Raw genomic sequence first — 57,514 nt, 5'->3', positions numbered from 1 at the left:
AGCATTTGCATGGAGCGAAACAGTTCGTCCTGCGCGGCGAGCTGGTTCGTGATGTCTTCCATGACGCACAGGGTTGCGCGCCGGCCGTCGAATTCGGTGCGCAGCGGAAAGACCACCATCGAGAGAAGCTCGCCGTGTTTCGTGCGATGGGGCCAGATGCCTGTAAGGCCGTCGTCCGGCGCACGCGGCTCCGGGAACGCAGCGCCATGCAACGGATTGCGCTCCACGCGCAGATCGGCCAGCGTCAGGCCGAGCATCTCCTCGGCGCGATATCCCATGGCCTTGGTGGCCATTTCGTTGACGGCAACGATACGGCTCGATTCGTCATCGACGATCCAGATGGGCAACGGGTTTTGCCGGAAAAGGCGCTCGTATTTCGCGCGGTTGGTATCGGCCGTGTGAAGCGCCTCACGCAGCGACTTCGTGATTCGCGCGTTGCGAGAGAGGAACGCGAGCAGCAGGCAGGCCGCGGCCAGTCCCGAGCCCAGCAGCAGGGTGGAAACCACTTCCGCGTCGTGCGAGACCTTGCTGACCGACGTGTCGAGATGCGCGTCTTCTGCCATGCGCACTTCGTCGATCTTTTGCAGCGTCTGGTAAAAGCGGGCATCGAGCTCTCCCAGCATGGGCGCGCCGATCGTCACGCTGCCGGGCTTCAATTGCGCGCGCATCGCAAGCTCATTGGAGAGCCGACCGAGGTGCTGAATCATGTCCTTCAGCTCGTCGAGCAACGCGACGCAGCGCGGCCCGGCGCCGCAGGACGCTTGCGCCGCGCTTGCGTAGTCGATCAGCGCAGGCAGTGGATAGATATACGCAGGCCTTCGATAGAAAGGCCGCGTGCCGATCACGGTATAGAGCTGCTCGTGCTCGTCGAGCAAGGCGTCCTGAAGCGCGTCGAGATTGTGCTTGACCGATGCGGCGGAGTGCTGCTGCCCGAGCGCGCGGTTTTGCTCCTCAGTTTGATGCAGCGCCAGTGCCGTGTTGAGCGCGATGGCGGTCAGGATGAGGGCGACGGCGAGCCCGGCAACGAGCCGTGTGCGCAATGTCGCGGAAGAAGTTGATGCGCGTCGTCTGTCGAAAGCCGGACGTTCGCTGCTATCGTCCCTGTGATCTGCTGCCCCGCGTGCTTTCATCGCTTTGTTCCACCTTCGAAATGCATATGGCATAACGGCAGCGACGCGGGAAAACTTGAGGGGGTGCCTGGAGCCGCCCGGGAGGCTAGAGGGACGCGCCGCGCGTTGAATCCGCGTGCGGCGCGTATGTGTCAGGGGGAGGAAATACGGCTAGAGTCAACGCTCACCGAAACTGGCGAGCGAGGCGCATGGACGAAGGAACCAGGGCCGCCGTCCAAACGCCTCAAGCTTCGTCAATTACTCACGTAGCCCGTGGGGACAGTCGAATTTGCGCTGGCCACCGCAGCATTCGTCGAGATCACGTACACCGGCGATTCGGTCAGGTTCAGCGACAGGCTGCCGTTCGTGTAGCTCATCGTCGAAGGATTGCCCATTTCGTCGAGCACGGTGACCGTGCCGTTCGTGCCGGGTGCGTCCACTGCGAGGCTATAGGGCACGCTATAGGTCGAACTGAAACCGGTGCTCGCGTTCCACACGTTGTTGTTGTGCGTCCAGAGCGCCGTGATTACCGCACCCTCGTTCAACTGCTGGAACGCGTAGGCATACACTCCGGAAGGCGTTCCGTTCACCGGGCCGAGCGTGTTGGTGCCGTCGAGTATGCGCGTCATCGCCGCTACGGCCATCGCCGCCGGCTTGGGGCTGATGTTCTGGGCGCCGTACTGCCCCTGGGCGTCGGCCAGATCGAAGAACGTGCCGTAGCCCACGAGGCCCGGGAAATCCGCGCCGTAGAACACCCAGGTCTGATCGGCGCCTTCGCCGAGAATGATCATGTGGCTGCGCGCCACCACCGCGCCTTGCGCAAACAGGATGTTGGCAGTCGGATAGTTGGGACCGTAAGACGCGCCCGAGTCATAGCTGATCCCCACCTCGGTCTGGAACAGCTTCATGCCCGGCTTGTAGGCGGTGGCCATTTCGCTGCGCAGCGCGCGCATCTGCCCGATCAGCGAGCCTGATGCGGTGGAAGGATCGCCCGCGAGCCGTTCTGGCGGGTAGGAAGGCGAGCTGCCGTTGGCGTCATAGTAACCATGCGTCGTCACACCGTCGATGACCTGCGCATAGCCGAGCGGCGCGAGCGCCTGGAGCTGGCTGGCGGTCGAGGACGGAAACGTATCGGTGGGTCCCATCACGACCGCGTGAGGGTCGGTTGAGTGCAGGCCTTGATAGACGGTCTGGTACAACTGCACGAATTGCGCGTTCGTGCCAGCCCATTGCGCGTCCGGCTCCCAGGTGACCTGATAGTAGTTGGCCGACTGGTTCGGAAAATAAGTCGTGCGAATGGTATTCGATTCCGTGCCGACCCGGCTCATGTAGTCCTGGTAGTACGAAAGATTGGTCGGGGGGAGCGTTTCGTCTTCGAATGCGTTTGTCGGGCTGGCCCAGGCGGGAATGCCGTCCAGACGGATGAGGCGCATCACGTTGCCCGTGGTGAAGAACGGGTCGAGGTTGTTCGCGGACGGATTGAAGGTATTGGGGCCGTTGGGCTCCATCGTATAGAGATCGCGATGGTCGAGCGTCCACGAGATGCCGAGCGCGGAGAGCACGGAGCCGTTGTCTTCCTCGCCTTGCATGCCGAAGCGGTGCAGGTCCTGATGCGCGTACGTGACGGCAGGCACGATGCCCGCCAGGTTGGGCAGCACGCCGAAGGTCGCATTGCCTGCGGGGCGGGTGCCGGCGGAGGGAATCTGACCGCCGGCATTGGCGAGCGTCGCGGACACGGCGAAGTAGCCTGCGAGCGTCGAAGTGCAGCTCAGGGTGGTCGTCACGGGACCCGCCGTCACGGGCACGCTGCCGCTCGCGGCCACTTTGCCGAGCTGGTCGGCGATCGACCAGACCAGCGTGTCGGCTGAAGGCGCGTTGGTGACGAATGCAACGGGAAACGCGGTGCCCGAGGCGAAGATGCGGCCGCTTTGCGCGCTCGGCGTATCGGCCGAGACGAGCGTGCCGGTGGCAGTGGCACTCGATACCGCGGGGGAACCACAAGTCATCGTGCCCGGTGTGAGCGTGTTCGCAGTTGCGGCGGTCGTGCCGCCTGCGTTTTGCGGATTGGCCGCAGCATTGGCATTCGCCGCACCCGTGTTGGTATTCGCCGCACCCGTGTTGGCATTCGCCGCACCCGTGCTGGCGTCCCCGGAACCGCCGCCGCCACACGCCGCCAGCACCAGCGACGACGACAGCAATAGATAAAAGAGCTTCATCGATTGAAAAAGGCAAAGCGACGCCCAGCCGGCTACAGCACGCGTTGCGCGCTCAGTGCTGGCTGAGGGTCAGAAATAGGGTTTGTGGCGGGCGCGGCGCATCGGCTGGATGAGCCCTGCACCCGTCAACGTTCGCCGTGCGGTTCGAGCTATTGCACGAACCGGCGTATCTGTTCTTTTCGCTTTCGCACGGGCGAGTGATGCGCCCTTGCGGCGGCTGCGCCGTTGGGATTTCGGCCTGGCGCTGGATCCCTGAGGGGAGGGGAGACGTGCGCTATTTTTCGGACGAAGAGTACGTAGCCAATGCTTAAAGTCAGACGCGCGGCGGATGTTACCGACTATTCCCCCAATGTTGTGAAAATTAGACGTAACAAAATGTCACACGAAAGCCAGCGAGTTTCAATTACCGAAACTTGGCGAATTTCCGAAAGGAAAAGGTATTAATTACCTTGAAACGCGGCTGCAATGCCTGATGGATCGATAGGTGGCAGTACATGCCGTTGCTGGCTATAACGGCGGCTCCGCGCCGATCTGAAGGGGCTCGGAGTAATTTGTCGATCTGTCAATACTTCCCCTTTTAAAATGGTTTAGATTTTATTTCGGGTCGGGGTTGTAATTAAATTCAAATAATCGGTGTTGCGTGTGTTCCCTTTTTTTTGGATTGTCGATGCGCAGACAATCATGCGGCACATGGCGGTAATACCGTCCGGCGACATCGACCCATATCTGCATGCCATCGATAGCGAAGAAGAAGGCAGGCGTTCATCGCGTTGCGGCGCTTTGGCCGCGGCCCGATGGAAACGGTGTCGTCGGTTCAACTGCGTCGCGGGCGGCACGACGGTACTCTCCGACAAGATCACGGTGCGCGTTTCGGCGCTGCCCCTCGCGAAAAGCCGATAACGTTGATCCATACCTTCTCGATCGTGCGCGGCCGCGCCCCCTCGTCTACAGCCTGGCGATGCGCCGCACCAAGACGGTCGACATAGCGGGCAAGCCGAACCTTTTTACCATCGGAGACGGCATGGCAGAGCGCGAGCGCCTCGGGACCCAGAATAAGTTCGTTACCGGAGTTTGAAGCGATGGACGAGTACACCGCATTCAGGACGCGCGTACATCCCCAGACGCAACGCGCACCGAAGCCCATTGCCAACGATTTTCCCAACGTCGTATAAGTGTTTTCGCCAATCTGTTTGAACGGAGTACCAACGCCCGGTATATAAAATCGGAATATTCCGTTATCCTCATCGACTCGTGCGGCATTGAAAAGCCTTGCGACGTTAGTATATGTATGGACTCGCGAGTCACGCCATACATCATTTTCTACGTCATCGTTATTGTTCGTGCCGTCGAAGAATAAGGTGATCTGTAGTGTCTTCTGGCATGAAGTTCCGGTTCCGCTTGTCGTCCGGATTTTTCCCGTTTTCGCTGCCATTTGGCTATTCTTGATGCGACCGCCTTGCGGCATTTCATCAGCCCATTTCAGACTCAATTTTCACCTCCCTCGCGGTACAGCCGGTTCCATTCGTGATTGATCGTGCCTTGCACGACATACGGATCGTCATCCGGCGGTCTGTGATCGAGATCGTTTCCTCCAGAGCTGTTTCCGTCAGCGATCATCAGACGGATCTTGTCGCCCGGCAAAAATATCGCCCATACATTTCCCATCTTTTTTCCGTCATACTTCGCAAAACGAACGTTCTCCGCCCTGTACCAGGACGTCTGTGCGCTGCCGTTTTGCTTCTTGTAAGCCAGCCAGCGCACCGTCAGTTTCAGGTCGGGCTGCCAGATATAGGGAACCGTGGCGCAGCACATCTCCTTGCCGCCTCCTGATGGAGAACTTGCAGCGTCCGCGGGAAAGACATTGGGACCTCCGCCGCCGATCCTGCTTCCAGATGGCCCCTCAATCTGGAACGTATGGATATACCAGGGCGTGTAGTTCAGCGCCTTCGTGCCGGCTCCCAGCAGTCCATCAGGAGGAGCGTCGTCATCGCCTTTGCGGGCCGACATGGCAATCACAAGAAAGCCGAGAAATACGCCCAATACGAGGCGCCGTAACCCGTCTGTCTTCTGCACTTTCGCTTTCCTTGTTTCGTACCCAAACGTTGCCGGATGTTTTAGTTACACGCATGCGCCCGCAAGTCATACCTATCTCACCATCCAAATATTCAGATCGTTATCGAGGCACCACGACCGCGCTGCCACCAGCTGCCTTGAGCAGACACTCAATACATATTTGTTTGGCCGAAAGATTGACCGCCTGATCTTTCGGACCAGGCAACCCATGTGTTGCCGCATACGCGAGAAACTTTCCAGCCGTACCGTTGACGATCCCGCTCGAATCCATGTTCAGGAAACTGCCGTTGACCTCGACGCGGAACGTCGTCTTCGCGCGCAGAACGATTTCATCGCTTTCCAACAGGATCTGCTTCTGCGCCCGCGCGATCAGCGACTTCGTGAGCGCATTCAGTACGATGTCGCCCGCTGCGGCCACGAGATGTATGGGTGACGTCTGCGCAAACAGGCGAATCGTGTCGCGCACGGTCGCGAATAAGCTCCGGCCGCTCGCAATACCGATATGGCCTTCAGTCGTAACCGCAACCTGCTGCGACGCCACGTGAACGGTCGCAGGTGTGGTGACCTCGACACCTGCCTTGCCGTCGATGACGAGATGCGGTTCGGAAAGCTCTGGGAACGGGTTATCGCGGCTGACGGTGGTGCCGCGAATCTATTCGTTTTGCGACGCGATCGTGTCCGCAATATCGGACTGGTGGCCGTCCGCATCCTGCGCTTCGTTCTGCTGCGCGATCTTTGCCAGCGCCTCATGCAGTTGATGCGCCTGCTCGAGCCGGTCAGCCGTCCCGCGCATGTCCTTGGCTGCACCTGACGCCCCGTCGCGGGATTCGGTCGTCAGGAGCATGCCCCGCGTAGCCTGAAGCACGCCCCATGCATCCGTCGCCAGCTCCCACCCAAGCCCACGCGCACCCTGCCGTCCCGCCTTGTAATCAATCCGCGTGTTGTAGCCGAGCACGAGACGCGAACTGGCCTGGTCACTCGCCACCTGCACCTGCAACTGCCCCGGCGTGTCGTCCGTCACCACGAAGTTGTTGCCGCGCCCATCGAGGCTGTTGCTCACCAGTCCCGTGAGCGCCTGGTTCTTCGGCAGGTCGAACGGCGGCTGGTTGAACTGGTTCACCTTGCTTGCCGCGATATACGGCTTGTCCGGATCGCCCTCGTGATAGGCAATCGTCACCTCGTCGCCAATTCTGGGCACCGCGATGAAGCTGTGCGGCCCACCGTGCCAGGGCAACGCCACGCGCACCCAGATGCTCGAGTTCTCGTCCTTGCCACCGAGCCGGTTGCCGAGCATGCCGAGGCGCTTTGCGATCTTGAGGTGTTCGCTGGCGAATTCCTGCGCCCGCGCTGTCATGTAACGCAGTTCGCGGAGGTAGGCCTCGAAGAGCCTGGGGTCCATGGGTGAGGCGTCGCCTATGCACGCATGGGGGAGCGCAACGCGCCGGGTGGTCGCAAGCGCATGCCGCCGTCACCGGCTACCTCACCAGCACCTATCGCTTCGCCATCCTTATCAACTGCCATCACCCACTCCGAAAAAATGAAATCGTTGCAGGCTAGCGTCAAACAGGGAATAGCGACGAAATTCGTCTGAAGATTGAGAAAACCGGAGTAAGCATCGATGTTAGGACCAGTCCTATTGCGTCATGATGCGAAATCCAGGGGCCAACTGATTGAATCTCCGATGCAATCCTTGCGATACAGCGCCCGCGAAAACGCCAAGCTCTTTTGCGCCAGGCGGTTAAGCCAAACTGGTGAAGCGGGTGTCGATGACTGGGCGCAGTCGACCCAGATCACGCATGCGCAGGAGAGGGGCCCGAAGCAGTGTAGCGCGCGGTGGTGGCCGGGACCTGAACGGCCCGGGTCGAGCCGACTATACCGCCGCGATCGCCAGATGCAGCGGTTTCTCCGGCCGCAGCGTCACCTTGAGCACGGCTCGCGGGGCAGCCATGTCTTCAGGGACCGACAGGGTGTAGCGCTGCAACAGCATCGCGGCGATGACCGTCATCTCGGCCATGGCCAAGTGTTGCCCGAGGCAGACGCGCGGGCCCGCGCCGAATGGCGACCACGCTCCGCGTTCCGCATGCGCGGCCTCGCGGGCGAAGCGCTCGGGCTTGAAAGCGGTAGGGTCCGGGAACCAGCGCGCGTCGTGCTGCATCAACTGCATGGGCAGCATGAACAGCGTGCGCGCCGGCACCCGCCACGGACCCAGTTCGATCGGGCGCAGCGCACGGCGGTTGATGAGCACTGGAGCGGCGGGGTAGAGGCGCAGCGTTTCTTCTAGCGTCTGGGTCAGCCAGGGCAAAGTGGTCCGGGCATCTGCACCAGGCACGCGACCTTGCAGGACTTCGCTCACTTCCACACGCGCGGCGGCCTGTGCCTGCGGGTTCGCGGCCATGCACCATGCCCACCAGGTCAGCGTGGCCGCCGTCGTTTCGTGGCCCGCGAGGAAAGTCGTCATGCATTCGTCGCGCACTGCCTGGAGCGGCCACATCGCTGCGCTTTCGCGGTGCAGGCGCAAAAGACGCGAGAGCAGATCGTCCGGCCACGCATCGTCGGGTAGCGCGAGGCGTGCTTGCAGGTGCCGCTCGACGAGAGCCTTCAACACGCGGATTGCCTGTCGCTTTGCGCGCTTCCACGGCATCCAGTCGGGCCAGCTGGCGGGCCAATAGAATTCGGCGTTGGCCGCTTCGCTCGCCATGCGCACGGCATGTTCGGCAAGACGCGCGTGTTCGCCGATCGCCTCCGAGAACATCATCCGCACGATCACGTCCATGGTGAGCGAAGTCAGCGCGCTCTCTACGGGCCAGCGCGAGTCGTGCGAAGGCCACTGGTCGAGCGCGGCGGCCGTCGCCGCGGCGACGCTCGGCACGAAGGTCTGCACTGCCTTCGGCGTGAAGCCCGGCTGCAACGTGTGGCGCTTGTGACGCCATGCATCGCCTTCGGAGGTCAGGACGCTGTGGCCGTGTAACTGGGCGAACAGGTTCGTTGCGCGCTCCCAGCGGATCAGCGAGTCGTGATGCGTCACCAGCAGTTCGCGTGCGAGCTGTGGGTCGGTCAGGACGATCGTGTGCTCGGGGAACGTGCGCACGTGCACGATGTCGCCGTAGGTGTGTTGCCATTGCGCGAGCGTGCCGAGCAGGTCTCGGGACATGCGGCGCAGCAGGCGCCAACCGGTCAGGCCGGCTGGCGGCCCGGGTGGCCACGTGCCGGCCGGCGGGTGCGAGGGAGGGGGGCGGTGCCCGTCGCGCGTGGCATCGCGCTTCGCATGAAACGGGCATTGGGATGTCGTTGGCGTGTTCATGTCGTGCATTGCACACCGTCAGGCGCGCGGCGTCTTGAACGCAAACGACATCGACGCACGTATCGCACTCGCCTATACTGCGCCGTCATGTCCTCCATCCCGCCAGCCGAGCCGATATCGTGCCCCGACCGCTGGGCGCGCGCGCCCCGAGCGCTGCGCGGCGGTCAGGGCCCTCATACCCGGCTCTATCCGGCGCCCCGATCGCTGGAAGATGCCATCGTGGCCGTTGTCTGTCGTGACACACGCGGCTTCGAGCTGAGCGACGCGCAGCGCCTCTCGCATTTCCCGGCCTCTACGCTCGTGTGTCTTTCATGGTACCGGGAGCTGGATGCCGGGCTCGTGAAGGTGTCCGCGAGCGGCACGCTCTGGCGGCCGTTCGGTACGCCGCTCACGCTTTCGGGCAGCCAGTCGCGGCCCACCACGAGCTGGGCGCCGACCACGGGCTTCGGCGGCATGGTGTGTTTCGCAGCCGATGCCGCGAAGGCCTTGTTCGACGTAGATCCGGCGGCGCTCCACGACCGCTTTCTGTGCGCTCGCGCGGCACTCGGGCCGCAATGGCGCCCGCTTCTGGACGCACTGCTTTGCACTGCTGATGATGCACAAGCGCTAGCCGTCCTGGAGCAGCAACTCGCTGATCGCTGGGCGGCGGTTCGCGGCCGCCGCTCCGCTGCTGCCACGCTGCGCGAGGCGGGCCGCCGCTGGGTGGGGCGTCTCGCCTGGCAGGCTCGCGAATGGGGGCGCACGCATAGCGCGCGTCAGGTCGAGCGCCGCATCAAGGCGTACAGCGGGCGTTCGCTGCGCGAGTGGCAATCGCTCGTGAAGGCCGAAGGCGCGTACTTTGCGGCAACAGATCGCCTGGCGGCCGGCGATGCCTTCGACTGGGCCGCATTCGCCCACGACGAAGGCTTCGCGGATCAGGCTCACCTGAGCCGTACCACGACGCGCATGACCGGCTTCTCGCCGACAGCGTTCGCGCAGCGCTATGTAGAGGACGAGTCGTTCTGGATGTACCGGTTATGGGTGTGACCCGCCCCACCTTCTCGCCGTGGCACCGCGCTAGCGATCCACGCGCTGCTGCAACTGCGCCGGATAACGGTCGCCCACCACCTGGATTTGTGCCAGCGCCGCTTCGATGGCGGCGAGATCGTCGGCCGTCAGTTCGATGTCGGCTGCACCCACGTTCTCTTCCAGCCGAGAAAGCTTCGTCGTGCCAGGTATCGGCACGATCCATGGCTTTTGCGCGAGCAGCCACGCCAGCGCGATCTGTGCGCGCGTCGCGCCCTTGCCTTCGGCAATGCGGCCGAGTACGTCGACGAGGCCCGCGTTGGCCTTGCGGTTCTCTTCGGAGAAGCGCGGCACGAGGGTGCGGAAGTCGCTCTTGTCGAACGAGGTGCGTTCGTCGATCGCGCCGGTCAGAAAGCCCTTGCCGAGCGGGCTGAACGGCACGAAGCCAATGCCGAGTTCCTCCAGAACCGGCAACACTTTTTGTTCCGGTTCGCGCCACCACAGCGAATACTCGCTTTGCAGCGCAGCCACGGGCTGCACCGCATGGGCGCGCCGAATCGACTGCTCGCCGGCTTCGGAGAGGCCGAAGTGCTTGACCTTGCCTTCGCGGATCAGCTCCTTGACCGTGCCGGCGACCTCTTCCATGGGCACGTTCGGATCGACGCGGTGCTGGTAGAACAGATCGATGCGATCGGTCTTCAGGCGCTTGAGTGCCGCGTCTGCCACGGCGCGAATGCGCTCGGGGCGGCTGTCCATGGGTTTTTTCGAGTCGCCGTCCTGGAAGCCGAACTTCGTCGCGATCACCACCTGGTCGCGAAAAGGCGCGACCGCCTCGCCGACCAGTTCCTCATTGACGAAGGGGCCATAGACCTCGGCTGTATCGAAGAACATGACGCCGCGCTCGAACGCCGTGCGAATCAGGCGGATCGCGGCTGCCTTTTCGGTGGCCGGCCCGTAGCCGAAGCTGAGCCCCATGCAGCCGAGACCGATGGCCGAAACCTCGAGGCCGCTCTTGCCGAGTGTGCGTGTTTGCATGTGTTGCTCCTGTTGGGGTGGACTGGATTGGCTGGCGCCCCGTTTCGTGCGGGACTCGCCATCGATCCCACTGAGTGTAGGTTGCTGTCTGGAGATCAACAATCCCGCTAGACTTGCACGGGGTATTGAGAGGAATTCACAAATGTTGCGCACCGGCTTATCCGAACTAACGGCCTTCGTGACGATCGCCGAGCAGCGCAGCTTCAGCGGCGCGGCGCGCGTGCTGGGCGTCTCGCCTTCCGCGTTGAGCCACAACGTGCGCAACCTCGAAGCGAAGCTCGGCGTGCGCCTGTTCAACCGCACGACACGCTCCGTGGCGTTGACCGCGGCGGGCGAGCAGCTGCTCAACCGCGTGCGGCCCGCGATGGCCGATCTCGAAGACGCCGTACACCACGTGGCGACGGCGAGCAACCGGCCTTCGGGATCGATCCGCATCAGCGCTTCGGAGTCGGGGGCGCTCCCGCTCATCCGCCATGTTCTGCCGGGCTTCGTGGCGCGCTATCCGGACATTCGCGTCGAGTTCGTCGTCGATTCGCGGCTCGTGGACATCGTGGCCGCGGGCTTCGATGCCGGCGTGCGCGTGCTCGAAGACGTGCCGCGCGACATGATCGCCGTTCGCTTCGGTCCGGACATGCGCTTTGGCGCCGTGGCGTCGCCCGCGTACCTCGCGCGCCACGCCCCGCCGCGTGCGCCGCACGATCTCGAGCAGCACCAGTGCATCCGTTTTCGCTTTGAGAGCGGCGCGTTGTTCCGTTGGGATTTTGCGCAGCGCGGCAAAAGCGCCAGCATCGACGTGGACGGTCCGCTCACGCTTGGCAATCTCAACCTCATGGTCGAGGCGGCGCTCGCCGGAATCGGCGTTGCCTGGGTGCCCGAATCGCTCGTCGCCGAGCATCTGGCGGCCGGGCGGCTCGTGTCCCTGCTGCCGCAGCGGGGGCCGGTCTTTGCGGGACTTTGTCTCTACTATCCGGCGAATCGCCATCCGCCCGCGGCGCTGCGCCTGTTCGCGCAGGCGGTGCGGGAGTGGGCGGATGACTCGGCGAAGCATTCGCGCGATGAACGCGCGGCACCGGGCGCGTGAAACGCCACCAAACCGCCGTGCCTGCAATGTTTTGTGTCCCCAGCCCAAGCCGATACAGTGAGATACAAAGCATCGCGCGGCTTGCGGTATAACCCAAACTGTCCCTGCACACGGAGTTCGTTCATGTACGCCGATGGTTTTGCGGCCCGCCGCCGCGTACCGCTTGTTGCGGCGGTGCGGCAATGAAGGCGCTCCACTGGCCGCGCACGCTGTTTGCGCGTCTCGCCCTGATCCTTTGCGTTGGCCTCGCGCTCGCGCAGGTGTTCTCGTTCGCCCTCACGCTCGCCGAGCGCGACGACGCCACCGCGAACATGATGACCAACTACATCGCGCGCGAAGTCGCCATCTCCGTGGCGCTGCTCGACCATCTGCCCGCGGACAAGCGCGCGGCGTGGCTGCCGCAACTCGCGCGGCGCAGCTATAGCTTCATCCTCGGTCCCGGCACGCCAGGCGAGGCGCCCAACGCGAGCCGCTCGAAGGACGTGGCGCAGGCCATCGCGAGCGGCATCAGCGACCGGAATGCGCTGACGGCCAATGCCGTGCCGGGCAACGGCGAACATCTGCAGATCCATCTGCGTCTCTCCGACGGCTCGCCGCTCACCATCGATTACCGTCCGCTTGCCGCGCTGCCGTTGTCGGGCTGGCTGCCGGTCGTGCTGGTTGCGCAACTCGTCGTGCTGGCGGTGTGTTGCTGGTTCGCGGTGCGCGTCGCGACGCAGCCCTTGCATGAGCTCGCGCGCGTGGCCGACGCGCTCGGGCCGGACCTGAAGGCGGAGCGACTCGAAGAAGATGGCCCCTCCGAGGTGGCGCGGGCGGCGCGCGCGTTCAACGCCATGCAGGAGCGCATCGCGGCGCACGTGGCCGAGCGCATGCAGATCCTCGCGGCCATCTCGCACGACCTGCAAACGCCGATCACGCGCATGCGGCTGCGCGTCGACCAGATGGACGACGAGGCGCAGGCCGCGAAGCTCACGCAGGACCTGCGGGAGATGGAGCAGCTCGTGAAGGAGGGCGTGGCCTACGCGCGCACGCTGCACGGCACCGACGAAGCGCCGCGCCGCGTCGATCTCGACGCGCTGCTCGACAGCCTCGTGTGCGACTACGTGGATGCCGGGTCGCCCGTGACGTTCGAGCGCCGCCTGAATATGGCGATCGTCACGCGCGTGCAGGCGTTGCGCCGCATCGTGGGCAATCTCGTGGACAACGCGCTGAAGTACGGCGGCACGGCGGCCATCGAGGTGAGCGCGTCGCCGCAGGACAAGGCCGTGACGATCTCGGTGCTCGACAGCGGTCCCGGCATTCCGGAGGAGGCGCTCGAAAAGGTGTTCGAACCGTTCTACCGGCTCGAAACGTCGCGCAATCGCGGCACCGGCGGCACGGGGCTCGGCCTCGCCATCTCGCGCCAGCTCGCCGTGGCGATGGGCGCGCAGCTCACGCTGCGCAATCGCCCGGAAGGCGGCCTGGAAGGGCGGCTCGTGCTCGCGAGCGCCGCGGATGCCTGAGTCCCGGCCTGGCCGGCTCGCCCGGCGCGGTTTGCCTGCTCACGAAGCGAGCGGGATGAAGACGTTGAACTGACCTTCGTCGGGGTGCCGCGAGCGATGTCCCTTGCCCACGGTGTCTTCGCACAACACGACCGTGCCCGGCTCGCAGTGCCGCGTCTCGCCGTCGCTCGTTTCGAACTCGACCCAGCCGGTCATCCAGATCACGAACTGGCGCACCGGCGTGGTGTGCCAGTCCGCCTCCTTGAGCCCCGCGGGCACCCAGCCGAAACGTACCGACTTCGCCGGCTCCCAGGTCGAAAGGTAAATGGGCGGGATGTTGGGAAAGAGCTCGAGCGGCGTAAGCGGAATGTCCATGTCCTCGAAGTGAGACTCGCCCTGTGCGTCGGCATAAATGCGCAGACATTTCATGAGGGACCTCCTTGAGCCTTTTCGCGCTCGTTGCCGGGGGCCAGCATGGAAGATGCCGGCATGGCGGCGGCAGCCGGTTTCGTGGCCATTGCCGGCCATTTCAGGTCGACATGCGGTGCGCCGAATGTTCGCCAGCGCACATTGTCGCCCTGAATCAGGCTGTGCGGTGCGGGTTTGGCATGGCTGCGGTTCGTTCGCGATGCGTAGCGATTCGCGCGGCGGGTGCAATGTTTTGTGTCTACCCACGCGGCAGATACATTGCGATACGGAGCCGCGCGCGGCTTGCGCTATAAAGCGGTTCAACCCATTTTTTGATCGGAAAACGAAATGAGCGCGACGAGTTTGAAGGGATCCTGTCATTGTGGCGCGGTACAGTTCGAAGTTCGCACGGAGCTCGAGCCGGCCGTGCGCTGCAACTGCAGCCTGTGCCGCCGCAAGGGCGCGCTGATGAGCCCCCTGTTCGCCGGTGAGAACCTCACGATTCTCGCGGGCCAAGACTCGCTCACGCTGTACCAGTTCAACACGCGCGTGGCGAAGCACTACTTCTGCAAGCACTGCGGAATTTATCCGTTTCACCAGACCCGCAAGGACGCCACGCGCTGGCGCGTCAATCTCGGCTGCCTCGAGGGCGTCGACGCGTATGCGCTCGAGGCTTCGGTTGCCGACGGCGCGAGCCTTTCCGTGGTCGATGACGCATGAAGCGCCTGTTCGCCATTCTGTTGTTCGCGGTGGGCGGGCTGGCTGCGGAGATCGTGCATCCGGTGTACTGTTCGAGCATCGTGGAAACCCGCACACGCGGGGGGCGCAAGGAGGCAAGAACCGATGACGGAAAAGATGGACCACGTCCTGATCGTCGATGACGATCGCGGCATACGCGAACTGGTTGGCGCCTACCTGGAAAAGAACGGCCTGCGCGTCTCACTGGCTGCGAACGGTCGCGAGATGCGCACGGTGCTCGAAAGCGGTGCGCCCGACCTGATCGTGCTCGACCTCATGATGCCGGGCGACGACGGCCTCGTGCTTTGCCGCGAGCTGCGTGCGGGCAAGTTCCGCGCCGTGCCCGTGGTGATGCTGACCGCGCGCAGCGAGGAGACGGATCGCATCGTCGGCCTGGAAATGGGTGCCGACGATTACCTGCCCAAGCCGTTCGCCGTGCGGGAGCTTTTTGCACGCATCCGCTCGGTGCTGCGGCGCACCCGTATGCTGCCGCCTGGCATGGAGGTGAGCGAGTCGGCGCAACTGCTCGCGTTCGGCGACTGGCGGCTCGACACCACGGCCCGCCATCTGCTCGACAGCGAAGGGACGATCGTAGCGTTGAGCGGCGCGGAATACCGGCTCTTGCGCGTTTTTCTCGATCATCCGCAGCGCGTGCTCACGCGCGACCAGCTGCTGAGCCTCACTCAGGGGCGCCAGGCCGACGCGTTCGACCGCTCGATCGACCTGCTCGTGAGCCGGCTGCGCCAGCGCCTGCGCGACGAGGCACGCGAGCCGCGTTACATCAAGACGCTGCGCAGCGAAGGCTACGTGTTCTCGGCGGCGGTGAGCACGGTCGAGGCGCCGGAGTAAGGCGCGTCGATCGACATGGGCCGGGGCGGCGCACGCTTGTCCGGCGTGGCGGGCATGCCCACGCCGGCGCGCTGCGCTCAGCCGAAGAAATTTAGTAGTTCTTCGGAAACAGCTGCCGGCTGTTCCTCCGGCAGGAAATGGCCGCAGTGTGCAATCGTCGCGCCGCGCAGGTCATCGGCGTAATCGCGCAGCGGACCTGCCATGTCGGAGATCGAGCCCTGATCGGCGCTCAGTGCGAGAACGGGCATCCGCAATTTGCCGCGCGTGCTCAGTTCGCGATTCTGGCGTGCCGAGAGAGCGGCGGCACGATAGTAGGCCAGCCCCGTGCGCAATCCGCCTTCCTTCGTGAACACGCGCAAATACTCGTCGATGTCGGTGTCGGCGAAGGTTTGCGGGTTCGCGGTCTTGCGGCGCAGAAACCAGTCGAGGTAGGCACGCTCCTTGCCCGCGATCAGCAGTTCGGGAAGATCGGGAATCGCATGGAAGGCGAAGTGCCAGGTGCGCCACGCGCGCTCGGGCGCCACGGGCAACGCGTCGGGCAAGGTGATGCCGGGAATGCCGGCGTCGAGTAGCGCGAGGTTCAGCACCTCATCGCCGAACAGCGCCGCGTGGGGATAAGCGACCCAAGCGCCTACATCGTGGGCCGCGAGGTGGTAGCGGTGCGCACCGAGCTTCTCGAGCAACGCGTGCAGCGCGCTCGCGAGCGACAGCGTGTCGTAGCCGCCGGGCGGACGGTCGGAGTCGCCCTGGCCGGGCAGGTCCGGTGCGATCACGCGGAAACGCGCAGCGAGCCGCGGCATGACCTTGCGCCATGCGAACCAGCTTTGCGGGTAGCCGGCCAGCAACACGACCGTCTCGGCTTCCGCTTTGCCGCCTACGACGTAGTGGAGCCGCGTGCCTTCGATGGTCGCAAAGCGATGCTCGAAGCCGGCCAGGATCGAATCGGGCGACGAAGCCGGACCCCGGTCGACGATGCGTGGGGCGACGGGCGAGGGTGTGCTCATTTCGTGAAGCTCCTGGGAGAGGGTTGGTGAAGGCGACAGCGCGCTTGCATCGTGCCGTCCTATATAGGAAATATTCATTTCCAAATTGGCCAAAAAAATTCAGCCCAGCAAACGCATGGCCTCATCGGCTGCGGCCAGCATCTCGCGCTGCGTGCGCCCGGATTTGCCGATCAGGCGGAAACCGTGGAGCAGGGCCAGCAGGCTGCGCGCCATGGCCGGCACATGTATTTCCGATGAGATAGAGCCGTCTTTCTGGCCTTGCTGAAGCAGTTCGCGCAGCATCTCTTCGGTGCGGCGCATGGTGGCTTCGATGAGCGTGGCGATTTCCTCGTCGAACGTGGCGAGTGCCGTCGCGCTGGAAACCACGAGGCAGCCGCGCCTGCCCTCGCGGCCGTGCGACGATTCGGCGTAAAAGCGCAGCATGGCCCTGATCTTTTCGCGCGCGCTGGGCGCCTTGTCGAGCCGTTGACGTAATCCGGCGTTGCGCACGCTCACGTAGTGATCGAACGCGGCGAGAAAAACCCCGCGCTTGTCGCCGAACGCCTTGTAGAGGCTGCCCGCGGTCAGGCCCGTCGCGTCGCTGAGGTCGCCCACCGAGGTGGCGTGATAGCCGCGTTCACGGAACACGCGTACCGCGCCATCGACGACCGTTTGCATGTCGAACTCGCGGGGGCGGCCCGGGCTACGGGCCGGGGAGGGGAACTTCTGCTCGGCTGCCATGCAGCGATTATAGGAAATGATCATTTCCTAATCAACTGCCTCGCTTCCACGGAACTTACTCCGCGGTTTCGCCCCGCCCCTTGTGCTGCGCCGCGAGCCGTTCCTGATGAGCCGGCGGAACCGGATCGTAGTGGCTCAACTGAATGCTGTAATTGCCGTTCCCACCGGCGAGCGAGTTCAGGCGCGACTGGTAGTCGTTGAGTTCGGCGAGCGGCACCTTGCCCGCAATGACCATGGCCTGGCCGCCTATCGTGCGCGTGCCGTGCACCTGGCCGCGCCGGGAGGAAAGGTCGCCGATGATATCGCCCATCGCCGCCTCCGGCGTCATCACCTCGATGTCGACGATCGGTTCGAGCACGATGGGCTGAGCCTTGAGCACCGCGTCGATAAAGGCCTTGCGCCCCGCCGTGACGAACGCCACTTCCTTCGAGTCGACGGGGTGGCTCTTGCCGTCGTACACGGTCACGCGCACGTCCTGCATCGGAAAGCCCGCGAGCGGCCCGCTGTCGATGACCTGCAAGATGCCCTTTTCCACGGCGGGCATGAACTGCGAAGGAATGGCGCCGCCTTTCACGGCATCGACGAACTCGTAGCCCGCGCCGCGCGGCAACGGCTCCACGCGCAGCATGACCTCGCCGAACTGGCCCGCGCCGCCCGTCTGCTTTTTGTGGCGGCAGTGGCCCTCGGCCTTGCCGCCTATGGTTTCGCGCCACGCGATGGTGGGCGGTCGCGTGACCACGTCGAGTTTGTACTGATCGGTGAGCCGCTCGAGCATGTAGCGCAGGTGCAGTTCGCCCAGCCCGCGCACGACGGTCTCGTTGGTGCCCACAGGGTGCTCGATCTGCAGGCAGGGGTCTTCCGCCGCGAGCTTTTGCAGCACTTCCCACACGCGCTGCTCGTTGCCGGGGCGCGCCGGCTCGATCGCGAGGCCGTAGATCGGATTGGGAAAGTCGGGCGGCGTCAGGTGGATGTTGCCGTCTTCGGGGGCATCGTGCAGCACCGCATCGAAGCCGATATCGTCGGCCTTGGCCACCGCGCAGATATTGCCGGGCCCGGCGCGCTGCACTTCCACGTGCTCCTTGCCCTGCAGCATCAGCAGATGCGCGACCTTGAACGGCTGGCGCGCATTGCCAATGTAAAGCTGGCTGTCCCGCGAGACGGTGCCCTGATGGATGCGAAACACGGCGACCTTGCCGATATAGGGGTCTATGACGATCTTGAAGACGTGCGCGAGCACGTGCTTGTCGGCCACGGGCTCGGCGCGCACGGGTTCCACCTTGCCGTTCGTCTCGCGATAAAAGAGCGGCGGGTTGCCTTCGGTGACGTTGGGCAGGAGCCGCACGAGCACGTCGAGCAACTGGGCAATGCCGGCGCCCGTTACCGCGGAGGTGAAGCAGACGGGCACGAGATGCCCTTCACGCAAGGCGCGCTCGAAGGGCTCGTGCAATTGCTCGGGGCGGATGGCTTCGCCTTGCTCGAGGTACAGCTCCATCAGTTCGGGATCGAGTTCGATCACCTGGTCGATGAGCGCGTTGTGCGCCGCTTCCACGGAGTAAAAGTCGGCTTCGCCCGCGGGATTGAAAAAGCAGTCCACCACTTCGCGGCCGCCCTTCGCGGGCAGATTGATGGGCAGGCACGTCTTGCCGAAGGTCTCCTGGATCTGCGCGAGCAGTGCCGGCAAATCCACCTTTTCGCCGTCGATGCCGTTCACGATGATCATGCGGCACAGCTTGCGCTGCTGCGCGTACGCCATCATCCGGGTCGTCGTCATCTCGATGCCGGTGCGCGCGTTGATGACGATGGCCGCCGTTTCCACCGCCGGCAGCACGCTCATCGACATGCCGGCGAAGTCGGGATAGCCGGGCGTGTCGAGCAGGTAGATGCGGGTGTCCTGATAGTGGAAGTGGGCGATGGCGGAGTTCAGGGAGTGGTGGTATTTACGTTCGAGGGGATCGAAATCGCAGAGGGCGGTGCCGCGGTTCACGCTGCCCGGCGAGTGCAGGGCGCCGCCCTGGTGCAGGAGCGCTTCGGCTAGCGAGGTCTTGCCGCAGCCGGCGTGTCCGACCAGAGCGACCGTGCGGATGGCTTCGGGACTGTAATCCATTTGTCGATCCCTTGTTGTGCAGGTTCATCCAGTGTGGCGTTACAATCTTTCTGCAATTCCACTGAATAATCAATTGGTTGTCAACATGATTGGCCTGATTGGATCCATTTTGATCCGTCTGCTGCCAAGTCGCTTATGCAGGGCTAGATGGTGGGTCAAAGTCTTGGGGAATGCCCTATGCCCATGCTTGCCGACCGCGCGCTACGCAACCTGAAACCCGACGATGGGCCGCTCACCGATAGTCAGGTGCCCGGACTGATGATCCGCCCCAATGCCAACGGCGGCAAGTGGGCGTTGCGCTACGTGAGCCCTACGACACGCAAGCGCCGTGAAATGGGGTTGGGCGTCTACCCGTCTACGTCGCTGCACGACGCCCGAGCGCGCACGCTGGCGATGCGCAGCCAGATCGACAGCGGCCACGACCCAATCCAGGAGCGTAGACGCGGGCGGGTGATCACGGAGCGGGAGGCGAATGTGCCCACCTTCCCGCAGGCCGCCGAGAAAACGCACGAGAAGGCTAAGAGCGGCTGGAAGCATGCCGACGGTAGAAACGCGCGACGGTGGCTCAGTAGCGTAAAAATGCACCTCGCGCCGCTACTCGAGTGTCGCGTCGACACCCTCAAGCCGCGCGACTTTTCCGATGCACTCGCGTCTGCGTGGATCGAGTGTCCACGTATCGCGGATAACGTCTTTCAGCGCGCTCGCGCGATCATGGAATGGGCTTTCGCGGCGTACCCGGAGCACGTGATGGGTAATCCGGTGCCGAGCGCGCGCGCCTTGCAACCGAGCCGAAGCGCGCGGCAGTCGAAGCCAAAACATCACCCTGCGATTCTGGCGTCGCCGTTGCGATGGCTTCACGCATTCATGCGACGCTGCGAACGACCTTTGCCACGCGCGCTCGGTGCATGAGCACTATGCCGCGTAACCGGGATTGCGCCGGTCGAGCCGGCGAAGCAGCCCAGGCCAGGCGAGCGCACCCGGGCTGACGCCCCTCGTCACGGTGGCGATCTGCTGCCGGATGCCGTCGAGAATCGGCTGGGCGATCGGCCGAAGCTTCGAGCCACCCGCCTGTGCGCGGACCTGAATCATGCAGGCTGCTTCGAAGAAGTACATCGCGACGAAAGCATCCGCCGGCGTTGCGCCGACAGTCAGGAGCCCGTGGTTGCGCAGCATCAGCCAGGTGTTGTTGCCGAGGTCGCGCACCAGCCGGGGCTTCTCGTCTTCGTTCAGGGCGATACCCTCGTAGTCGTGATAGCCGAGCGATGCGAGCACGCCGAGCGATTGCTGGGAGAGCGGCAACAGGCCTGCCTCCTGTGCCGACACGGCCACGCCGTTGACCGAATGGGTGTGCATCACGCAGAGCGCGTCGTCGCGCGCCGCGTGCACCGCGCTGTGAATCGTGAAGCCGGCAGGATTGATGTCGTAGGGTGAGTCAGACACTTTGCGACCTTCCAGGTCGATCTTGACGAGCGACGAAGCGGTGATCTCGTCGAACATCATGCCGTATGGGTTGATCAGGAAATGGTGCTCGGGTCCGGGTACGCGCGCGGAGATGTGGGTAAACACGAGGTCGTCCCATCCGAACAGCGCGGTCAGACGGTATGCCGCGGCGAGATTGACCCGCGCGTCCCACTCGGCTGCGGAAACGGCATGCTTCAGGCTGAGATCAGGTGTGGCCATATCGAGTCTCCTCAATCAATCGGTCTGAACAGCTTCGGTGACGGCCCCTTGGCCGGATGTTCTGCCGAGGCACGGCAGGCAGCGGGGGGCGTTGACGCATGATCGCTCAAATCGCGCGTAATAACTGTCGGCTAGTCGACAAGTCGCTCATGCTCCGAAGCGCTGAGGTACAACACTCGATGACTGAAACGAGGCGCGGCGCAATGCGCCGCGCTTCGATGTGCTTACTGGTTGCCCAAGGGCGCTCCAGCGCCGCTGCGGACTTCGATCTTGCTGTTCACGTTGCGCACGCCGCTCACGCCCTGTGCCACCGAAGTGGCGAGCGAGATTTGATTTTCGTTCGCGACCACGCCGCTCAGCGTGACGACGCCGTCATGCGCGCGCACGCGGATATAGGTGGACTTCAGTCCCTGCTTGCGCGCGGCGCGCAGCGCCTGGCGCACGCTCGCCGCGAGTTGCTTGTGGGTTGGCGCGGAGGCAGCCGCAACGGGCGCTGCCGTCGCGGCTGAAGCGCTCGAGGCAGCGCTGCCGCCCTGCGCACGCACACTCGCGCAGACGGCGAACAGCACGGCGGCGGCAAGCCGTAGCCGAGCGTCACGCCATACGCGTGGTCGACCCAGCCGCCAACGGTGCGATACACCACTTCGGCGCGGAAGTCGTTGCGCTTCAGGTAGCGGTAGATGGCGCCGAGCGTATAGGTCGACGAGACGCGGTCGCCTTCAAGACGCGGTGCCACGAAGCTGCGACGACGACGTAACGGCGACACCCGCCTGGGCTTGATACGCTCGCGCCTGGTTGCGGGGGCAACGAAGCGGCGCGGTCGAGCACGATCGGGGCGGCTACCTCGGCCGGCGCGGCGCTTGGGATGGCCAGCGGGCCGGCGCCGGTGGAGTTGACTTCGGCAGGTGGCGTGCTTCAGGTATTCAACGGCTCTGGTTGCAAATAGCTGGCCCAGCCGAGGCGCTTGTTATAAGTATGGATGCCCTATCAATTCAAAAGAACGGTATTCCAGATGGCAGGCGAAGCCGTGCCCCTGATCCCGAGGGCGGAGAAGTCAAATTAGCGGTATTTCGACTTGCGTCCTGGTTATTTCCTTCGAGCAGGTCGGGGTGCAGGTTCTTTGCACAGTCACACGGCCTCGCGCTTGAATTCGTCTCTCTCACGGTAGCGAAAAACGAAGGACACCTCAGTTTGAACCGTCGCGCCGAAGCGATGCCAGCAACCGTGGTATTTCAGTTTTCTCGTGCATACCGAGCTTGCGGTACGCGCAGCGCAGATAGTGACGCACGGTCGTCGGCGAGATGCCCATCCGTTGGGCGACTTCCTTGTGTGACAAGCCATTGCCGTAGTGTGTCATCGCGACCAGTTCTCGCGGGCTCAAACGGTCGAGTTCCGAGCGCGCGCGTGCTTCCAGCTGATAGAGCCCTGCGATCGGCGCGCATTGCACGGTGATGCTCTCGCCCGTGAACGGATGGGTCGTGTCGCCGCCCAGCCAGTCAACCAGCGGCTGCGGCAGTGTCTGGTTCGTGTACAGCGGCCAGTCCTGGCACAACATCGTTTCGAACGCCTTGTCGGCTTGATGGACCGTGCCGAATGAATCGCAGATGGCGCGCGCCAGTGGCGCGCTCGGCGTCGTACTGCGTTCGCGCGTCAACTGGAACGAACGATTGATCGTCAACGCCGCCGCGAGATGCGCGATGACGTTTTCGACCTTGTGGGCGTCCTCATCGGTAAACGGCCGGTCCAGCGCGCGCCGGTACACGGAAAGGAAGGTCGTCAAGCCAAAGCGGTGATCTAGCGCGGTTACCACCATCAGTTGCGCGAGCCCGTATTTGACGGCCCAGTTGACGAAGCGTGCCGGCACGCCGGGCTCGACAATCGAGATGGCCTTCGCACGCCCATACGCGCCGCGGGTGGCGCTCGCGAGCGGGTCGCAGTCACGCACCTTGATCCAGTCGCCAAAAAACGTATCGGGCAGACCCCAGGTAAAGCTGTTGTGCATGACCGGACCCGTGGCCGTATGCGTCGTGACGCCGGTCCAGCCAGCTTCGAACGAGAGCTGCGAAGACAGCAGCCGGAAAAACCCATTCTCGAATTCGCCAATGCCGGTTTGATTCGCGAGCGCATAGAGGTCGAGCAGCAGAACGCTCAGGTCGCGCTCAGGCGTGCCATCGGGCGCGAACGGGCCTTCGAAATCGGCGCTGCGTGCGTGCGGCGTCGTTTTTGCGTAGCTGTCGATAGCGATCGCCGCAGGCATACGCGGGACGTCGCCCGGTGCGTTGCGCCGGCCTGCGCTGCGTGTCACGTCGTTCTCCTCCGCAATGTCCGCAGTCTCCGCGGTTTCCACGGTTTGCGCGGTTTCCGGTCCAGCGCCGGATTTGAACCGATTATACGTGCCGCCTTATTTCGGCGAACGGCTCCCATGAATCCGGTTAGACACCCTCCATTTGAACGGGGTCGAGCCTTCAATTCATCCGTGGAGCCCGCCCGTGGATGGCCACGGCTTTCAGCCGCGCCATGACGCAAGAGCCTCCCGTCGCGGGTGCGGGTTTTCCGCATCGTTCACTTGAAGGTCTGTTCACGATGTTTCCCGTTACCGACACTGCAGACGGATTCAGGACCGCACGCACCGTACGAAGCACACGGCGGTCATCGGGCACAGCACCTGTTCATGCGCGCCGATGCCCATCAAAACAACATTGCATGGTTTGGAGCCAGTAGATGAAGCAATCCGATTCACCCCGGCAGATGCGGCGGCCCGCGCGGCTCGTGGCCCTCACGGCGGCATGCACGGTCATGCTGGGCGTTGCCGGCCACGTGCACGCGCAATCCAGCGTGACGCTATACGGCATTCTCGATGCGGGCATTCAATACCGCACCCACGAAGACGGCCAGCACAGTGCCGTGAATCTGCAGAGCTATGGCGTGCTGCCTTCCCAGTTCGGCATAACGGGCAGCGAGGACCTCGGGGACGGACTCAAGGCGATCTTCCGTCTCGAGCAAGGGCTCAATCTCAACGACGGCACCGCCACGGTGCCCGGCCTCGCTTTCTTTCGCGGAGCGTGGGTCGGACTAAGGGGTGGTTTTGGCACGCTTACGCTCGGGCGCCAGTTCAGCGTGCTGTTCGATCGCACGGTGCTTTACGATCCGCTGTTTTACGCGGCGTATAGCGGGCAGGGCGTTCTCGTGCCGCTCTCCGCGAATTTCATCGACAACTCGGTGAAGTATCAAAGCGCGGATCTGGGCGGCTTCAGCGCCGAGTTGCTCGCCGCGACGGGGGGCGTGCCCGGCAACTCTCGCGCCGGCCGCGTGCTGGAGGCCGGCGCGCAATACAGCGGCCACGGCGTGGGCGTGAGCGCGGTGATTCATCAGTCGCACGGCACGGTCAGCGCGAGCGCGGACACCTCCGCGCAGCAGAGCACGATCGGCGTTCTGGCCGCGCATTGGGATATCGACAAGCTTTCGCTCTACGGCGGCGCGGAGCGCGAAACGGGGTCGCTCGCCCCCGTAAAAACCGTGGCTTGGGGCGGTGCGCGCTACCAGCTCGATCCCGCCGTGGGCTTCGCGGCCGGCATTTATCACACGTTTTCGAATGTGGCGGCCGTCGGGCATCCCACGCTCTATATCGCGAGCGGCACGTATGCGCTCTCGAAGCGCACGTTTGCGTATCTGAATCTCGGCTACTCCCACAACACTAGTGGGAGCACGCAACCCGTCTACGAGTACGACACATTGCCGCTGGCCGGCGTCTCGCAGTTCGGCGCGATGGCCGGCATGTCCCACTCGTTCTGACGCGTTACGCCTTTCAACCGGAATCCGATCGTCATGAAAAATCCTTCACAGTCCTTAGCGTCATCCACCTTCGCGCAGCGCGATTTCGCGGCGTCGACGCTGCTCTCGCTGGTCGTGTTCGCGGCGATCACGCCGCTCCTCCTGCTCGTTGCGCCTGCCGTCGCGGCGCAGCTCGGCGCACAACTGGGCCTTTCCGCTTCGCAGATCGGCAGCTACTTCTTCGTCGAGCTTGGCGCGTTCAGCTGCGCGACGTTGCCTGCGCTCCTCTGGCTCGGACGCGTGGATGCGCGCCGTGTCGCCGCCGTCGCCGCAGCCGTGTTCTGTGCGGGCAACTTCGCGACCGCGCTGCTGATGCCCGGCTTCGCCGGCCTGCTCGCGCTGCGCACGATCACCGCACTGGGCGGCGGCACGCTCATGGTGCTGTGCATGACGAGCGCGGCGACGAGTGCGAATCGCGATCGCGTGTACGGCCTGTGGGTGGTCGGCCAGCTCGTGGCTGGGGCGCTAGGCCTGTTCGTGCTGCCAGGCGTGTTCGCGGCCTTCGGCCTGCGCGCGCTCTATGTCGCGCTCGGCGTGCTCGGACTGTGCGCCGCGCCGCTCGTGCGCGGTTTCGATCCGGCGCTTGGCTGCGCGTCGCGCACGCAGGCGAACGTCGATGCTGCACATGGCGCCAGCGCCGGCGCGGTGGCGAGCGCGACGCTCGTCATTGCCGGCGTGCTCGCGTTCTACGTGGCGATTGGCGGCGTGTGGACCTTCGCGAGCAAGGCCGCCACGCTGGCGGGGCTCGATACCGCCAGCGCGGGCGAGGTGCTCGCGCTGGCAAGCGTCATGGGCATCGTGGGGGCGGCGTGTGCATCGATGATTGGCGGGCGCGTGGCGCGCTACGCGATGCTGCTCGCAGGCTACGCGATCCTCGCGGGTGCGCTCGCAGCGCTTGCGACGCATCCTGGCGCTGCGGGTTTCTGCGCGGCTGTCTTCGCATTCAAATTCGCGTGGACCTTCGTGCTGCCGTTCATTCTGGCTGCCGCCGCGAAGCGCGACCGCTCCGGGCGCCTCGTCGCCTCGCTGAACTTCGTGATCGGCGCCGGGCTGGCGGCGGGGCCGCTCATCGCGGGCGTGCTGCTCGACGCAGGCGCGTCGCTGGCCGCGCTGTTCGCGGGCGCGGCCACGATCTGCGTGCTTTCGTGCCTGTGCCTGCTGCTGGTCGAGCGCCGCTGAGACGAGCCGCGCCCAGGGCATGCCAAAACCGCGCAGTCCGCCTAAGCGGGCTGCAACCTCCCACGATCCATCTTCGGACCACTAGCAAGAGACTCTCATGAGCAAGACCGCATTCTTCACCGACGAACGGACCTTCTGGCACACGGGCGGCGCGCATGCGCTGTTCTTTCCGGTGGGCGGCTGGGTGCAGCCGCCGGCCGCAAGCAGTTACGCGGAGTCGCCGGAATCGAAGCGGCGTTTGCTCGCGCTGATCCAGGCGTCGGGCCTCGCGGCGTCGCTCGACATGCGCGGCGCCCCTGCCGCCACCGAGCGCGATTTGCTGCGCATTCACCCGGGCGACTACCTCGCGCGCTTCAAGGCGCTCTCCGACGAAAACGGCGGCGATCTCGGCGAACTCGCGCCGTTCGGCAAAGGTAGCTACGAAATCGCGGCGCTCTCGGCAGGCCTCGCCGTGCGCGCCGTCGATGCGGTGCTCGGGGGCGAATGCGCCAATGCGTTCTCGCTCTCGCGCCCGCCGGGCCATCATTGCCTGCGCGACAAACCGATGGGCTTTTGCCTCTTCGCCAATATTCCAGTGGCGATCGAAGCCGCGCGCGCGAAGCACGGCGTGGCGCGCGTGGCGGTGATCGACTGGGACGTGCATCACGGCAACGGCACGCAGTCGATCTACTACGACGACCCCAATACGCTCACGATTTCGCTGCATCAGGAAAACTGCTTCCCGCCCGGCTATAGCGGCGCGCAGGAGCGCGGCGCCGGGCCGGGCGTGGGGGCGAACATCAACATCCCGCTCCTGCCGGGCGGCGGCCACGACGCGTACCTGTACGCGTTCGAGCGCATCGTGCTGCCGGCGCTCGAGCGCTTCTCGCCCGAACTGATCGTGGTGGCCAGCGGGCTGGACGCGAGCGCCGTCGATCCGCTTGCGCGCATGCTGCTGCACAGCGAGAGCTACCGTGCGATGACGCAGCTCGTGCGCGACGCCGCCGAGCGTCATTGCGGCGGTCGCCTCGTGGTGGTGCACGAGGGCGGTTATTCGGAGGCCTACGTGCCGTTCTGCGGCCACGCGATCATCGAAACACTCGCGGACGTGCGCACCCAGGTCGAGGACCCGATGCTCGAACTCGCGATCGCGCAGCAGCCGAGCGCGCGCTTCGCGGCGTTCCAGCGCCAACTGATCGACGAAATGGCCGAGGCGGCCCTCGCCTGAAGGCGTTTCTGAAATGCATCCTGCGACCCGCGCGCCTTGTCATCCTTCTGGTCGATGCCGCGCGCGAGGCCGCCTTCGTAGAGTGAGTGTCGCGCCGCACGGCCCATTGGCCCACGGTGTGGCGCGCCAGCTTAACGAATCAATCAGGAGTTCAATCCATCATGTCCCAACCGGTGTTCATTCAGGTGGGCGCGCTCGCCGAAGGTTTTGCGCCCGCGAGCCATATTCTTCAACCCGTGAGCGACCTCGAAGGCCGCACGTTCGCGCTGCGCTACGAGGACGGCACCGTGGACTCGCTACGTTTCGCGGGCTCCGATAGCGTCGAAGTCGAGCGCACATTGAGGGGGGCGGCCACGCCAGCGCAACCGCGCGAGCGCCACGCGTGCCGTGTCACGTCTCTTCGCGACGGCATTTATTTCGTCGATTACGTGGGCGCCGACGAACGTCTGCTCGACGACGAGGGCGAGCCGCGCCCGGCCGCCACGAGCTACGTGCTCGACGTGCGCAGGCAGCTTTGCACGGCCGTGACCGGCACGTTGCCGAGCGAAGCGCAAACGCATATCGACGCGTTTACGCGCGTGGAACGCGGCCTGGAGTTGACGGGTGTCCAGGTGCAATTGCGGCATGGCCGCATCGGCGCGCCGGCCGCCGAGGGGGCCGCGCAAGCGCCGCTGCACGCCCCGACACGCGAGCTGATCGGCATGCGCAATCTCTACACCTATAGCGCGACGGAGCGCTACGAGCACATCTATCTCAACGACAATTTTTATGCGTGGCAATGCCTCTCGGGTGTGGAGGCCGGGCTCGCCGACGTGGACCGCTGCCACATGATCGCCATCGACGCGAAGCTGTACCTGTTCGTCTGGCGCGAAAAGATCGTCCCGACGCTCGGCGTGGTGCTGATCGACCTCGAACGCATGAAGACCGACGGCAAGATATTCGGCTACCAGGGCAGCCGGTTCGATGCGCTCTCGAACTTCCCGGTGGGCGCGCATGCCCAGGTGCTCAATGTGACGCGATACCCGTCATGACGGACGCCACGCTTTTCGCGCGCGCCTTCGAAGGCCGGACCGTGCTGGTGACGGGCGGCGCGCAGGGCATTGGGCGCGGCATCGCCGAGGCATTTGCGCGGTGCGGCGCGAACGTGGCCATAGCCGACCTCCAGGCGGATCTCGCGCGCGAATGGCTCGCGCGTGAGCGCGGGTCCGGGGGCGCCGCCAATGCGTTTCGCGCCTATGACGTCGACCTCGCGCGGCACGACGAGGCCGTTGGCTTGATCGAGCGCGTCGAGGCCGACTTCGGCCGGCTCGATGTACTCGTGCACAACGCGGCGTATTTCCCGCTCACGCCCTTCGATGCCATCACGCCTGCCGTGCTGGAACGCACGCTCGCCGTGAATCTGTGCGCGCTCTTCTGGCTCACGCAGGCCGCCACGCCCGCGTTCGAGCGCCGGGGCGGCGGCCGCGTGCTCGTCACCTCTTCCGTGACGGGGCCGCGCGTGGCGTACCCGGGGCTCGCGCATTACGCGGCGTCGAAGGCCGGCGTCAACGGCTTTATCCGCCCGGCGGCGCTCGAACTCGCGCCGCAGCGGATCACCGTGAACGGCGTGGAACCCGGCATGATCCGCACGCCCGCGATGGAAAACCTCGGCGACGCCGCCTTGAGCGCGCGCATTGCGAGCGCGGTGCCGCTTGGGCGGCTTGGCGAACCGCGCGACATCGCGGGCGCGATGCTGTATCTGGCGTCGGAGCACGCCGCCTATGTCACCGGGCAGACGATCGTGGTGGACGGCGGCGCGACTTTACCCGAGGCGTCGGCGGCGTTCGCGTGAAATCATGCCGCTTCAAGGCGGCTTGCCAGCCGCCTTGAAGCGCTTCGCACGCATTTCACAGGCGGTCGAAGGCGAGCGTCGGCACATCGACGATCGAGGAGCCGCCATCTGCGACGATCGTCGCCCCGGTTACGATCGACGCGGCGGGTGAGGCCAGAAACGCACACACGCTGGCGATCTCGTCCGGGCTTGCGGCGCGCCGCAACGGCACGTCGGCGCAGACGCGCGCGTAGGCTTCGTCGAGCGTGCCGCCGTGGGGCGCGATGAGCGGCTGCATCTCCTCGTCGGCCATAGGCGTGCGGACCCAGCCTGGGCAAACGGCGTTCACGCGCACGCCATGCGGGCCGTAGTCGCGCGCGAGCGAGCGGGTCAGACCGAGGAGTGCGTGCTTGGCCGTGGTGTAGCCGCATACGGCCGGGCCCGCCGCCAGTGAAGCGATCGAGGCCACCAGCACGATCGCGCCCCGGTGCGCGAGGAGTTGCGGGAGGCATGCGCGCGCGCTCACGAACGCGGTGTCGAGGTTCGTGCGCATCGCGGCGGCCCATGCGGCGTCGTCGGTTTCGGTGGCGCGGCCCGCACCGAGGCCGCCCGCGCAGGCGATCAATGTGCGGATGCCGCCTTGGGCCTCCAGTTGCGCGGTGATGCGCGCCCAGTCTGCGGCGTTCGCGGCGTCGGCTTCCAGGACAAGACCGCCGGTCTCGGCCGCCACGCGCTCGAGCGGCGCGCGGCGCCGTCCGACCAGCGCGACGCGTGCGCCCCGGGCGGCGAACAGGCGCGCGCACGCTTCGCCGATGCCGGTGCCGGCGCCCGTGATGACGACGTGGCCCGCGCCGGCTGTGGGGATGTGGCTCATGGGGATGTCTCCTGAGTGTGGGGATGAGGTGGGGATGAACGTGGAGCGAGCATAGGCAACGCGCGCGCGACGGCCAATCGAGCAAAAGGATGACAACGCGCACCGCCTTGCACGCACGGCGTTTGCCGAATCGCGCTCACGCGGGGCGAACGCTCGTGAGTAGCATCGAACGTCTGTCGTGCAGAAACAGGGGGACACATCGTGCAAAGAGACACCGAAAGCCGTGCAGCGCTCGAAGCGGCCGTCGCCACGCTCGCCGGGCTCATACATCCCGGCGCGACGGTTTTTTATCGTATCGGCGCGGATCAGTTGCCCTGCGGCTTCGAGCTGTTCGGGCTCGCGGAGACCATGCACCGGACCTGGCTGCAGCGCTATTGCGTGCTCGATCCCATGCATCCGTCGCGCTACGTGCAGCAGGGCGGCAACGTGCTCACGCTCGACGGCGAGTTGCCCGCAGCCGTACGTGATGCTTCGGTCTACTGGCTTCGTTTTCTGAAGCCTTACAGGGTGGTCGACGTCATGGAAGTGCTGCTGCGCGAACAGGGGCGCGTGGCGGCGGCATTCTCGCTGCTGCGCTTCGCGCCCGACGCGCCGTTCAGCGTCGACGAAATCGAGCGCGCGAATGCGCTCCAGCCGCTGCTCGAAGTGGCGTTGGCGGGCATATGGCGCAGCGAGGCCGCCATGCACGCGGTGCAACACAGCCTGGACGCTGCGCCGCGTCTCACGTATCGCGAGGAACAGATCGCGCGGCTCGTGCGCAACGGCCTCTCCAACAAGGCGATCGCGCGCGACCTCGACCTGTCGCAGCCCACGGTCAAGACCCACTTGCTGCGCATGTTCCGCAAGCTGGGCGTATCGAGCCGCACCGAACTGATCGGCGCGCTCTACCTGTAAAGGCACGCTTCCATGAAGCATTGGCGCTTCGCCCACGCGGCGACGCCCCCGCACAAACCCTGGCTTTTCCGCTTTGCCCGTGCGGGTTGCCAATTTGTGCTGCCGGACTTCATTTTTGACCCCCTACATTTGCCTTCAACGGCGCGTGTGATCCGCGCTTTCGGCGCACGGCAACACGCCACAACAGAAACGAGAGCGGTTTAATGGAGAGAGATCAAATGAACGTCATGGCGGAGCCCTCAACCTCGACCGAGTTGCGCAAGGGCGCGCTCGGGTTGGGCTTTATCGTCTTTTTCGTGATTTCCGCGGCAGGCCCGCTCGTGGCGATCGCGGGCGGCTTTCCTATCGGCATCATGCTGGGCAACGGCGCCGGTACACCGGCTCTCCTGATCGCGACAGTAGCGATCCTGCTGATGTTCGCAGCCGGCTACACGGCGATGTCGCGCCACATCACCAATGCTGGCGGCTTTTACGCATTCACGGCACGAGGTCTCGGCGGCACGGCGGGCGGCGCTGCCGCGTTGCTGGCGCTGCTCGGCTACAACACGATGCAGATCGGGCTGTATGGCATGTTCGGCGCGGTTTCCGCGGGCTTCCTCAGCATGCATCTGGGCATGAATGTGCCATGGTGGGCTTGCTCGCTCGTGGCGATGGGCAGCATCGCCGTGCTGGGGTATCGTCAGATTGATCTCTCCGCGAAGGTGCTTTCGTTGCTGGTCATGGGCGAATACGTGGTCGTGCTGATTCTCGATATCGCCATTCTGAAAGTGGGCGGTGCCCACGGCATCGATACGGTCTCTTTCAAGCCGCACGTGTTCCTTGCCGGTTCGCCCGCAATCGGTTTCCTCTTCTGCTTTGCGAGCTTTATCGGCTTCGAGGCCACGACGATCTATAGCGAAGAGGCGAAAGACCCGAAGCGAACCGTGCCGCTTGCGACGTATATCTCCGTACTCCTGATCGGCGGATTCTATGCGTTCTCGGTCTGGTGCATGGTCATCGGCGCAGGCAGCGCCGACGTGGTGAAGACGCTCACAGCACTTTCGGACCCCACGACATTCCTCTATTCGCTTTCGAGCCGCTATGCGAACGCAACGCTCACGGATGCAATGAGCGTGCTGTTCATCACGAGCGTGTATGCCGGCTTGCTGGCGTTCCATAACTCAGCGTCGCGCTACTTCTACGCAACGGGACGCGAAGGTCTTTTGCCGGCACGGCTCGGCCGCACGCATCCCGTGCACAGCAGTCCGCACGCCGGATCGGTCGTGCAGACCGTGCTGGCCGCCGTTGTCGTCTTCATCTTCATCGTATGCAAGGCCGATCCCGTGCTGACGCTGTTTTCGTGGCTCACGAACGTCGCGACCCTGTGCATCATCGCGTTGATGGCGTTGTCCTCGGCGGCGGTCATGGCGTTTTTCCGCGGGCATCCGTCAAAGGAAGAGAGCGCCTTGCGCGTGTGGTTCCTTCCGCTGGTTTCCGGCATTGCGCTTGGTGTCGTACTGGTCCTGGCCATCGTCAATTTCCCGCTGCTGACGGGTGCGGGCCCGCTGCTCTCGTACTCGCTGACGGCACTCCTGCCAATATTCGCGATTCTTGGCGTGATCGCCGCCGCTCGCCTGAAACGCCGCGACGCGCGCGCGTTCGCTCAACTCGGCAGCTCGAAGCTTTGACGCCCACACTTTTCCTGGTGCGCCGCCGTGCGCACGCAAGCGCCGCCAATTAACCAAAAGATCGACTCGATATGACCACGACGTGCAAAATCTCATTGAATTTATTAGTAATACTATGTGTTGGAGTGTGTGGTAGCGCGTATGCGCAAAGCAGCGTGACACTGTATGGAACCGTCGACGCGGGCGTGATCTATTCAACCAACCAGCAGGTGACCAACGCGAACGGTTCAGTGAGCGGCGGGCATGCGGTTCAAATGAGCGGCGGCAACCTCGTGCCGTCGCGCTGGGGGCTGATGGGTTCCGAGGACCTGGGCGGCGGAGTGAAAGCGACCTTCGACCTTGAGAACCAGTTTCTGACTGGCACGGGCGCCATGCTGCAAAGCGGCTCGCTATTCAACCGGCAGGCATGGGTCGGCCTGAGCGACGACCGCTTCGGTACGCTGACAGCAGGGCGCCAGTATGATTCGTATTCGGACTTTCTCGGCGTTTATGCGTCGAGCAACAACTGGGCGACGCTTTATGGCGCTCATTTGGGCGACGTCGATAACCTGAACGAGGCCTTCAACTTCAACAACGCGCTCAAGTTTACCAGCGCGAATTTTGGCGGGTTCACGTTCGGTGGCACCTTCAGCTTTGGCGGACAAGCGGGGGACTTTTCCGCGAAGCGCGGCTATGCGCTAGCCGCTGCCTATAATCACGGCCCTTTCTCGCTCAGCGCCGGATATCTGTCGCTGAACCAGCCGCTCGATGCCGCCCTTGGCGGACAAACCGGCTATATCGGCGACTTTGCCTGCACGAACGCGCCTGCTCAATATTGCCAGTTGCAGAATGCCGAATCCATGAAGGCTTGGGGCGTGGGCGGTTCTGTTGCGATTGACAAACTCACACTTGCGCTCGTGTATACGCATACGCGCCTTGAAGACAGTCAATACTTTGCCAGCGCGACGAATCCGGTTGGCTCAGATGTTTCCTTCGATATCGCCGAGCTGAACGCCGTCTATAGCCTGAGTCCAGAATGGACGTTGGGCGCGGCATATATCTTCAACAATGCGAAGGCGAGCGAAGGGGGATCGACGCATTTCCAGCAGATCAACCTTGGCGCGAACTACGCATTGTCGAAGCGGACAGCGCTCTACGTTGTGGCGATTGCGCAGAAGTCGTCGGGCGAAGGCCTCGGTGTCGACCCGGCTACCGGCGCCAATACTAATTACGCGCAGATTCCCAATCTCGTGAACAGCAATTCCGACCGGCAACTGGCGGTCGTGGCCGGCATGCGCACGAACTTCTAACCGGGCTGATTTGTCGGCTGCGCGCTGCCGCGGTCGCGGTTGAAGTCGAGGCCGCGCGCGCCGGAGACGTGGGATGCGGATTCACTGTGGCGGCTTCGGAGATGAAAAGGCGCGCTGACGATACGGACAAGCTGCGCCAGGCAGATCTCAGAACGTGGGGAGGTGGCACGGCAAGGACTTGCCACGTCGGTCTCAAACGGCGGCCCGAGCGCGAGCGCCCATGTCGAGTTGTGGCCTGCAATTGCCGACTTGTGCCAACGCCGGATGATCGAGCCGGGCGATGATGACCGGTGACGCGCTCGAGGTCGGGAAATGGCGCGATATCCCAGCTTTGAGGCTCCACAATGGACAACGCTTTTTGTGGTGGACAAATGGTTGAAGCGCCGGCGGGCTCGGGATTCGACAGTGACGAACTGTTGCTGCACGCCGTCGCCCTCGTGCCGGCCGTTAGATCGACGACGCCCGGATGGTACAAGCGGCAGCCGGGCGCCACGCCCATCATCATTTCCTGTGAAGAAGACGTGCCCGACATTCTGCTTCGGCTGCCGGCGAGCTGGAATCTGGTCGAGCGGGCTTTCTTCAGGGGATTGCACGACGACGAGGACATCGTCTCGGTCGATCCCCGCTTTCGCCACGGTCTCGATCGGAGCGCGTATGCCGTCGTTGCGCATGACGACGGCAAGCGCTTTGCGCTGTTGATGCTCGTGAACGCGGTCGAGGCCGCGCTCATGGCGCATCGCCCCTTTCGTGGGGAACGGTGCTTCGACGCGTGTTTTGGCTATGTCGAATGAAGAACAAGCCTGGTTGGAGCGCAGCGGATCCGCACTATCCCTGGGAGCGCAATGGCTTGCCGATCTGTGCTGACGGTCGCCATTTCTGGACGCTTAAAGTACCTCGAACGTTCGCGATAGCGGCAGCACACACGGATGGAGACGCAGGATGTACGGCATCAAACGTGGGGGATGCGCCCCGGAAATGGAAGCACTGGGTACGGTCGCCGATCTCGGCGCAACGATCGTGGAAGGGGAAGTTCGGGTGTTCGGGCTGCTCACGCATGGTTCGCACGATTCGGCGGTGAGTGCCGGCTGGTTTGGCTGCACCAAAGGTCGATTCGACATGGTCTACCCCTTCACCGAGCAGGCAATCGTGGTTGAAGGCGAGGTCACGCTGCGCAACGGACTCACGGGTGAATCCACGCGGTATGGCCCCGGTGACAGCTGGTTCGTGCTGAGGGGAACGCCGGTGTCATGGGAAGTGCACAGCGATCGCTTCATCAAGCACTACTTCGCGGCGGCCTGAGCCGGTTCAGTTGTTGGACAGGAGCAGACGACTGATTGCTCTGGTTGATTAATGAAATGCGTTTTGACGCTGCAACGCGCGAACGGGAACTACGATGCACAATGACGAGACTGCGACGTACTACACGGCCACAAAGAAATACGATCTGAGCTTTCCTTCGCTGGAAAACGATATCGAAGCCGACGTTGTCATCATCGGGGGCGGCTTTTCTGGCATTCACACCGCGCTCGAACTGGCCGAGAACGGCGTGACCAACACGGTGGTGCTCGAGGCACGTTATCTCGGCTTTGGGGGAACCGGCCGCAATGGCGGGCAAGTGATGGCGGGCATTGGTCACGACCTCGACGCAATCAAGAAGGACGTGGGCGAAGAGGGGCTGCGCACCATCTTCGCACTGAGCGACCTCGGCCCGCAGATCATGCGCGAGCGCATCAAGCGCTACAACATCGACGCCGATTTTTGCAGCGGCTACGGTTATCTCGCCTACAACGAGCGTCAATCGAAAACGCTGCGCAGCTGGGAAAAGGATTTCAAATCGCTTGGTAGTCCGCACGAAATCCGCTATGTCGAGGGTTCTGAAGTCAAGCAGGTCATTGGTTCGGACGTTTATCGCGCAGGTCTTCTCCATATGGGTGGAGGCCACGTTCATTCGTTGAATCTGCTTCTTGGCGAGGCGAAGGCCGTGTCGGAAATCTACGGCGTACGCATTTTTGAATACAGTCCCGCGCTACAGATCACCTATGGCCCGATCGTGCATGTGCGCACCGCGAAGGGCAGTGTCAAGGCGAGGAAGATCGTCTGGGCATGCGACGGCTTCAACAACAACATCGAGCCGGAACTGCACAAGAGCACAATCAACGTCTACGCGTTCAACTCGATGACGGAGCCGCTCAGCGACGAACTGATCGAGCGCATTAGCCCGATTCGCGGCGCTTATAGCGACATCCGTCCGGTCATCAACTACTACCGCGTGACGAATGAGAACAGATTGCTGTTCGGCTCGTCCACGTCGCTCGTCGAGCACATTCCCGCCGATCTGAAGGCCTGGAACCGGAAGCTGATGCTCGAAGTGTTCCCCTATTTGCAAGACGTCAAGATCGATCTGGCCTGGGGCGGCCCGATGGCCTCCACGCTCAATCTGTTCCCGCAGATCGGCACGCTGCCCGACCGGCCCAATGCGTTTTTCGTGCAGGGCTATTCGGGATTCGGCGTTACGCCGAGCCAGATCATCTGCAAGATCCTCGCGGAGGGCATTCTCGGCGGATCGGACCGTTACCGCCTGGTGAGTTCGATTCCGCGCGCCACGATACGCGGAAAGGATCAATATCGTGCGCTGCTGGTCACGTTGGGCAAGGTGATGCATCAGAGTTCGGGCTACTGGCACGGCCGCCGTTGAGCGTTGCCGCAAACATTCACTAAAGGGGAGTCGTTGAACATGAGTCTTGGCGTAATCCAGCAGGGCATCAAAATTTCGGAACTCGACGCGTGGGGCAAGCTGAGCGACCTCGGCACGCAAATCCTGGAAGGCGGCGAGATCGCGGCGTTCGGCAAGATGACACACGGCGCGCCGACCGATTCCATTTCGGCGGCTTATTTCGGCACGACGAAGGGCAAATTCCGGCTCGTCTACCCGTTCTCGGAACAGGCGACGGTAGTCGACGGCCGGATTCGCATCACCGACGAATCCACGGGCGAAGCGCGTACGTTCGGCGCTGGCGATTCATGGTTTGTGACCAAGGGAACGTCGACCGTTTGGGAAGTCCTCTCGGAAGGCTTCGTGAAGCATTACCTCGCATTCGCGTGATGTCCGCCCGGCGGTGGTCAATCTGATACCCGGGCTTCGGCCCTCACATGATGCAAGCAAACAATGACGAATAACGCCACGGAAGCGGCAAGAGCCGCCATCAAGCAGTTTCTCGACCGCGACCTCGGTCTCTTCGTCAATGGCGGTCACGAGCGCGCGCATTCTGAGCGCTGGCTTGACGTCTTCAATCCCGCAACGGGCGAGTGCATCGCGCGCGTGCCGGACGCGGATAGCGTCGATGTGGACCGGGCCGTGGCGGGCGCGCGGGAAGCGTTCGAGCAGTGTCGCTGGAGCGGAATGCGTCCCGCCGACCGCGAACGCATTCTGCTGAAGCTTGCCGATGTACTCGAGCATCACGGCGAAGAGCTCGCGCAACTCGAAACCTTGAATCAGGGAAAATCGATCAACGTTGCCCGCGCAATCGAGGTGGGGGCGACCGTAGAGTACGTGCGGTACATGGCAGGATGGGCGACGAAGATACACGGCGAGACGCTGGACGTGTCGATTCCGTTTCCGCCGGGCGCGAAATACACGGCATTCACGCGCAAGGAACCGGTTGGCGTGGTGGCCGGCATCGTGCCCTGGAATTTCCCGTTGATGATCGCGGTGTGGAAGCTGATTCCGGCGCTCGCCGCGGGCTGCACGGTGGTCATCAAGCCGTCGCCGGAAACGCCGCTCACTGCGCTGCGCCTCGGTGAGCTGGCCATCGAGGCCGGCATGCCGCCTGGCGTATTCAACGTGGTCACGGGCGGCCGCGAATGTGGCGCCGCGCTCGCGGCGCATCCCGGTATCGCCAAGATTTCCTTTACGGGCTCGACGCCCACAGGGAAGCTGGTCGGCGCGGCGGCGCTGCAGAATCTCACCCGCTTCTCGCTCGAACTGGGCGGAAAGAATCCGGCTGTGATGCTCGCCGATGTGGATGTCGATCAGGCCGTTCAAGGCGTGCTGGCAGGCGGCTTTCTCAATCAGGGGCAGGTTTGCGCGGCGGTGTCGCGCGTGTACGTGCATCGCACCAAATATCGCTCGATTGCCGATGGCCTCGCCGACATCGCCCGGCAAATGAAAATCGGTCCCGGATGCGATCCGGAGGCACAGATCAATCCGCTCGTGTCAGCAGCGCATCGGGAGCGTGTGGAACGTCACATCTCGGTCGCGAAAGAAGCGGGTCTTCGCTTCCTTGCCGGCGGCGAGACAGTGGAGGGTCCTGGTTATTATGTGCGCCCGACCGTGATTGCGGACGTGCCGCCGGATGCCGCGATCATCCGCGACGAAGTGTTCGGTCCGGTGGTCGCGCTCGTTCCGTTCGACGATCCGCAAGACGCGTTGCGTCTCGCGAACGCGTCGCCTTACGGCCTCGCGGCGAGCTTGTGGACCAACGATCTGCGTGCTGCCATGAACATGGTGAGGGAGATCGATGCGGGCACGGTGTGGGTGAACTCGCACGTGCCGCTCGATCCGAGCATGCCATTTGGCGGCATGAAGCAGTCCGGCATGGGACGCGAATTCGGCAAGGGTGCCGTCGAGAGCTTTACGGAGACGAAATCCATCTGCATCGCGCACTAGTTATTGCGCGCCGGCTCTCCCTGGCTCTTTTAGAATTACAATCTTTGATCGGCGCTCGCGTTTCGGTGGCCTCCGCGTTGATGGGCGCGAAGTGAGCGTGTGGGAGAGTGGGGATGGAATTCAGGGTTCGGTCAACGTCCGACGTGCACGATCATTCGTTCGCGGTGAGTGGCTGGGAGCAGGTGTACAACCAGCTCACGCCGGGGCGTTTCGAAAGTGTCGTCATGCAGGCACAGGCATCCGATTTCCTGTTTTTTCGCGAGTCGACCAATCGACGGGTCGCGCAAAGGGGCGTTGCACCGCGAGAGCTCTCCTCGGTGGCGCTTCCGCTCCAGCGCCCCGTTTCCGGCACTTTCCAGGGATGCCGGCTCGATGGCTACGCGCTCTGGCTGCTCGGATCGGGTGAGGAGTTTCGCTTCTATACGCCGGAGACGATGCATTATCTCGGCGTCAGCATTCCCACCAGCGACCTGCATGCGCTCGCGGCAGCGGTGCCAGGCGAGAAAGCGGTGGCGCTGCTCGCGCAGAACGTGGTGTCGGTGCCGACCGAAGAGGGCGAACGAGTGGGCGCCGAACTTTCCCGTTTCCTCGATGCATTTCAGCGGCAGCCCGCTGCCTTCACGAATCCCGCCGCTAGCAAGCGGTTTCGGGATGAAATCCTTAGCATGCTGCTGGAGCTGTTTAATCCCTGGAACGCCGACAAGCGCGACATCACGCATGCGACGTACACGGAAATCGTCAGGCGCAGCGAGCGCCTCCTTCAGGAACACGTGGAGGAACCTCTGACGGTCCTCGATCTGTGTGTCGCGCTGCGTTGCAGTCGCCGTACGTTGCAGACGAGTTTTCAGCGCGTTGCCAACGTTTCGCCGGTCGAATATTTGCGTTCGGTGCGTTTGAACGGTGTGCGCCGCCTGTTACGTTCGACCAGCCAGGACGAACTGATGGTGGGCGACGCTGCTGCGCAATGGGGCTTTACGCATCCCAGTTACTTTGCACGCGAGTACCGCGATCTGTTCGGCGAATTGCCGTCCCAGACGCCGCGCAAGGGCTAAATCGCCCCGGCACGCAGGCTTGTCGTTGAAGTTCGACGATCTGCGTGGCGTAAGTCAGGATGCGCTGACCTCGTGGAGTCAGCGTAATGCCGCCACCTTCCCGGTGCACTACGAGGATGAGCAGAGTCGCGGCATCGAGCAGATCAATCGGGCAGTGTGTCTGATGGACGAAGCCACGCAGCGAAACGCGGCACTGGTCGAACAGGCGTCTGCTGCAGCCTCGCAGCTGGAAAACGAAGCGGGTGCCCAGTTGCAGCTCGTGTCGGTATTCCGCGCAGCAGACGGCCGTCCGCAACGAGCGTAGCCATGCCGCAAGAGCGGTGTCCATCACGCTAAAGGAGAAGTGATTCCCGTGTCCATACCGATCCTATGTACAGGAGTCCATACTGACGATCCGCTTTACCCGCCCGGAAAAGAAAAACGCACTGACGTTGTCCATGTATCGCACGATGGCCGACGCTCTGGAGGCTGCGCGTGACGATGACTCGGTTCGGGCAGTCGTGATCGAAGGGGAGCCGGGCGTCTTTACCGCCGGTAACGATATCGCCGATTTTCTGGAGGGGGCGCCAGCGCCGGGCGTGGCGATCAATGATTGGCCGCCGTTCCGGTTCATGGAGGCCCTGAGTGCCTTCGACAAACCAGTGGTGGCTGCCGTGACAGGGGTTGCCGTCGGCATTGGTGTGACGATGCTGCTGCATTGCGACCTGGTCTACATCGCCGACGATGCGAGGCTCGCGTCGCCCTTTGTAGCACTCGGCCTCGTGCCGGAGTTCGCATCGAGCCTTTTACTTCCGCAAGGTGAACTGCACGCTGAGCTTATGCGTACGGTGGGCATGGCCGGAGCCGGATCGGTCAACGGGCGGGTGGGGTGCTCGCGTGATCGCCTCGATCTCCTCGATCCCCGCGATCGATCAGCGCGTTGAGCAGCTCGATCGGCAGCGGGAAGACGATGGTCGAGTTCTTGTCGGCGGCGATCGTCGTGAGCGTCTGCAGATAGCGCAGTTGCATGGCTTGCGGCTGCAGCGCGAGCCGTTGCGCGGCCTGCAGCAATTTTTCGGACGCCTGCAGTTCGCCTTCCGCGTGGATCACCTTCGCGCGGCGTTCGCGTTCGGCTTCGGCCTGGCGTGCGATGGCGCGCACCATCGTTTCGTTCAGGTCGACGTGCTTGATCTCCACATTCGATACCTTGATGCCCCACGTGTCCGTTTGCGCATCGAGCGTCTTCTGGATGTCGGCATTCAGTTGCTCGCGCTCGGCGAGCAGCGCGTCGAGTTCGTTCTTGCCGAGCACGGAGCGCAACGTGGTTTGCGCGAGCTGGCTCGTCGCCTCGATGTAGCGCGCGACCTGGATCACCGCCTTCTCCGGGTCGACCACGCGAAAGTAGACCACGGCGTTGACCTTCACCGAAACGTTGTCGCGCGTGATGACGTCCTGCGAGGGCACGTCGAACACCACGGTGCGCAGGTCGATGCGCACGGCCACCTGAACCATCGGGATGATGAGCACGAGCCCGGGCCCCTTGACCTTCCAGAAGCGCCCCAGCATGAACACGACGCCGCGCTCGTATTCCTTGAAGACGCGGATGGACGATACGACGAGCAGCACCGCCAGCACGAACAGGAGGCTCGTGAAGCCGAACGTGTAGCCGATCATGAACGTTCTCCCTCGTTGGATGTCGTGTCGTGCAGCGGCGTGACGGTGAGCGTGAGGCCGCTGCGAGCGGTCACGCGCACGCGGCTGCCGGCGGCGAGGGGCGCCGCGCACGCGACACGCCAGCGTTCGCCGTGCACGCGCGCCCAGCCCGTGGCCGAAGGCGCACGGCCCGGGCGGGAATCGGGGTGCAGGCCGTCGTCGATCACTTCGCCGATGCTGCCGACCATGGCCTCCGCGCCGGTGACGACGGGCCGCCGCCGCGCGCGCAGCGCCACGCTCGACACCGCGGCGACGAACGCCGCGCCGCCCAACGCGAGGCCCGCGATGAGCGGCAACGGGATGCCGTAGCCGGGCACGTCGGTATCGATGAGCATGAGCGCGCCGATCGCGAACGCCACGATGCCGCCGAAGCCCAGTACGCCGAAGGTCGGTAGAAACGCCTCTGCAACGAGGCAGGCGAGCCCAAGCAGCACGAGGGCGAGGCCCGCGTAGTTCACGGGCAGCAATTGCATGGCGAAGAGGCCGATCAGCAGGCAGGTTGCGCCCGCCACGCCGGGCAGCACGAAGCCGGGGTTGGCGAATTCGAAGAAGAGGCCGTAGATGCCGATCGTCAGCAAGATGAGCGCGACGTTCGGGTCGGCGATGATCGAGAGGAAGCGGTTGCGCCAGTCGGGTGCGACGACTTCGAGCGGCGCGTGCGCGGTGGCGAGCCGCAACGTGCCGGCCGCGGTCGTGACGACGCGGCCGTCGAGCTGCCGTGCGAGGTCGGCGGGATCCTGCGCGATCAGGTCGATGACGTGCTGATCGCGCGCTTCGTCGGCCGAGAGGCTCACGGCTTCGCGCACCGCGCGCTCCGCCCACACGGCGTTGCGCCCGCGCAGTTGCGCGAGGCCGCGAATGTAGGCGGCGGAGTCGTGCATGATCTTGCGGGTTTCGGTGGATGCGCTGTCTTCGGCTTGCGCGCCCGATGTGCTCGAAGCGCCTGATGCACCCGACGAGCCTGCGTTCCCTGCGGGGGCTTCGGGCCCACCGGCCGGCGCGCCGCCTGCGCCCACGCCGAGCTGCACGGGCGAAGCCGCGCCGAGGTTGGTGCCGGGCGCCATTGCCGCGATGTGGCTCGCGTAGACGATATAGGTGCCCGCGCTCGCCGCGCGCGCGCCGCCTGGCGCAACGAATGCCGCAACGGGTACCGGCGAGGCCAGGATGGCCTTGATGATCTGGCGCATCGAGGTATCGAGGCCGCCGGGCGTATCGAGTTCGAGTATCGCGAGGGGCGCACGCTCGCGCGCGGCCCGTTCGAGCGAGCGGACGATGAAATCGGCGCTCGCCGGCCCGATCGCGCCGTTGACGGTCATGACGACGACGGGCGACGTCGCGGCGCGCGCAGCCACTGCCGCGACGGCTGCGCATGCGATGAGCAGTGCGGCGAACAACACGGCGCGGGCCAGCCGCGCCGCCAACGGATGCTGCGGATGAGAGGGCGGCGCGTCGTGCACCGCGGCAGACGAGGCGTGATGATCGCGCATCGGGACGTCCGGACGGCGCGCGCCAGCGCGCTCCGGTCCGAAGATGGGGCAAGAGCCGATATCTGAAGATTAGGCGCTTTCCTGGCAAAGCGCGAACCGGCTCGCGGACGGTGACAAAGCCCAGGCGCGGCGGTGCGCTGGCGGTTCGAATGCACGTCGAGCGTTGCGCTGCGTGCGCCTTGCACCGCCTCGAATGCAACGGACGAAACGGCCGCGAATCTCTCCGTTTGCACGCAAAGCCCCTCGATGATTCACAGCCTGATTGGCTGGTGGAACACGCTGTTGAGCAACCCCGGCGGTATCGAACCGTTGTGCCCGCAAGGGCGCTGTTGAGGGCGCGGCGATGCGCCGCGAACAGACAGACGCCAGCGACGCCGCCGGCGAACGCTACTGGGTTCTGCCTGCAGACGGCGCAGCGATATTGAGGGCAATGGCAACCGGCCCGTCATAGGGGTGCCGGTGCGCTAAGCACGCGCCTACGCGACCCACATGATTGGCAATGCCAGGGATCGGACATGCGCGATTCGCGCGGCCGCGGCGCGTTTTGCGTAATCCCGCGACAACTTGCCGGGAGATTCCGGCCTCGCCGGGACGGCGAGGCAGATTCGGTGCGGGCGGATGCCCCGGAAATCGAGACATCGCTGGGCGCTACATGAATCCCGGCCGCTCGATGCGCGCCGGCGAAACTGCGATCGCCCCGACGCGCTGCCGGGAGGCGTTCGCGATGGTCGGGCGCCCGGGTCTTACCCGCCGCTTACCAGCGGCGCTGGGCTTCGGCGAGCAGTTCGCAGTAGTCCAGGTGGCGGTTCATTGCTTCGACGCCGAGACGACGCAGTGCAGCAAGGATTCGAGCCACATTTTCGACGATTGCACCCATGATTTCCTCTCTGTAAGGGTATGCACCTAAGGGTTAACCCTATTATAGGGAGTTCGGGACGGAATGCAATGCTGATCAAAAAAATATGTGCGGTGCAACAAAGCCTTTCATGTGTCCCCTTATTGGTGGTTGGCTTGTGGTATCACACTGTATCCAGCCGCATTCCCGACAACCGCGTTTGCAAAAAGGGCGCACGCGCAAACAAGCCAGATACATGGCGGCGTTCAAATGTCTCCTACGCAAGGTTGATTCACGACAGTGCGCTAGCCGCCCAACCAACGTCAGGAGAAACACCATGAAGCTCGTTCGATCCCTCGCCATCGCTGCGCTCGTTGCCGTTCCCGTGCTCTCGTTCGCACAATCGAGCCAGCCGGTCACCCGCGCCGAAGTGAAGGCCGAACTCGTGCAACTCCAGAAGGCCGGCTACCGCGAGTCCAGCGACTACACGCAATACCCCGCCCATCTGCAGACCACGTTGGCGCGCATCAGCGCCGAAAGCGGCGCCACGGCATCGGCATCGGCGTCGGCATTCGGTGGCGTAGCACTGGGCACAACGGCAGCAGGCAGCCGGACGACCGCCCGCGCTGTATCGAACGCTGGCGTGAGCGTGCCGGATCAGGATGCGGTCGGCCTCGAGCCGATCTACGCTCACTCGTAATGCGCGCGGCACCGTGTCGCGAAGCGGGCCGCGCGACGGCAGGCTTCGCGGCTTCGGCCATCTCCACGCAAGCGTGAATGCGCCTCGCAGAAAAGCAACGTGCCGGCCTGCGAGGCGCTGACGAATCGCTTGTCCGTGAACCCGGCCACACTGATCGGCCTGGCCGTACCGTTCGTATTCGATTCGCGTTGCGCAGCGTTGCCACGTATGGGCGCGCGGGCGCTTTTTGATTCGCTTTGTGTATGTGCTTCATGAAGACACATTGGGATACAAAGCAATTTTCCGGCTCGACTATAAATTCGTAGAGGCGGATGAGTCATCGCCACGAGCACGATCGACCGATCTGCCGACGATGGCGAATTCACGAGGCCAGGCCGGTCGGGCTCGGCCTGCATGCAAACGAAAAGGAGAATAGGTCATGTCAGATCCCGTCAACGTCCGGCGTCGTCGCCTTCTCGGTACTACGCTGGCCGGCTTCACGCTCGCGGACCTCGCGTTTGGCGGTCTCGCGCACGCGCAGTCGGCTGGCGGCACGGAAGGCAACACGCGCACGGGCAGCGGCGTATCGTTCGGCCCGATCAAGCAGATCGATGCGGGCCTGCTCAACGTGGGCTACGCTGAAGCGGGGCCGAAGAATGGCCCGGTGGTGTTTCTGCTGCACGGCTGGCCATACGACATCTACAGCTACGTCGAGGTCGCGCCGTTGCTGGCCGCGGCCGGCTATCGCGTGATCGTGCCGTATCTGCGTGGTTTCGGCACGACGCGCTTTCTCTCGGCCGATACGATGCGCAATGGCCAGCAGGCCGTCACCGCCGTCGATATCGTCGCGCTCATGGATGCGCTCAAGATCGATCAGGCCGTGTTCGGCGGCTACGACTGGGGCGCGCGCACGGCGGATATCATCGCCGCGCTGTGGCCCGAGCGTGTGAAGGGGCTGGTTTCGGTGAGCGGCTATCTGATCGGCAGCCAGGAGGCGAATCGCAAGCCGTTGCCGCCGGCAGCGGAACTCCAGTGGTGGTATCAGTTCTACTTCTCGACGGAACGCGGCGCGCTGGGCTACGCGCAAAACCTCGATGCCTTCAACAAGCTGATCTGGCAACTCGCATCGCCGAAGTGGAACTTCGACGATGCGACCTTCGAGCGTACCGCAGCTTCGTTCCAGAATCCGGACCACGTGGCCATCGTGATCCACAACTACCGCTGGCGGCTTGGCCTTGCACAAGGCGAATCGAAATACGACAGCATCGAGCAGCGCCTTGCTTCCTCGCCGCCCATCACGGTGCCGACCATCACGCTAGAAGGCGATGCCAACGGCGCGCCACATCCCGCGCCGGCCGCTTACGCGAAGAAGTTCACGGGCAAGTATCTGCACCAGACCATCGAAGGCGGTATTGGGCACAATCTCCCGCAAGAAGCGCCGAGGGCGTTTGCGCAGGCTATCGTGCAGGTCACGCATCTGTGACTGTGAGGCGCCGCCGCTCGGCGCGTTGTGCCCGGCAATCCGGTTGCGATCGAGGCCGCTCAGCCTTGGGCGTTGCCGGTTCCGGGCGGCACGACAGTCGTCGATCTGCCAAAATCATAAGCAATCCGATTAATTTCAAGCGTGACATCGACACGCCGGGCGACAACCGTGCGACTGATGGTGAAGCGCTAGCGCCGCCATGTATCTACGGCGCCCCAAGAAATTCGCGGCATGCCCGGGACAATTGCGCGAGACGCGTTGCATCGAGTTCGCAATCGCAAGAAGTCTTCTTGATGTGCCGCTGACTCGTTGCGGGGTCGGCGGCCGCATGCTATCAACCCTGCTTGTCGTTGATTCCAAGCAGCGCGCGAATTTTCTGCTCCGTCTGCGTGTAATCCCCTTCGCCGAAATGGCTATAGACGAGCTTGCCGTTCTGATCGATCAGATAAAGCGCTGGCCAGTACTGGTTGCCATAGGCGTTCCACGTCGCATAGCCGTTGTCCTGCGCGACCGGATATGTAATGCCGTATTGCTTGATTGCCTTCTTCAGGTTCGCGGTATCGCGCTCGAACGAATACTCGGGCGTGTGCACGCCGACCACCACGAGCCCCTTGTCACGATAGCGCGCGTCCCATTGCTTGACGTAGGGAAGCGTGTGCACGCAGTTGATGCAGTCGAAGGTCCAGAAGTCGACGAGCACGACCTTGCCGTGAAGCTGCTTCAGGTCGAGCGGCGCGCTGTTGATCCAGGTGTTGATGCCCGTGAAGTTGGGTGCGCTCGCGCCGGTTTGCACCGTGGCCATGCCGCTTGGCGGCTCGTCGGTGGACGCGAAGGCGGCGAGCGCGGCGGTAGCGGCGAGACCCGCGGCAACGGCGGCGATTTTGATGCGGGAGATCATGGCGGGTTTTCCTTGAATGGACGTACGAGCCTATTGGAGCGCACGCACGTATCTGCCAGATGTCCCGCCGCGACGCTGTTGAAACGTAGTGTGTCCCCGCGACACCGCGATACGTTGAGATACAAACCGTGCGAAGCCGCATGCCGTCGAAGCGGATTTGTATCCGCCTGTATCTGCGCCGCGGCGTGATACATGGCGTTGCACGACGCGCAGGTTCCAGACATGCCCGCGATACATGCGCGCGCTGAAATACCGCATACGCACCGATGTGCCGGATGCGACGCGCCCTGCGTCGCCGGTCCGTCCCGCCGACTTTCGTCTGGAGAGCGAACTCATGTTACTCATCGTCATCGCGTTCGTGGGCGGTGTGTTCACCGTCCTGAGCCCATGCATCCTGCCGGTCGTGCCATTCGTGTTCGCGCGCTCCGACCAGCCTTTCGTCACCGGCCGCCTGCCGATGCTGCTCGGCCTCGCGGGCACGTTCGCGCTGCTTACGGGGCTCGGCGCGGCCGGCCTGAACGGCGCGGCGCAATTGAGCCAGTACGGACGCTGGATCGCGCTCGCGCTTTTCGCGCTGTTCGGCGCGGCACTGCTGTTTCCCGCGCTTGCCGCACGATTGTCCGGGCCGTTGACGGCGCTCGCCGATCGCTTCATGGCGCGCTCGCACGAGCACGGCGCATCGCGCCAGATCGGCTCCGCCGTGCTGCTCGGCGCGGCGACGGGCTTGCTCTGGGCGCCGTGCGCGGGGCCGATCCTGGGTCTGATTCTCACGGGCGCGGTCCGCCATGGCGTCACCTGGCAAACATGGAGCGCACTCGCGGCCTATGCCGTGGGCGCAGCCAGTTCGCTCGCGGTGGTAGCGGGCCTCGGTCAACGTGCAATGGCCGTGCTCAAGCGCTCGCTCGGCCTCGGCGAGCATTTGCGCCGTGCGATGGGTGCGCTCGTGCTCCTCACGGTCGGCGCGATCGCGCTGGGCGTGGACACGCGCGTGCTGGCGCTCGTGCCGGGCGCACCGACCGAGGGCCTGGAAGCGCGGCTCGTCGGGCTGCTTGCCTCGCCCGCCGCCGCGCCGCAGGTGCGGCAAACGTTGCGAGCGGCGCGCACCGGGAGCGATTCGCTATCGGGAGAAGCGGCGCAGTCGGCCTACATCGTGCGCGTGTCGATGCCTGCTCCCGCGCCCGCCTCCGCGCTGCCGGTGGAAGGGCGCCTGCCTTCGCTCGACGGCGCGACCGCGTGGCTCAATTCCGCGCCGCTCACGCCCGATACGCTGCGCGGCAAGGTCGTGGTGGTCAACTTCTGGACCTACTCGTGCATCAACTGTTTGCGGACTTTGCCGTACCTGAAGACCTGGGCGGCCCGCTACCACGACGACGGCCTCGTCGTGATCGGCGTGCATACGCCGGAATTCGGCTTCGAGCATGACACGGGCAACGTCAGGCATGCATTGGCAGACCTGAATATCCAGTACCCCGTTGCCGTCGATAGCGATTACGGCATCTGGCGAGCGTTCGGCAACGAGTACTGGCCGGCGTTCTATATCGTCGATGCGCAGGGCCGGATCCGCTATCACCACTTCGGCGAGGGCGGCTACGGCGAGGCCGAGCAGACGATCCGGCAATTGCTGGCCGACAACGGCCGCGCGACGCCCACGGCCGCCGCGCAACCGCCCCAGGCGGGCGGCGCGCTGGCGCCGGCGGATCAGCGCGATATTGGCTCGGGGGAAACGTATGTGGGTTATCGCGAGGCACAAGGCAACGCCAACCTGCAGCGCGTGCAGCCCGATGCGGCCGCGGCTTATACGCTGCCCACGCAGCTCGCGGTGAACGAATGGGCGTTCGGGGGGCAATGGAGCGTCGGCGCCGAGTCCGCGGTGGTCGCGGCCCCGCAGGCGAGCATCGCGTATCGCTTCCATGCGCGCGATCTGCATCTCGTTCTGGCGCCTTCCGCGGATGGCAAGCCTGTGCGTTTTCGCATCAGCATAGACGGCGCGCCGCCCGGTGCCGCACACGGCGCCGATGTGGCCGCGGACGGCACCGGCATCGCGACGAGCGCGCGCCTGTATCAGCTCGTGCGCCAGGCCGGGCCCATCGGGGATCACACCTTCGAGATCCGCTTCCTCGATCCGGGCGTTCACGTCTACACCTTCACGTTCGGCTGATACGCCGAGGCGGCCCACGGCGCCTCGCGCCGCTCCTGGAAACGCAACGCCACCGTGTTTTCACGATCATGGTGGCGTTTGCTTTGCGGAGCTTACTGCGGGTTCTTGTCGCGCTATACATGGGCGGGTAATGAGGACAAGCTCGCAGGCACCCGAGAACCTGAATGGAAAGGCAGCAGATATATCGGGCATTCCAATACTCATACTCCATCTCGATATAGCGTTGATTCGAATCCTGATGTGCATTTGCCGGCATTGAAAAGATTTGATTCGCCATTCTTTGAATGGTCGTTGTACTTGACGACCCTTCAGCCCATGGCCTTAACGTGACAAGGCATTGCGCGACTGATCGGGCATCCGTACGCTCCAGCCAGCCATCGGCATGCCAGTCCGTGCGTGCCTCGCAGCCAATAGACTCGTCATCTATTGGAAGCACCACCGTGCTCGCCTCCGAAAGACCCATTCAGTCTCCTTAACCGCTAAGAAAAGACTATTCCGCTTGATACTCACAACGTTGACACTTTTTGACAAAACGATAAATGAATGCTTGCTATAGTGAATTTAGGCTTCCTATAGACAAGTCGAAAATGCCATAGTCCGGTATTTGGACGAGTTGTCGTTGCAAGCCTGAAGTCGGCATTAAATTCACGTAATCTCAATGACGCTTGTGTTGCAAGGACTGAAGGTGAAAGAAATGATGAAAATAAAGACGAACATCAAGGCTTTGTGTGTTGCGGGGGCAATGGCTACGGGGCTGGCTGCCTGCGGTGGTATGGCGGGCATGGATCCGAACGGAATGGCTGCAGCAGGTACCAATGCGTTCAAGGCGGCAACGCTGTCCGATAGCGATATCATCGCGCTCTCGAATGAGGCGTGTAAGGCAAGTGACCAAAAGGCCACTATTGCGCAGCCGGGCAGCAAATACGCGAAACGCCTTGCAGTCGTAATGCAGGGGTTCGGTGACATGACGCTCAATGGGCAGAAGATCAACTACAAGGTCTACATGACTCGTGACGTCAACGCGTGGGCTATGGGCAATGGCTGTGTGCGCGTCTACAGCGGTTTGATGGACATGATGAACGACGACGAACTGAGAGGTGTGGTCGGTCACGAAATGGGGCATGTCGCGCTGGGCCACACGAAAAAAGCGATGCAGGTCGCCTACTCCGTGAGTGCCGTCCGGGGCGCCGCGGGCGCAACGGGTAATGCGGCGGTGTCTGCGCTCAGCAGCTCGCAGATGGGGGATCTGGCCGAAAAACTCATCAATGCCCAGTTCTCCCAGTCACAGGAAAGTGCAGCGGACGACTTTTCGTTTGACGTTCTCAAACAGAAGAATATGAATCGGAAAGGTCTGGTCACGGCATTCGAGAAACTCTCGAAGCTGGACGGAGGGCACAGTTCAATGCTGGATTCACATCCGTCCTCGCCAAGCCGCGCTACTCATATCCAGAGCCGGATCGACAGCGAAGGCTGAACGCGGTGAGCAAGTGGTTGCGGTACGAGTGAGATGGACACTGTGGTCGTGGTCCGGCTGACCGGTAACCGTCGTTCTCATCGCGACCGCAACTTCTGCAGCGTGCGCAGCGGTTGGCGGGCACGGTGCTGGAATGCTCCGGTCCCGCCCTCTGTACCACCGCCGCGGTTATCTCGCTGCCCTTTCTATCCTGATCCAGCGCTCGCTTCGGCCTTTCCTTCCATTCCTGACCAGAACAATCTCGCCTGTTTTCGGACACTTCAGCGAGCTCCCCTAGCTCGAAGCCGGTAAGCCGATCGAGGAGTGCGGGGCGGCGCCTTCTCCCATTGACCCCACCATGTAGGCCGGGAACAGGCGGTCTTGCCATAGGCCGCGCGAGATCCAGCAAGGCTTAATCTCGTGGCCGGGACTGCGCCTCAAAGCCGTCGAAAACAGCACCCGGCCCTAGATATGCCAACGGCCCAGCCTTGTTACAAATTTGCTGGCTTCGTTGCGCGCGCAACTTTCTGTCATGCGTATACTGGCGCGCGATACACCTCGTCTCACTATCCCTCCTGCTTCCCGTCACCGGCCTTGCCGCAGCAAGCGCCTGAACCCGCGGGCGTTTGCGCGCCGCGTGCCTCGTCCGGTCGTCATGCACGCAATTGATAAGACGAGTTCCCCCTAGTGAAAACGATGATGCCTTTGACGCGAGTTATTCTTGCGCGCCCAAAAGTTATGCTAGAGAATCCATAAAAAATCCCACAGAAGCTTTGTGGCATACAAAAGGCGAGTAGCCCGCTACCTGAAGCTCACCCTGGAGACACCACAAATGAAGGAACTGACAGCCCAGAACATGGGAGCCAGGTCTGAAGCCGGCTGGTACCGCAGCTGGTTTCTGCTGCTTCTCGTTCTGATCTACGCATCGAGCTTCGTCGACCGGATCATCATCGCGGTTGTCGGCCAGGCGATGAAGATGGAGATGAACCTGAGCGACCTGCAGCTCGGCCTGCTCAACGGGCTTGCGTTCTCGATCTTCTACTCGCTGCTCGGCCTGCCGATCGCGCGTCTCGCCGAGCGTTTCAACCGAGTCGTGCTGATCGCGCTGTCGATCGGCGCCTGGTCGGTCATGACGGCGCTGTGCGGCACGGCCGGCGCGTACTGGCAGTTGCTGATCTACCGGCTTGGCGTGGGCATTGGCGAGGCGGGCAGCACGCCCACTGCGCATTCGCTGATCTCCGATCAGTTCGGCCCGCGCCGCCGCGCGAGCGCGCTCTCCATCTACGCGCTCGGGCCGCCGCTCGGCGTGCTTGCCGGTGCGCTCGGCGGGGGCTTGATGGTGCAGCACATGGGCTGGCGGCCGGTGTTCTTCGTGGTCGGCTTGCCGGGGCTCATTTTCGGCCTGCTTGCCTGGATCACGCTTCGCGAGCCCAGGCGCGGCGCGGCGGAAGAGGGCGGCGCGCACGCCGCTGCTCCCGTGCCGCCGCTGCGCGAAGTGCTCACGGTTCTGTTCAGTAGCCGCGCCTTCGTGCAGATGCTGCTGGGCACCGTGATAGGCGGATTCGCGCAGTACGGCATCAACCTGTTTATCCCGATCTATCTGACGCGTGTTTATGGGCTCAGCTTTGCGCAGGCCGGCCTGATCTTCGGTCTGATGATCGGCGTGGGCGGCATTCTCGGCAACATGCTCGGCGGACTGCTCGCCGACTCGCTGGGCGCGAAGGACCGCCGCTGGTATGCCTGGGTGCCCGCGCTCGGCACCGCGATCGGCTTCCCGCTCGTAGCAATCGCGTTCACGCTGGGGCAATGGCCCGTTGCTGTCGCGCTGGTCTTCGTCGCCACGGTCACGCTGAGCATGTGGAACGGCCCGACCTTCGCAGTCGTGCACGGCATCGTCGAGCCCCGTATGCGCGCCACGGCATCGGCTTGTGTGTTTCTGCTGATGAACCTCGTGGGCCAGGGACTCGGCCCGACAACCGTAGGATTCCTGAGCGATCGATTTGCCACGCGCCTGTTCGCCCAAGGTGAGTTCAAGGTGGTTTGCGCGGCAAGCGGTGTTGGCGGTCCGCACGGGGCGCATGGTCCGGCCGCGCTGGTTCAGGGGCCGTTCGCTGCGGCCTGCCACGACGCTTCGGCGTATGGCATTCGCTACGCGATGCTGGCCGTGAGCGTGGCGCTCGTGTGGTCGGCCGTGCATTACTTCCTCGCCTCGCGTCACCTTTCTCGCAGCAAGTAGTTCGTGGCCGGCGGCAGCCGACGGGAATGCAGCAGCAATAAAAGCGGGCGCAATAGCCCGCAATACACGGAGAAACGTCAAGTGAAGAAGAAGGTCTTGGTGGGCGCGATAGCGGCCGCACTGGCGGGAGGCGCGTACGCGCAAAGCAGCGTCACGCTGTACGGCATCATCGATACCGGCGTGAGCTATGTCAACAACACCGCGGGTTCGAGCCAGGTCAGCATGGCCTCCGGCATCAACCAGGGCGCGCGTTGGGGCTTGCTCGGCAACGAGGACCTGGGGGGCGGCCTGAAGGCGATCTTCAACCTCGAAAGCGAATTTTTCGTCAACAACGGCGAAATGGCGATGACGAACCTGCTGTTCAACCGCCGTGCGTATGTCGGTCTGCGCAGCGACCAGTTCGGCACGATGGTCGCCGGCCGCGATTACGACTTCCTCTACGACTACGTTTCGTACTACACGAACGTGGCACAGTTCGCGCCGGCCTACGCGTTCCACCTCGCGAACGACATCGACCGCCTCGCGGGTGAGCAGGTGCAAAACGCCGTGCGTTATGAAACGCCGCTCTGGAATGGCGTGCAGGCCGGTGTCATGTATGGCTTTGACAACGGCAACTCGGCTGCCACGCCGCACGTGCTGAGCTTCGGTATCAAGTACAGCCCGACCGGCACGTTCCGTGCGCCGTACTCGCTCTCGGCGGCCTATACGAGAACCGTGGGCGGCGCGACGACGATCGCAGCCTCCCCCGGCACGGGTGCCACGCTCGCGCAGATGGCATCGGGTGCCGACTCGATCTATACCGCGGCGGTGGCGGGGCAGGTGAACCTCGACAAATTCTCCATCAACGCGCTGTTCACCTATACGAACCAGGACGGCATTACGCGCCCGGGACCGATGGTGGCCAAGGTGACCAACGTCTATGAAACCGGTGTGCAATATCATCTGTCGCCGTTCTGGACGTTCGGCGTGGGCGATGCGTGGATCGACCAGCACAAGCAGGGGCAGTACAACCAGTTCAGCTATGGCGTCGACTACCGTCTCTCGAAGCGTACCGACGTATTCCTGTTCGGCACCTGGCAGCGTGCGTTCGGTTCGGCCACGCAGGCTGGCCTTTTCCTCGCGACCACGCCCGGCCTGTTGAACCAGCCGGCGCTCGGGCCGGAGGCGAATGTGGCGGCTGGCCTCTCGACGACTCGCGACCAGTTCGCCACGCAGATCGGCATTCGCCACGTGTTCTAAACGTTTCGCGACGCGCCGGTAGCTGGGATGAGAGCCTGAATGCCGGCGCATTTTTTTAGGATTCCTTTTAGTATGCCTGATCCGCAGGGCCACCCTTCTGCGGAATTCAGGCGGGCCTCCTGACCTCGGTGTCGTGCGGCGTGAGTTCGTGACCGTCGCTGGTCTGCGGAAACATGAAAAGCAACGGCTTGCCCGTTGCCTTGTCGATGAGCCACGAGTGCCGCTCGCCGCGCCCAAAGAGATGGCGTTCTCCCCATTGCTGGAGTGCGACCATGATAGGAAACAGGCTCTCACCCTTGGCCATTAGCACGTACTCCTGATAGATCGTGCCATCTGACGCCGGGCGGGTTTCGAGAATGCCTTCCTCGACGAGTCGGCTCAAACGGCCGGACAGGATGTTGCGCGCCACGCCCAGATTGCGCTGAATGTCCCCAAAGCGGTAGATGCCGTCGAAGACGTCGCGCAGGATCAGCAGCGACCACCGGTCGCCGATCACGTCCACCGAGCGTGCGACGGGGCAACTCTCCTTGTTCATGGATTTACGGCGTGCCATGGCGATTTCCCTTCAGCAAGGTCCTGATTCGCGGGACGCGACGTCCCGCTGCTGGATGCGCTGGCGCGAGATTTCGGCATCGGCCGTGCCGCCGTTGGGGGCGTGGTCACGGCCACGCAGGCCGGGTGCGCGTTGGCGCTGCTGCTGCTCGTGCCGCTGGGCGACAGGGTGGAGCGCCGCCGCCTGATGATCGTGCAATCGCTGGCGCTGGTTGCCGCGCCGGCCGTGGTGAGTGCCGCACGATCCGTGCCGGTGCTTTTGATCGGCATGCTTTGCACCGGCTTGCTCGGCACGGCGATGACACGGGGATTGATCGCCTATGCGGTGGCTGCGGCCGCGCCCCACGAGCGTGGCCGCGTGGTGGGCGCGCCCGCCGCCGCGCGCGCCGGGCACTGGGCCGACCGCGGATGGGCCGAGCGCACCAGCGCCGCCGCGCTGGCGTTGTTGTTGCTGGCGTGGCGGCCGCTGTCGATACTGGGTCAATCGCTGGGGGCGCTCTTGGTGGGCATCGTGCTGCTCGATCTTGGCGGCCAGGCCCTGCATGTGACCATTCAGTGCCTTGTTTTTCGCAGCAACGCGCAATTGCATAGCCGGCTTGTCAGCCTCTACATGCTGCTCTATGCGGTTGGCAGCGGGCTAGGCGCGATCGGCACGACAGCGACTTACGCCGCGGCGGGCTGGCGTGGGGTCTGCGCGCTCGGCGCCGGCGTGACTCTGCGTGCGCTGGTGTTCTGGGCCGTCACGCTGCGGCACATGCCGAACGCCGCCACCCGCGCGTGAGGCCGAACTGAAACCCGAATCGAAACCCGAACCTGGGAGGCACGAATGGATGAACTGAAACTGCTGGCGGACGCCGATGCACGCGGCCTGCGCTACATCGAAGGGAACGCCACGCGGCGCGTTTTCCCCTCCAACGAGGCCATCGCGGCGCTCGCGGCGTTCGACGAACCGCTGCCCTCGAGCGGATTGCCGGCCGAAGACACCTTGGCATTGCTCGACCGCATTGGCTCGCCCGCCACCACGGCTTCGAACGGACCGCGCTATTTCGGCTTCGTGATCGGCGCGGCGCTGCCCGCCGCGGCCGCGGTCGAGCGGCTCATGCTGGCGTGGGATCAGTGCGCCTCGACGTTCGACAACTCGCCGGTCTCGGCCACGCTGGAGCGCGTCGCGGGCCGCTGGGTGCTCGACGCGCTCGACCTGCCTCGCGAGAGCGCCGTGGGGTTCGGCACGAGCGCCACGGCCTGCACGCTCGGCGCGCTCGCCACGGCACGCCGGGCGCTGCTCGCGCGGCAAGGCTGGGATTTCGACCGCCAAGGGTTGGCGGGCGCGCCGGAAATCAAGGTCGTGGTGTCGGAACTCGTCCACATCACGGTGAAGAAGGCGCTGCGCATCCTGGGCTTCGGGTTGGATCGCATCGTCTATGCGAGCGTCGATGCCGATGGCGGCGTGGACGTTTCCCGCCTGCCGCCGCTCGATGACCGCACGGTCCTCTGCCTGCAAGCCGGCGAAGTGAATACGGGCGGGTTCGATCCGTTTGCGCAGGCCATTGCGCGCGCGAGGGAGGCCGGCGCCTGGGTGCATGTGGATGGCGCGTTTGGCCTCTGGGCGCGCACCTCGTCGCTGGCCCCGTTGACGGCGGGCATCGAGCAGGCCGATAGCTGGACCACTGATGCGCACAAGTGGCTGAACACCCCGTATGACTGCGCGATGGTCATCTGCCGCGATGCACGCGCGCTGGCCGAGGCGATGAATAGCGACGCGGTCTATATGTCGGCGGGCGCAGACGCGCAGAAGAACCTCACGCTCGAATTCTCGCGCCGGGCGCGTGGCGTTCCCGTGTGGGCGGCGCTGCGCACGCTGGGCCGCAGCGGCATTGCGCAGATGGTGGAGCGCCACCACGCGCAGGCGCAAAGGATCGGTGAGGAACTGTCGCGCCTCGGCTTCGAGGTGCTCAACAGAGTCGTACTGAATCAGGTGTTGTTCCGCTGCAGCACGGATGCCGGGACACAGGCCCTGCGCAGCGCGGTGCAGGCGAGCGGCGAGACGTGGTTCGGCGGCACGATCTGGCAGGGGCGGCCCGCGCTGCGGATCAGCGTGTCGTCATGGCGCACGCGGGATGAAGACGTGCAGGCGCTCGTGCAATTGCTGGCGAGGCTGCGGGACGCGAAGCAAGCGGATTGAGGGATCGCCGTTTGCACCGAGACCCACTGGGGTAACACGGATGGGCGTTTGGTATACCTGCACGGTATGATATGGATTTTAAGCGCCGCTGTGGGCTTCGAATTGCCAGCGCGGCTCTCTGAACCCCACTGTCTGCCATTCAATGAGTCAGCCACCCAAACTGAGCCGCTCGGCCGAAATCAAGGCGCTCCTGGAATCGGAAATCGAGCGCGGCGACCTCGTGCCGGGCACGGCGCTCGACGAGCGCGCGCTCGCCGCGCGCTTCAACGTGTCGCGCACGCCCATTCGCGAGGCGCTGCAACAGCTCGCCGCGCAGCAGTATGTGCAGATCGTGCCGCGCCAGGGCGTGTTCGTCACCAAGATGACGGTGCCGCAGCTGCGCGACATGCTGGAACTCTTGCACGAGCTGGAAGCCGTTTCGGCACGTCTTGCCGCGCGGCGCATGAACGACGCGCAGCGCGTGGAGCTGCAGCGCACGATCGACGAAGGCGTCGAAGCGCTGAACCAGAGCGACGCCCGCCGCTTCGCGCGCAGCAACGCCGAATTCCACGAGGTCATCTGCCAGGCGTGCCATAACGATTACCTGGCCGACCAGATCCGCGCGATCCGCCGTTTGATTTCGCGTTACCGCCCGAAACTGTTCCTCGCGCCGAGCCGCCGCGAGAAGGTGATCGCCGATCACCAGCGCCTCGCGCAGGCGCTGCTCTCGGGCGACGAGGCGACGGCCGAGGAAGTCATGGCGCAACATTCGCCGGGCGGCGACGCGGGATTTTCCGAATTCCTCGCCACGCTGCCGGCGGAGTTCTTCAACGACACGCCCATGGGGCACCCGCGCGAAGCGGCCTCGGCGCAGGCCGCTACGCTCGACGGCGAGCACGAAGAGGAGTGAAGGGGCGGGGCGAGACGGCGATTGCGATGCGCCGCCCCATGACTCAGGCATGAGCGACGCACGTATGAGCGCGAGTCGGCGGCAGATGGCCGTCATCACCGCAAGCGTACGGGCATTAGCTTTGCTCGAACTGCGTGTCGGTTGCCATCCCGAGATAGCGCACACGTCTTCTGGTCGTGCGTGACGGACAGCGTCACCTGCGGTGTTGCCGGGTACGCATTGGGCGATGGATTGACCGTCATGGTCTGTCTGACCTTCCAGATTTCACGCTCTTCGGGGAACAGATGCGCAAGCTGGAGTCGCATCTCTTCAGCCCCTTGAAGCAAGTCTGTCTGGTCGTTCCTGGTGCGCAACGCTCAGCCGGTGAACAGCGGCCTTCATTGCCGTTGTATCGTTGCGCGCGCCGTTGTCGCAAAATTTCTTCAGATCCGTATTGTGAACAATAGAGCGGTCGGGGT

General features: G+C 64.0%; 51 protein-coding genes and 1 pseudogene (1 of these 52 cut by a window edge). 31 read left to right on the top strand and 21 right to left on the bottom strand.

The window, feature by feature from the left end:
• The 7 genes from VMJ11_RS12770 to VMJ11_RS12740 form a co-directional block, all read right to left on the bottom strand.
• Positions 1–1,040, bottom strand: partial view of a sensor domain-containing protein gene (locus VMJ11_RS12770; RefSeq protein WP_325619767.1) — the start only. It extends 2,044 nt beyond the left edge of the window; 1,040 of the gene's 3,084 nt are visible here — the first part of the coding sequence; it begins with the start codon at positions 1,038–1,040; the stop codon falls past the left edge of the window.
• Positions 1,041–1,363: 323 nt separating this feature from the next.
• Positions 1,364–3,325 (bottom strand): hypothetical protein, encoded by a 1,962-nt coding sequence (locus tag VMJ11_RS12765; protein ID WP_325619766.1) that lies wholly within the window; start codon positions 3,323–3,325, stop codon positions 1,364–1,366.
• A gap of 856 nt (positions 3,326–4,181) precedes the next feature.
• The gene (locus VMJ11_RS12760; protein ID WP_325619765.1) at positions 4,182–4,814 is read right to left on the bottom strand and encodes a phospholipase effector Tle1 domain-containing protein; all 633 of its coding nucleotides are present in this window, start codon (positions 4,812–4,814) and stop codon (positions 4,182–4,184) included.
• Complete coding sequence (locus tag VMJ11_RS12755) at positions 4,811–5,398, bottom strand: DUF3304 domain-containing protein (RefSeq protein WP_325619764.1); 588 nt, start codon at positions 5,396–5,398, stop codon at positions 4,811–4,813. Before VMJ11_RS12755 ends, VMJ11_RS12760 begins: the two co-directional genes overlap by 4 nt.
• 100 nt (positions 5,399–5,498) lie before the next feature.
• Positions 5,499–6,050, bottom strand: coding sequence for a DUF2345 domain-containing protein (locus VMJ11_RS12750; RefSeq protein ID WP_325619775.1), 552 nt, complete (start codon positions 6,048–6,050; stop codon positions 5,499–5,501).
• Positions 6,051–6,797: a type VI secretion system Vgr family protein gene (locus tag VMJ11_RS12745; protein WP_325619763.1), complete on the bottom strand. Its 747-nt coding sequence runs from the start codon at positions 6,795–6,797 to the stop codon at positions 6,051–6,053.
• A gap of 471 nt (positions 6,798–7,268) precedes the next feature.
• Positions 7,269–8,699 carry a cytochrome P450 gene (locus tag VMJ11_RS12740; protein WP_325619762.1) on the bottom strand — a complete coding sequence of 477 codons (1,431 nt, stop codon included), beginning with the start codon at positions 8,697–8,699 and terminating at the stop codon, positions 7,269–7,271.
• A gap of 87 nt (positions 8,700–8,786) precedes the next feature.
• On the opposite strand from VMJ11_RS12740, the gene VMJ11_RS12735 reads away from it, so the two are divergent.
• Positions 8,787–9,725 (top strand): AraC family transcriptional regulator, encoded by a 939-nt coding sequence (locus tag VMJ11_RS12735; RefSeq protein ID WP_325619761.1) that lies wholly within the window; start codon positions 8,787–8,789, stop codon positions 9,723–9,725.
• Between the two features lie 30 nt (positions 9,726–9,755).
• Here VMJ11_RS12735 and VMJ11_RS12730 read toward each other — a convergent pair whose 3' ends face one another.
• On the bottom strand, positions 9,756–10,739 hold the full coding sequence (locus tag VMJ11_RS12730) for an aldo/keto reductase (RefSeq protein WP_325619760.1): 984 nt from the start codon (positions 10,737–10,739) through the stop codon (positions 9,756–9,758).
• Positions 10,740–10,881: 142 nt separating this feature from the next.
• Here VMJ11_RS12730 and VMJ11_RS12725 point away from each other — a divergent pair, with 142 nt between their 5' ends.
• The gene (locus VMJ11_RS12725; RefSeq protein WP_325619759.1) at positions 10,882–11,820 is read left to right on the top strand and encodes a LysR family transcriptional regulator; all 939 of its coding nucleotides are present in this window, start codon (positions 10,882–10,884) and stop codon (positions 11,818–11,820) included.
• A gap of 182 nt (positions 11,821–12,002) precedes the next feature.
• Positions 12,003–13,322 carry an ATP-binding protein gene (locus VMJ11_RS12720; RefSeq protein WP_325619758.1) on the top strand — a complete coding sequence of 440 codons (1,320 nt, stop codon included), beginning with the start codon at positions 12,003–12,005 and terminating at the stop codon, positions 13,320–13,322.
• Positions 13,323–13,361: 39 nt separating this feature from the next.
• Here the strand turns inward: VMJ11_RS12720 and VMJ11_RS12715 are convergent, their stop codons facing one another.
• Positions 13,362–13,730 carry a cupin domain-containing protein gene (locus VMJ11_RS12715; protein WP_325619757.1) on the bottom strand — a complete coding sequence of 123 codons (369 nt, stop codon included), beginning with the start codon at positions 13,728–13,730 and terminating at the stop codon, positions 13,362–13,364.
• Positions 13,731–14,057: 327 nt separating this feature from the next.
• Between VMJ11_RS12715 and VMJ11_RS12710 the strand changes: the two genes are divergently transcribed.
• Entirely contained in the window at positions 14,058–14,429 is a 372-nt protein-coding gene (locus VMJ11_RS12710; protein WP_325619756.1) for a GFA family protein, read from the top strand.
• Between the two features lie 123 nt (positions 14,430–14,552).
• Positions 14,553–15,296 carry a response regulator gene (locus tag VMJ11_RS12705; RefSeq protein ID WP_325619755.1) on the top strand — a complete coding sequence of 248 codons (744 nt, stop codon included), beginning with the start codon at positions 14,553–14,555 and terminating at the stop codon, positions 15,294–15,296.
• Between the two features lie 77 nt (positions 15,297–15,373).
• Here VMJ11_RS12705 and VMJ11_RS12700 read toward each other — a convergent pair whose 3' ends face one another.
• The 3 genes from VMJ11_RS12700 to fusA form a co-directional block, all read right to left on the bottom strand.
• Positions 15,374–16,300, bottom strand: a complete 927-nt coding sequence (locus tag VMJ11_RS12700) for an alpha/beta fold hydrolase (protein WP_325619754.1) — start codon at positions 16,298–16,300, stop codon at positions 15,374–15,376.
• 99 nt (positions 16,301–16,399) lie between these two features.
• Positions 16,400–17,044, bottom strand: coding sequence for a TetR/AcrR family transcriptional regulator (locus tag VMJ11_RS12695; RefSeq protein WP_325619753.1), 645 nt, complete (start codon positions 17,042–17,044; stop codon positions 16,400–16,402).
• Between the two features lie 31 nt (positions 17,045–17,075).
• Positions 17,076–19,124 carry an elongation factor G gene (gene fusA, locus VMJ11_RS12690; protein ID WP_325619752.1) on the bottom strand — a complete coding sequence of 683 codons (2,049 nt, stop codon included), beginning with the start codon at positions 19,122–19,124 and terminating at the stop codon, positions 17,076–17,078.
• 177 nt (positions 19,125–19,301) lie between these two features.
• Between fusA and VMJ11_RS12685 the strand changes: the two genes are divergently transcribed.
• Entirely contained in the window at positions 19,302–20,033 is a 732-nt protein-coding gene (locus VMJ11_RS12685; protein ID WP_325619751.1) for an Arm DNA-binding domain-containing protein, read from the top strand.
• Positions 20,034–20,036: 3 nt separating this feature from the next.
• Here the strand turns inward: VMJ11_RS12685 and VMJ11_RS12680 are convergent, their stop codons facing one another.
• From VMJ11_RS12680 to VMJ11_RS12670, 3 genes are all read right to left on the bottom strand, one after another.
• Positions 20,037–20,804 carry a class II aldolase/adducin family protein gene (locus tag VMJ11_RS12680; RefSeq protein WP_325619750.1) on the bottom strand — a complete coding sequence of 256 codons (768 nt, stop codon included), beginning with the start codon at positions 20,802–20,804 and terminating at the stop codon, positions 20,037–20,039.
• A 224-nt stretch (positions 20,805–21,028) separates the two neighbouring features.
• A complete protein-coding gene (locus VMJ11_RS12675; RefSeq protein WP_325619749.1) occupies positions 21,029–21,373 on the bottom strand; it encodes a BON domain-containing protein in 345 nt (114 codons plus the stop codon).
• A 617-nt stretch (positions 21,374–21,990) separates the two neighbouring features.
• Positions 21,991–23,061, bottom strand: a complete 1,071-nt coding sequence (locus tag VMJ11_RS12670) for a helix-turn-helix transcriptional regulator (RefSeq protein ID WP_325619774.1) — start codon at positions 23,059–23,061, stop codon at positions 21,991–21,993.
• Between the two features lie 464 nt (positions 23,062–23,525).
• Between VMJ11_RS12670 and VMJ11_RS12665 the strand changes: the two genes are divergently transcribed.
• The 5 genes from VMJ11_RS12665 to VMJ11_RS12645 all read left to right on the top strand — a co-directional run bounded on the left by VMJ11_RS12665 (position 23,526) and on the right by VMJ11_RS12645 (position 28,852).
• Positions 23,526–24,596, top strand: coding sequence for a porin (locus VMJ11_RS12665; RefSeq protein WP_414694381.1), 1,071 nt, complete (start codon positions 23,526–23,528; stop codon positions 24,594–24,596).
• A gap of 33 nt (positions 24,597–24,629) precedes the next feature.
• Positions 24,630–25,814, top strand: a complete 1,185-nt coding sequence (locus tag VMJ11_RS12660; protein ID WP_325619748.1) for an MFS transporter — start codon at positions 24,630–24,632, stop codon at positions 25,812–25,814.
• A 97-nt stretch (positions 25,815–25,911) separates the two neighbouring features.
• The gene (locus VMJ11_RS12655; protein WP_325619747.1) at positions 25,912–27,021 is read left to right on the top strand and encodes a class II histone deacetylase; all 1,110 of its coding nucleotides are present in this window, start codon (positions 25,912–25,914) and stop codon (positions 27,019–27,021) included.
• A 158-nt stretch (positions 27,022–27,179) separates the two neighbouring features.
• Positions 27,180–28,052: a MoaF C-terminal domain-containing protein gene (locus VMJ11_RS12650; protein ID WP_325619772.1), complete on the top strand. Its 873-nt coding sequence runs from the start codon at positions 27,180–27,182 to the stop codon at positions 28,050–28,052.
• On the top strand, positions 28,049–28,852 hold the full coding sequence (locus tag VMJ11_RS12645; RefSeq protein WP_325619746.1) for an SDR family oxidoreductase: 804 nt from the start codon (positions 28,049–28,051) through the stop codon (positions 28,850–28,852). The genes VMJ11_RS12650 and VMJ11_RS12645 overlap by 4 nt, the downstream gene beginning before the upstream one ends.
• Before the next feature lie 55 nt (positions 28,853–28,907).
• Here VMJ11_RS12645 and VMJ11_RS12640 read toward each other — a convergent pair whose 3' ends face one another.
• On the bottom strand, positions 28,908–29,705 hold the full coding sequence (locus VMJ11_RS12640) for an SDR family oxidoreductase (RefSeq protein ID WP_325619745.1): 798 nt from the start codon (positions 29,703–29,705) through the stop codon (positions 28,908–28,910).
• Between the two features lie 201 nt (positions 29,706–29,906).
• On the opposite strand from VMJ11_RS12640, the gene VMJ11_RS12635 reads away from it, so the two are divergent.
• The 11 genes from VMJ11_RS12635 to VMJ11_RS12585 all read left to right on the top strand — a co-directional run bounded on the left by VMJ11_RS12635 (position 29,907) and on the right by VMJ11_RS12585 (position 40,196).
• A complete protein-coding gene (locus VMJ11_RS12635) occupies positions 29,907–30,599 on the top strand; it encodes a helix-turn-helix transcriptional regulator (protein WP_325619744.1) in 693 nt (230 codons plus the stop codon).
• 203 nt (positions 30,600–30,802) lie between these two features.
• A complete protein-coding gene (locus VMJ11_RS12630; protein WP_414694380.1) occupies positions 30,803–32,266 on the top strand; it encodes an APC family permease in 1,464 nt (487 codons plus the stop codon).
• A gap of 71 nt (positions 32,267–32,337) precedes the next feature.
• Complete coding sequence (locus VMJ11_RS12625) at positions 32,338–33,555, top strand: porin (protein ID WP_325619743.1); 1,218 nt, start codon at positions 32,338–32,340, stop codon at positions 33,553–33,555.
• 371 nt (positions 33,556–33,926) lie between these two features.
• A complete protein-coding gene (locus VMJ11_RS12620) occupies positions 33,927–34,346 on the top strand; it encodes a hypothetical protein (RefSeq protein ID WP_325619742.1) in 420 nt (139 codons plus the stop codon).
• 148 nt (positions 34,347–34,494) lie between these two features.
• Positions 34,495–34,854 carry a cupin domain-containing protein gene (locus VMJ11_RS12615; RefSeq protein WP_325619741.1) on the top strand — a complete coding sequence of 120 codons (360 nt, stop codon included), beginning with the start codon at positions 34,495–34,497 and terminating at the stop codon, positions 34,852–34,854.
• 94 nt (positions 34,855–34,948) lie between these two features.
• Complete coding sequence (locus tag VMJ11_RS12610) at positions 34,949–36,250, top strand: FAD-binding oxidoreductase (protein ID WP_325619740.1); 1,302 nt, start codon at positions 34,949–34,951, stop codon at positions 36,248–36,250.
• A 39-nt stretch (positions 36,251–36,289) separates the two neighbouring features.
• A complete protein-coding gene (locus VMJ11_RS12605) occupies positions 36,290–36,658 on the top strand; it encodes a cupin domain-containing protein (RefSeq protein WP_325619739.1) in 369 nt (122 codons plus the stop codon).
• A gap of 63 nt (positions 36,659–36,721) precedes the next feature.
• A complete protein-coding gene (locus VMJ11_RS12600; RefSeq protein WP_325619738.1) occupies positions 36,722–38,221 on the top strand; it encodes an aldehyde dehydrogenase family protein in 1,500 nt (499 codons plus the stop codon).
• Positions 38,222–38,334: 113 nt separating this feature from the next.
• A complete protein-coding gene (locus tag VMJ11_RS12595) occupies positions 38,335–39,273 on the top strand; it encodes a helix-turn-helix domain-containing protein (RefSeq protein WP_325619737.1) in 939 nt (312 codons plus the stop codon).
• A gap of 25 nt (positions 39,274–39,298) precedes the next feature.
• Entirely contained in the window at positions 39,299–39,577 is a 279-nt protein-coding gene (locus VMJ11_RS12590; RefSeq protein ID WP_414694379.1) for a hypothetical protein, read from the top strand.
• 79 nt (positions 39,578–39,656) lie between these two features.
• The gene (locus VMJ11_RS12585; RefSeq protein ID WP_325619770.1) at positions 39,657–40,196 is read left to right on the top strand and encodes an enoyl-CoA hydratase-related protein; all 540 of its coding nucleotides are present in this window, start codon (positions 39,657–39,659) and stop codon (positions 40,194–40,196) included.
• Here VMJ11_RS12585 and VMJ11_RS12580 read toward each other — a convergent pair.
• From VMJ11_RS12580 to VMJ11_RS12570, 3 genes are all read right to left on the bottom strand, one after another.
• Positions 40,126–40,926 carry a slipin family protein gene (locus tag VMJ11_RS12580; RefSeq protein WP_325619736.1) on the bottom strand — a complete coding sequence of 267 codons (801 nt, stop codon included), beginning with the start codon at positions 40,924–40,926 and terminating at the stop codon, positions 40,126–40,128. The two genes, VMJ11_RS12585 and VMJ11_RS12580, sit on opposite strands and share 71 nt — an antisense overlap.
• Positions 40,923–42,452: a nodulation protein NfeD gene (locus tag VMJ11_RS12575; RefSeq protein ID WP_325619735.1), complete on the bottom strand. Its 1,530-nt coding sequence runs from the start codon at positions 42,450–42,452 to the stop codon at positions 40,923–40,925. The genes VMJ11_RS12580 and VMJ11_RS12575 overlap by 4 nt, the downstream gene beginning before the upstream one ends.
• Before the next feature lie 754 nt (positions 42,453–43,206).
• Positions 43,207–43,329 carry a hypothetical protein gene (locus VMJ11_RS12570; RefSeq protein ID WP_325619734.1) on the bottom strand — a complete coding sequence of 41 codons (123 nt, stop codon included), beginning with the start codon at positions 43,327–43,329 and terminating at the stop codon, positions 43,207–43,209.
• Between the two features lie 295 nt (positions 43,330–43,624).
• Between VMJ11_RS12570 and VMJ11_RS12565 the strand changes: the two genes are divergently transcribed.
• Together VMJ11_RS12565 and VMJ11_RS12560 are read left to right on the top strand one after the other, a co-directional pair.
• A complete protein-coding gene (locus VMJ11_RS12565; RefSeq protein WP_325619733.1) occupies positions 43,625–43,987 on the top strand; it encodes a DUF4148 domain-containing protein in 363 nt (120 codons plus the stop codon).
• 418 nt (positions 43,988–44,405) lie between these two features.
• Positions 44,406–45,449, top strand: coding sequence for an alpha/beta hydrolase (locus VMJ11_RS12560; protein WP_325619732.1), 1,044 nt, complete (start codon positions 44,406–44,408; stop codon positions 45,447–45,449).
• A 334-nt stretch (positions 45,450–45,783) separates the two neighbouring features.
• On the opposite strand, the gene VMJ11_RS12555 is transcribed toward VMJ11_RS12560, so the two are convergent.
• Entirely contained in the window at positions 45,784–46,347 is a 564-nt protein-coding gene (locus tag VMJ11_RS12555; RefSeq protein WP_325619731.1) for a thioredoxin family protein, read from the bottom strand.
• A 334-nt stretch (positions 46,348–46,681) separates the two neighbouring features.
• Here VMJ11_RS12555 and VMJ11_RS12550 point away from each other — a divergent pair, with 334 nt between their 5' ends.
• The 4 genes from VMJ11_RS12550 (at position 46,682) to VMJ11_RS12535 (ending at position 53,433) form a co-directional block, all read left to right on the top strand.
• Positions 46,682–48,505 carry a cytochrome c biogenesis protein DipZ gene (locus VMJ11_RS12550; RefSeq protein WP_325619730.1) on the top strand — a complete coding sequence of 608 codons (1,824 nt, stop codon included), beginning with the start codon at positions 46,682–46,684 and terminating at the stop codon, positions 48,503–48,505.
• Positions 48,506–49,202: 697 nt separating this feature from the next.
• Positions 49,203–49,979, top strand: a complete 777-nt coding sequence (locus VMJ11_RS12545) for a M48 family metalloprotease (protein WP_325619769.1) — start codon at positions 49,203–49,205, stop codon at positions 49,977–49,979.
• Positions 49,980–50,790: 811 nt separating this feature from the next.
• On the top strand, positions 50,791–52,194 hold the full coding sequence (locus VMJ11_RS12540) for an MFS transporter (protein WP_325619729.1): 1,404 nt from the start codon (positions 50,791–50,793) through the stop codon (positions 52,192–52,194).
• Positions 52,195–52,275: 81 nt separating this feature from the next.
• Entirely contained in the window at positions 52,276–53,433 is a 1,158-nt protein-coding gene (locus VMJ11_RS12535; protein ID WP_325619728.1) for a porin, read from the top strand.
• Positions 53,434–53,539: 106 nt separating this feature from the next.
• On the opposite strand, the gene VMJ11_RS12530 is transcribed toward VMJ11_RS12535, so the two are convergent.
• On the bottom strand, positions 53,540–53,986 hold the full coding sequence (locus tag VMJ11_RS12530; RefSeq protein ID WP_325619727.1) for a helix-turn-helix domain-containing protein: 447 nt from the start codon (positions 53,984–53,986) through the stop codon (positions 53,540–53,542).
• Positions 53,987–54,031: 45 nt separating this feature from the next.
• Here VMJ11_RS12530 and VMJ11_RS12525 point away from each other — a divergent pair.
• From VMJ11_RS12525 to VMJ11_RS12515, 3 genes and pseudogenes are all read left to right on the top strand, one after another.
• Positions 54,032–54,766 (top strand): annotated as a pseudogene (locus VMJ11_RS12525) (MFS transporter); the annotation flags it as partial.
• A gap of 45 nt (positions 54,767–54,811) precedes the next feature.
• A complete protein-coding gene (locus tag VMJ11_RS12520) occupies positions 54,812–56,167 on the top strand; it encodes a pyridoxal phosphate-dependent decarboxylase family protein (RefSeq protein ID WP_325619726.1) in 1,356 nt (451 codons plus the stop codon).
• A 142-nt stretch (positions 56,168–56,309) separates the two neighbouring features.
• The gene (locus VMJ11_RS12515) at positions 56,310–57,056 is read left to right on the top strand and encodes a GntR family transcriptional regulator (RefSeq protein WP_325619725.1); all 747 of its coding nucleotides are present in this window, start codon (positions 56,310–56,312) and stop codon (positions 57,054–57,056) included.
• Positions 57,057–57,514 lie beyond the last annotated feature (458 nt).

Origin of the sequence: Paraburkholderia sp. (genome assembly GCF_035501035.1) — a bacterium.
GTDB lineage: Bacteria > Pseudomonadota > Gammaproteobacteria > Burkholderiales > Burkholderiaceae > Paraburkholderia.
The sequence above is the reverse complement of the archived record's forward strand: the minus strand, read 5'-3'. Positions and strand labels throughout refer to the sequence as shown.

Coding starts and splice junctions, on each gene's coding strand:
- VMJ11_RS12705 (WP_325619755.1), top strand. CDS start 14,553: ATGACGGAAAAGATGGACCACGTCCTGATCGTCGATGACGATCGCGGC.
- VMJ11_RS12630 (WP_414694380.1), top strand. CDS start 30,803: ATGGAGAGAGATCAAATGAACGTCATGGCGGAGCCCTCAACCTCGACC.
- VMJ11_RS12605 (WP_325619739.1), top strand. CDS start 36,290: ATGAGTCTTGGCGTAATCCAGCAGGGCATCAAAATTTCGGAACTCGAC.
- VMJ11_RS12545 (WP_325619769.1), top strand. CDS start 49,203: ATGAAAATAAAGACGAACATCAAGGCTTTGTGTGTTGCGGGGGCAATG.
- VMJ11_RS12730 (WP_325619760.1), bottom strand. CDS start 10,739: ATGCAAACACGCACACTCGGCAAGAGCGGCCTCGAGGTTTCGGCCATC.
- VMJ11_RS12620 (WP_325619742.1), top strand. CDS start 33,927: ATGGTTGAAGCGCCGGCGGGCTCGGGATTCGACAGTGACGAACTGTTG.
- VMJ11_RS12695 (WP_325619753.1), bottom strand. CDS start 17,044: ATGATCATTTCCTATAATCGCTGCATGGCAGCCGAGCAGAAGTTCCCC.
- VMJ11_RS12745 (WP_325619763.1), bottom strand. CDS start 6,797: ATGGACCCCAGGCTCTTCGAGGCCTACCTCCGCGAACTGCGTTACATG.
- VMJ11_RS12595 (WP_325619737.1), top strand. CDS start 38,335: ATGGAATTCAGGGTTCGGTCAACGTCCGACGTGCACGATCATTCGTTC.
- VMJ11_RS12600 (WP_325619738.1), top strand. CDS start 36,722: ATGACGAATAACGCCACGGAAGCGGCAAGAGCCGCCATCAAGCAGTTT.
- VMJ11_RS12665 (WP_414694381.1), top strand. CDS start 23,526: ATGAAGCAATCCGATTCACCCCGGCAGATGCGGCGGCCCGCGCGGCTC.
- VMJ11_RS12645 (WP_325619746.1), top strand. CDS start 28,049: ATGACGGACGCCACGCTTTTCGCGCGCGCCTTCGAAGGCCGGACCGTG.
- VMJ11_RS12735 (WP_325619761.1), top strand. CDS start 8,787: ATGTCCTCCATCCCGCCAGCCGAGCCGATATCGTGCCCCGACCGCTGG.
- VMJ11_RS12720 (WP_325619758.1), top strand. CDS start 12,003: ATGAAGGCGCTCCACTGGCCGCGCACGCTGTTTGCGCGTCTCGCCCTG.
- VMJ11_RS12710 (WP_325619756.1), top strand. CDS start 14,058: ATGAGCGCGACGAGTTTGAAGGGATCCTGTCATTGTGGCGCGGTACAG.
- VMJ11_RS12655 (WP_325619747.1), top strand. CDS start 25,912: ATGAGCAAGACCGCATTCTTCACCGACGAACGGACCTTCTGGCACACG.
- VMJ11_RS12520 (WP_325619726.1), top strand. CDS start 54,812: ATGGATGAACTGAAACTGCTGGCGGACGCCGATGCACGCGGCCTGCGC.
- VMJ11_RS12680 (WP_325619750.1), bottom strand. CDS start 20,804: ATGGCCACACCTGATCTCAGCCTGAAGCATGCCGTTTCCGCAGCCGAG.
- VMJ11_RS12670 (WP_325619774.1), bottom strand. CDS start 23,061: ATGCCTGCGGCGATCGCTATCGACAGCTACGCAAAAACGACGCCGCAC.
- VMJ11_RS12575 (WP_325619735.1), bottom strand. CDS start 42,452: ATGCGCGATCATCACGCCTCGTCTGCCGCGGTGCACGACGCGCCGCCC.
- VMJ11_RS12685 (WP_325619751.1), top strand. CDS start 19,302: ATGCCCATGCTTGCCGACCGCGCGCTACGCAACCTGAAACCCGACGAT.
- VMJ11_RS12555 (WP_325619731.1), bottom strand. CDS start 46,347: ATGATCTCCCGCATCAAAATCGCCGCCGTTGCCGCGGGTCTCGCCGCT.
- VMJ11_RS12560 (WP_325619732.1), top strand. CDS start 44,406: ATGTCAGATCCCGTCAACGTCCGGCGTCGTCGCCTTCTCGGTACTACG.
- VMJ11_RS12725 (WP_325619759.1), top strand. CDS start 10,882: ATGTTGCGCACCGGCTTATCCGAACTAACGGCCTTCGTGACGATCGCC.
- VMJ11_RS12660 (WP_325619748.1), top strand. CDS start 24,630: ATGAAAAATCCTTCACAGTCCTTAGCGTCATCCACCTTCGCGCAGCGC.
- VMJ11_RS12565 (WP_325619733.1), top strand. CDS start 43,625: ATGAAGCTCGTTCGATCCCTCGCCATCGCTGCGCTCGTTGCCGTTCCC.
- VMJ11_RS12570 (WP_325619734.1), bottom strand. CDS start 43,329: ATGGGTGCAATCGTCGAAAATGTGGCTCGAATCCTTGCTGCACTGCGT.
- VMJ11_RS12740 (WP_325619762.1), bottom strand. CDS start 8,699: ATGAACACGCCAACGACATCCCAATGCCCGTTTCATGCGAAGCGCGAT.
- VMJ11_RS12580 (WP_325619736.1), bottom strand. CDS start 40,926: ATGATCGGCTACACGTTCGGCTTCACGAGCCTCCTGTTCGTGCTGGCG.
- VMJ11_RS12615 (WP_325619741.1), top strand. CDS start 34,495: ATGTACGGCATCAAACGTGGGGGATGCGCCCCGGAAATGGAAGCACTG.
- VMJ11_RS12515 (WP_325619725.1), top strand. CDS start 56,310: ATGAGTCAGCCACCCAAACTGAGCCGCTCGGCCGAAATCAAGGCGCTC.
- VMJ11_RS12550 (WP_325619730.1), top strand. CDS start 46,682: ATGTTACTCATCGTCATCGCGTTCGTGGGCGGTGTGTTCACCGTCCTG.
- VMJ11_RS12610 (WP_325619740.1), top strand. CDS start 34,949: ATGCACAATGACGAGACTGCGACGTACTACACGGCCACAAAGAAATAC.
- fusA (WP_325619752.1), bottom strand. CDS start 19,124: ATGGATTACAGTCCCGAAGCCATCCGCACGGTCGCTCTGGTCGGACAC.
- VMJ11_RS12715 (WP_325619757.1), bottom strand. CDS start 13,730: ATGAAATGTCTGCGCATTTATGCCGACGCACAGGGCGAGTCTCACTTC.
- VMJ11_RS12530 (WP_325619727.1), bottom strand. CDS start 53,986: ATGGCACGCCGTAAATCCATGAACAAGGAGAGTTGCCCCGTCGCACGC.
- VMJ11_RS12625 (WP_325619743.1), top strand. CDS start 32,338: ATGACCACGACGTGCAAAATCTCATTGAATTTATTAGTAATACTATGT.
- VMJ11_RS12700 (WP_325619754.1), bottom strand. CDS start 16,300: ATGAGCACACCCTCGCCCGTCGCCCCACGCATCGTCGACCGGGGTCCG.
- VMJ11_RS12640 (WP_325619745.1), bottom strand. CDS start 29,705: ATGAGCCACATCCCCACAGCCGGCGCGGGCCACGTCGTCATCACGGGC.
- VMJ11_RS12765 (WP_325619766.1), bottom strand. CDS start 3,325: ATGAAGCTCTTTTATCTATTGCTGTCGTCGTCGCTGGTGCTGGCGGCG.
- VMJ11_RS12540 (WP_325619729.1), top strand. CDS start 50,791: ATGAAGGAACTGACAGCCCAGAACATGGGAGCCAGGTCTGAAGCCGGC.